This is a genomic window from Shewanella sp. 1CM18E (assembly GCF_023161665.1).
Lineage (GTDB): Bacteria > Pseudomonadota > Gammaproteobacteria > Enterobacterales > Shewanellaceae > Shewanella.
The window spans coordinates 234,139-291,809 of sequence record NZ_JALNTW010000001.1 but is presented as its reverse complement, the minus strand read 5'-3'; the positions used below and the strand labels follow the sequence as shown (position 1 = coordinate 291,809).

Annotated in this window: 46 protein-coding genes (2 of these 46 only partly in view); 32 read left to right on the top strand and 14 right to left on the bottom strand. The window is 44.0% G+C overall.

What is annotated here, in order from left to right:
* The 13 genes from MSG37_RS01260 to MSG37_RS01200 form a co-directional block, all read left to right on the top strand.
* Positions 1-1,077: the 3' portion of an arylsulfatase gene (locus tag MSG37_RS01260; protein ID WP_248469129.1), read on the top strand. 396 nt of this gene lie to the left of the window's left edge; only the last 1,077 of its 1,473 coding nucleotides appear in the window; the start codon falls outside the window, past its left edge; its stop codon occupies positions 1,075-1,077.
* A 97-nt stretch (positions 1,078-1,174) separates the two neighbouring features.
* Positions 1,175-2,167: a MoxR family ATPase gene (locus MSG37_RS01255; protein WP_248468758.1), complete on the top strand. Its 993-nt coding sequence runs from the start codon at positions 1,175-1,177 to the stop codon at positions 2,165-2,167.
* Positions 2,164-3,093: a DUF58 domain-containing protein gene (locus MSG37_RS01250; RefSeq protein ID WP_248468757.1), complete on the top strand. Its 930-nt coding sequence runs from the start codon at positions 2,164-2,166 to the stop codon at positions 3,091-3,093. Before MSG37_RS01255 ends, MSG37_RS01250 begins: the two co-directional genes overlap by 4 nt.
* Positions 3,090-3,653: a DUF4381 domain-containing protein gene (locus MSG37_RS01245; RefSeq protein ID WP_248468756.1), complete on the top strand. Its 564-nt coding sequence runs from the start codon at positions 3,090-3,092 to the stop codon at positions 3,651-3,653. The genes MSG37_RS01250 and MSG37_RS01245 overlap by 4 nt, the downstream gene beginning before the upstream one ends.
* 172 nt (positions 3,654-3,825) lie before the next feature.
* Positions 3,826-4,713: a VWA domain-containing protein gene (locus tag MSG37_RS01240; protein ID WP_248468755.1), complete on the top strand. Its 888-nt coding sequence runs from the start codon at positions 3,826-3,828 to the stop codon at positions 4,711-4,713.
* Positions 4,713-6,284, top strand: a complete 1,572-nt coding sequence (locus tag MSG37_RS01235; protein ID WP_248468754.1) for a VWA domain-containing protein — start codon at positions 4,713-4,715, stop codon at positions 6,282-6,284. Before MSG37_RS01240 ends, MSG37_RS01235 begins: the two co-directional genes overlap by 1 nt.
* A 319-nt stretch (positions 6,285-6,603) precedes the next feature.
* The gene (locus tag MSG37_RS01230) at positions 6,604-7,701 is read left to right on the top strand and encodes a hypothetical protein (protein ID WP_248468753.1); all 1,098 of its coding nucleotides are present in this window, start codon (positions 6,604-6,606) and stop codon (positions 7,699-7,701) included.
* Between the two features lie 735 nt (positions 7,702-8,436).
* Positions 8,437-8,685 carry an OadG family transporter subunit gene (locus MSG37_RS01225; protein ID WP_248468752.1) on the top strand — a complete coding sequence of 83 codons (249 nt, stop codon included), beginning with the start codon at positions 8,437-8,439 and terminating at the stop codon, positions 8,683-8,685.
* A gap of 18 nt (positions 8,686-8,703) precedes the next feature.
* A complete protein-coding gene (gene oadA / locus MSG37_RS01220) occupies positions 8,704-10,509 on the top strand; it encodes a sodium-extruding oxaloacetate decarboxylase subunit alpha (protein ID WP_248468751.1) in 1,806 nt (601 codons plus the stop codon).
* 8 nt (positions 10,510-10,517) lie between these two features.
* Complete coding sequence (locus tag MSG37_RS01215; protein ID WP_248468750.1) at positions 10,518-11,648, top strand: sodium ion-translocating decarboxylase subunit beta; 1,131 nt, start codon at positions 10,518-10,520, stop codon at positions 11,646-11,648.
* A gap of 197 nt (positions 11,649-11,845) precedes the next feature.
* Complete coding sequence (locus MSG37_RS01210; RefSeq protein ID WP_248468749.1) at positions 11,846-13,558, top strand: type I secretion system permease/ATPase; 1,713 nt, start codon at positions 11,846-11,848, stop codon at positions 13,556-13,558.
* Between the two features lie 10 nt (positions 13,559-13,568).
* Positions 13,569-14,882: an HlyD family type I secretion periplasmic adaptor subunit gene (locus MSG37_RS01205; RefSeq protein ID WP_248468748.1), complete on the top strand. Its 1,314-nt coding sequence runs from the start codon at positions 13,569-13,571 to the stop codon at positions 14,880-14,882.
* A 35-nt stretch (positions 14,883-14,917) separates the two neighbouring features.
* Positions 14,918-20,203, top strand: a complete 5,286-nt coding sequence (locus MSG37_RS01200) for a calcium-binding protein (protein WP_248468747.1) — start codon at positions 14,918-14,920, stop codon at positions 20,201-20,203.
* Between the two features lie 8 nt (positions 20,204-20,211).
* On the opposite strand, the gene MSG37_RS01195 is transcribed toward MSG37_RS01200, so the two are convergent.
* Positions 20,212-20,400: a hypothetical protein gene (locus MSG37_RS01195; protein ID WP_248468746.1), complete on the bottom strand. Its 189-nt coding sequence runs from the start codon at positions 20,398-20,400 to the stop codon at positions 20,212-20,214.
* Positions 20,401-20,501: 101 nt separating this feature from the next.
* Complete coding sequence (locus tag MSG37_RS01190; RefSeq protein WP_248469128.1) at positions 20,502-21,755, bottom strand: dicarboxylate/amino acid:cation symporter; 1,254 nt, start codon at positions 21,753-21,755, stop codon at positions 20,502-20,504.
* Between the two features lie 491 nt (positions 21,756-22,246).
* Between MSG37_RS01190 and MSG37_RS01185 the strand changes: the two genes are divergently transcribed.
* From MSG37_RS01185 to MSG37_RS01165, 5 genes are all read left to right on the top strand, one after another.
* Positions 22,247-25,084 (top strand): pitrilysin family protein, encoded by a 2,838-nt coding sequence (locus tag MSG37_RS01185; protein WP_248468745.1) that lies wholly within the window; start codon positions 22,247-22,249, stop codon positions 25,082-25,084.
* 178 nt (positions 25,085-25,262) lie between these two features.
* A complete protein-coding gene (gshA, locus tag MSG37_RS01180; RefSeq protein ID WP_248468744.1) occupies positions 25,263-26,828 on the top strand; it encodes a glutamate--cysteine ligase in 1,566 nt (521 codons plus the stop codon).
* Between the two features lie 5 nt (positions 26,829-26,833).
* Positions 26,834-27,271 (top strand): hypothetical protein, encoded by a 438-nt coding sequence (locus tag MSG37_RS01175; RefSeq protein WP_248468743.1) that lies wholly within the window; start codon positions 26,834-26,836, stop codon positions 27,269-27,271.
* 125 nt (positions 27,272-27,396) lie between these two features.
* Positions 27,397-28,014 (top strand): hypothetical protein, encoded by a 618-nt coding sequence (locus MSG37_RS01170; protein WP_248468742.1) that lies wholly within the window; start codon positions 27,397-27,399, stop codon positions 28,012-28,014.
* Between the two features lie 170 nt (positions 28,015-28,184).
* Positions 28,185-29,366: a methyl-accepting chemotaxis protein gene (locus MSG37_RS01165; protein ID WP_248468741.1), complete on the top strand. Its 1,182-nt coding sequence runs from the start codon at positions 28,185-28,187 to the stop codon at positions 29,364-29,366.
* An 18-nt stretch (positions 29,367-29,384) separates the two neighbouring features.
* Here the strand turns inward: MSG37_RS01165 and MSG37_RS01160 are convergent, their stop codons facing one another.
* Positions 29,385-30,659: a diguanylate cyclase gene (locus MSG37_RS01160; RefSeq protein WP_248468740.1), complete on the bottom strand. Its 1,275-nt coding sequence runs from the start codon at positions 30,657-30,659 to the stop codon at positions 29,385-29,387.
* Between the two features lie 420 nt (positions 30,660-31,079).
* Between MSG37_RS01160 and purE the strand changes: the two genes are divergently transcribed.
* From purE to MSG37_RS01145, 3 genes are all read left to right on the top strand, one after another.
* Entirely contained in the window at positions 31,080-31,583 is a 504-nt protein-coding gene (purE, locus tag MSG37_RS01155; protein ID WP_248468739.1) for a 5-(carboxyamino)imidazole ribonucleotide mutase, read from the top strand.
* Positions 31,584-31,958: 375 nt separating this feature from the next.
* The gene (locus MSG37_RS01150; RefSeq protein WP_248469127.1) at positions 31,959-32,513 is read left to right on the top strand and encodes a sigma-70 family RNA polymerase sigma factor; all 555 of its coding nucleotides are present in this window, start codon (positions 31,959-31,961) and stop codon (positions 32,511-32,513) included.
* Positions 32,506-33,105: a hypothetical protein gene (locus MSG37_RS01145; RefSeq protein ID WP_248468738.1), complete on the top strand. Its 600-nt coding sequence runs from the start codon at positions 32,506-32,508 to the stop codon at positions 33,103-33,105. The genes MSG37_RS01150 and MSG37_RS01145 overlap by 8 nt, the downstream gene beginning before the upstream one ends.
* Before the next feature lie 193 nt (positions 33,106-33,298).
* On the opposite strand, the gene MSG37_RS01140 is transcribed toward MSG37_RS01145, so the two are convergent.
* The gene (locus MSG37_RS01140) at positions 33,299-33,715 is read right to left on the bottom strand and encodes a hypothetical protein (protein WP_248468737.1); all 417 of its coding nucleotides are present in this window, start codon (positions 33,713-33,715) and stop codon (positions 33,299-33,301) included.
* Between the two features lie 274 nt (positions 33,716-33,989).
* On the opposite strand from MSG37_RS01140, the gene MSG37_RS01135 reads away from it, so the two are divergent.
* The 4 genes from MSG37_RS01135 (at position 33,990) to MSG37_RS01120 (ending at position 40,655) form a co-directional block, all read left to right on the top strand.
* Positions 33,990-37,268 (top strand): S41 family peptidase, encoded by a 3,279-nt coding sequence (locus MSG37_RS01135; RefSeq protein WP_248468736.1) that lies wholly within the window; start codon positions 33,990-33,992, stop codon positions 37,266-37,268.
* Positions 37,269-37,687: 419 nt separating this feature from the next.
* Positions 37,688-38,824: an HlyD family secretion protein gene (locus MSG37_RS01130; protein ID WP_248468735.1), complete on the top strand. Its 1,137-nt coding sequence runs from the start codon at positions 37,688-37,690 to the stop codon at positions 38,822-38,824.
* A complete protein-coding gene (locus tag MSG37_RS01125) occupies positions 38,814-39,869 on the top strand; it encodes a DUF2955 domain-containing protein (protein ID WP_248468734.1) in 1,056 nt (351 codons plus the stop codon). The genes MSG37_RS01130 and MSG37_RS01125 overlap by 11 nt, the downstream gene beginning before the upstream one ends.
* A gap of 198 nt (positions 39,870-40,067) precedes the next feature.
* A complete protein-coding gene (locus tag MSG37_RS01120; RefSeq protein ID WP_248468733.1) occupies positions 40,068-40,655 on the top strand; it encodes a hypothetical protein in 588 nt (195 codons plus the stop codon).
* Between the two features lie 118 nt (positions 40,656-40,773).
* Here MSG37_RS01120 and MSG37_RS01115 read toward each other — a convergent pair whose 3' ends face one another.
* The 5 genes from MSG37_RS01115 to MSG37_RS01095 all read right to left on the bottom strand — a co-directional run bounded on the left by MSG37_RS01115 (position 40,774) and on the right by MSG37_RS01095 (position 44,436).
* On the bottom strand, positions 40,774-41,220 hold the full coding sequence (locus tag MSG37_RS01115) for an OsmC family protein (RefSeq protein ID WP_248468732.1): 447 nt from the start codon (positions 41,218-41,220) through the stop codon (positions 40,774-40,776).
* Positions 41,221-41,423: 203 nt separating this feature from the next.
* On the bottom strand, positions 41,424-41,957 hold the full coding sequence (locus tag MSG37_RS01110) for a hypothetical protein (protein WP_248468731.1): 534 nt from the start codon (positions 41,955-41,957) through the stop codon (positions 41,424-41,426).
* Between the two features lie 190 nt (positions 41,958-42,147).
* Positions 42,148-42,489 carry a DUF3325 domain-containing protein gene (locus tag MSG37_RS01105; RefSeq protein ID WP_248468730.1) on the bottom strand — a complete coding sequence of 114 codons (342 nt, stop codon included), beginning with the start codon at positions 42,487-42,489 and terminating at the stop codon, positions 42,148-42,150.
* Between the two features lie 3 nt (positions 42,490-42,492).
* Positions 42,493-44,133 carry a PepSY-associated TM helix domain-containing protein gene (locus MSG37_RS01100; protein ID WP_248468729.1) on the bottom strand — a complete coding sequence of 547 codons (1,641 nt, stop codon included), beginning with the start codon at positions 44,131-44,133 and terminating at the stop codon, positions 42,493-42,495.
* A gap of 3 nt (positions 44,134-44,136) precedes the next feature.
* On the bottom strand, positions 44,137-44,436 hold the full coding sequence (locus MSG37_RS01095) for a hypothetical protein (protein WP_248468728.1): 300 nt from the start codon (positions 44,434-44,436) through the stop codon (positions 44,137-44,139).
* 594 nt (positions 44,437-45,030) lie between these two features.
* On the opposite strand from MSG37_RS01095, the gene raiA reads away from it, so the two are divergent.
* Positions 45,031-45,387, top strand: coding sequence for a ribosome-associated translation inhibitor RaiA (raiA, locus tag MSG37_RS01090; RefSeq protein ID WP_248468727.1), 357 nt, complete (start codon positions 45,031-45,033; stop codon positions 45,385-45,387).
* 83 nt (positions 45,388-45,470) lie between these two features.
* Here raiA and MSG37_RS01085 read toward each other — a convergent pair whose 3' ends face one another.
* Together MSG37_RS01085 and MSG37_RS01080 are read right to left on the bottom strand one after the other, a co-directional pair.
* Positions 45,471-47,402 carry a monovalent cation:proton antiporter-2 (CPA2) family protein gene (locus MSG37_RS01085; RefSeq protein WP_248468726.1) on the bottom strand — a complete coding sequence of 644 codons (1,932 nt, stop codon included), beginning with the start codon at positions 47,400-47,402 and terminating at the stop codon, positions 45,471-45,473.
* Entirely contained in the window at positions 47,402-48,022 is a 621-nt protein-coding gene (locus MSG37_RS01080; protein ID WP_248468725.1) for an NAD(P)H-dependent oxidoreductase, read from the bottom strand. Before MSG37_RS01080 ends, MSG37_RS01085 begins: the two co-directional genes overlap by 1 nt.
* A 396-nt stretch (positions 48,023-48,418) precedes the next feature.
* On the opposite strand from MSG37_RS01080, the gene MSG37_RS01075 reads away from it, so the two are divergent.
* The 5 genes from MSG37_RS01075 to MSG37_RS01055 all read left to right on the top strand — a co-directional run bounded on the left by MSG37_RS01075 (position 48,419) and on the right by MSG37_RS01055 (position 55,193).
* Positions 48,419-49,630, top strand: a complete 1,212-nt coding sequence (locus MSG37_RS01075; RefSeq protein WP_248468724.1) for an NnrS family protein — start codon at positions 48,419-48,421, stop codon at positions 49,628-49,630.
* A gap of 98 nt (positions 49,631-49,728) precedes the next feature.
* Positions 49,729-51,156 carry an ammonia-forming cytochrome c nitrite reductase subunit c552 gene (locus tag MSG37_RS01070; RefSeq protein ID WP_248468723.1) on the top strand — a complete coding sequence of 476 codons (1,428 nt, stop codon included), beginning with the start codon at positions 49,729-49,731 and terminating at the stop codon, positions 51,154-51,156.
* A 279-nt stretch (positions 51,157-51,435) separates the two neighbouring features.
* Complete coding sequence (locus MSG37_RS01065) at positions 51,436-51,918, top strand: hypothetical protein (RefSeq protein WP_248468722.1); 483 nt, start codon at positions 51,436-51,438, stop codon at positions 51,916-51,918.
* A gap of 19 nt (positions 51,919-51,937) precedes the next feature.
* Complete coding sequence (locus MSG37_RS01060; RefSeq protein ID WP_248469126.1) at positions 51,938-53,014, top strand: AraC family transcriptional regulator; 1,077 nt, start codon at positions 51,938-51,940, stop codon at positions 53,012-53,014.
* A gap of 91 nt (positions 53,015-53,105) precedes the next feature.
* The gene (locus tag MSG37_RS01055; RefSeq protein ID WP_248468721.1) at positions 53,106-55,193 is read left to right on the top strand and encodes an alkyl sulfatase dimerization domain-containing protein; all 2,088 of its coding nucleotides are present in this window, start codon (positions 53,106-53,108) and stop codon (positions 55,191-55,193) included.
* A 505-nt stretch (positions 55,194-55,698) separates the two neighbouring features.
* Here the strand turns inward: MSG37_RS01055 and MSG37_RS01050 are convergent.
* The 3 genes from MSG37_RS01050 to MSG37_RS01040 all read right to left on the bottom strand — a co-directional run bounded on the left by MSG37_RS01050 (position 55,699) and on the right by MSG37_RS01040 (position 57,218).
* The gene (locus tag MSG37_RS01050) at positions 55,699-56,283 is read right to left on the bottom strand and encodes a tyrosine-type recombinase/integrase (RefSeq protein WP_122081630.1); all 585 of its coding nucleotides are present in this window, start codon (positions 56,281-56,283) and stop codon (positions 55,699-55,701) included.
* Between the two features lie 101 nt (positions 56,284-56,384).
* Positions 56,385-56,936, bottom strand: coding sequence for a carboxymuconolactone decarboxylase (locus tag MSG37_RS01045; RefSeq protein ID WP_048617575.1), 552 nt, complete (start codon positions 56,934-56,936; stop codon positions 56,385-56,387).
* 39 nt (positions 56,937-56,975) lie between these two features.
* Complete coding sequence (locus tag MSG37_RS01040; protein WP_048606969.1) at positions 56,976-57,218, bottom strand: hypothetical protein; 243 nt, start codon at positions 57,216-57,218, stop codon at positions 56,976-56,978.
* Positions 57,219-57,366: 148 nt separating this feature from the next.
* On the opposite strand from MSG37_RS01040, the gene MSG37_RS01035 reads away from it, so the two are divergent.
* Positions 57,367-57,671, top strand: partial view of a LysR family transcriptional regulator gene (locus MSG37_RS01035; RefSeq protein WP_248468720.1) — the beginning only. 619 nt of this gene lie beyond the right edge of the window; only the first 305 of its 924 coding nucleotides appear in the window; its start codon is at positions 57,367-57,369; the stop codon falls past the right edge of the window.

The following is a 57,671-nucleotide window of genomic DNA, read 5'->3' as shown; positions in this document are numbered from 1 at the left end:
CACCTCAACGCTGAAGAAGAGCCTGAAAATATCGATTACCCGAAAGATCCTGAGTTTCGTAAAAAGTTTGGTCCACGAGGTGTAATTAAGTCTTCAGTGGATGGCAAAATTGAAGATACCGGTCCATTAACTAAAAAACGTATGGAAACGGTTGATGATGAAACCGTTGAAGCTGCAATCGACTTTATGGAACGCAAAGTAAAAGCTAAAAAACCTTTCTTTGTATGGTGGAGTGGTACACGTATGCACTTCAGAACCCACGTAAAACCTGAATTACAAGGCTCTAGTGAATTAAGTAATTATGCCGACGGTATGATTGAGCACGATAATCATGTCGGCCAACTTCTAGCGGCTGTTGATAAACTCGGTATTAAAGATAATACCATCGTATTTTACTCAACCGATAATGGCCCGCATATGAACACTTGGCCTGATGCGGGCACAACACCATTTAGAGGAGAGAAGAATACTAACTGGGAAGGCGCGTATCGTGTACCAGCAATGGTGCGTTGGCCTGGAAATATTCCAGAGGGTAGTGTATCGAATGACATAATGCATCATATGGATTGGATGCCAACTTTCGCTGCGGCAGCTGGTGATAGCAAGGTCAAAGAGAAACTGCTTAAAGGCCATAAAGCGGGGAGTAAGACCTTTAAAAACCATCTTGATGGCTACAACTTTTTGCCTTACCTAACAGGTAAAGATATGACGCCGCCTCGTGAAGAGATCTTCTACTTTACTGATGATGGTGACTTAGCTGCGTTACGCTTTAAAAACTGGAAATTAGTGTTTATGGAGCAGCGCGTAGAGGGGACATTATTGCTTTGGGCTAATCCATTTACGGTATTACGTTTACCTAAGATCTATAACTTGCGTATGGACCCTTATGAAAATGCCGACATTACCTCAAACACTTATTGGGATTGGATGCTAGATAGGGCCTTTATGTTAGTGCCTGCCCAGGCATATGTGGCTAAATTTTTGGAAACATTTAAAGAATATCCGCCTAGCCAAAAAGCGGCGAGCTTTAGCTTAGATCAAGTGATGGAGAAACTACAAACTCCGCCAAGTAAGTAAAAGCGTTAAAGATTAAGGGCGTTCGCGCCCTTTTTCTATTTTAGCGCCTAGTTGGCGCTGGTTTTAGATTAGAAAGTCGATAAAGGAATATGCGTCTATGACTGGCTCACAGATAAGTGGTCAACAGGTTTATCAGCAACTTCAACAGCTACAACTGGCTTTATCACAGCAGGTGCTTGGCCAAGAGCATGTTGTTAAAGGGCTCGTTTTGGCCTTACTTGCTAATGGTCATGTGTTGCTAGAAGGCTTACCTGGTACAGCCAAAACACGCTCCGTTAAAACCTTGGCTGAATTATTAAATTTATCCAATGGCCGTGTGCAATTTACGCCGGATTTGCTTCCATCTGATGTTATTGGTTATGAGGCGCTTTCTGCAACAAATAGCAATCAAATAGACTTTAACCCAGGCCCAGTGTTTAACCACATTTTGCTCGCTGATGAAATTAACCGTGCACCACCAAAAGTTCAATCAGCGCTGCTCGAATCAATGGAAGAACGCCAAGTCACTGTGGGTAATACAACCCATGCGATGCAAGAAGTTTTCCTAGTCTTAGCCACGCAAAACCCCATAGAGCAAGAAGGCACATACCCGTTACCTGAAGCGCAAATGGACAGGTTTTTATTTAAAATCATCCTTGAATACCCTGAAGATGACACTGAGCTGGAGATTATTCGTTTAACACGAGGCCAAGAGTCAACAACGGACTTAAGCGCTCTTATTATTGATGATGCGGATAGCTTAATTAGATCTGCCAGAATGATGGTTCATCAAGTTTACCTGTCTGAGAGCATTGAGAAATATATCGTAGCGCTAGTGATGGCGACAAGAAAGCCTGAGCGCTACCCAGACAGTGACTTATCTGAGCATATTAAAGTGGGGGCTAGTCCGCGAGCGTCTATTGCGTTAGATAAAGCATCTCGTGCTCATGCTGTTTTAGAAGGGCGGGATTATGTTGATCCAGACGATGTGCGCGCTGTGGTTTTACAAGTATTGAGTCATCGTATTAGTCTTTCTTACGCCGCTGTTGCAAAGGCTAAAACCGCGCAGGATGTTGTAAGAGAAATCGTGCGAGTGACACCATTGGTATGACGATAAAGGATGAACGGGTTTATACCAACTTACAGGCGTTGTTAGCACTTAGATCCCAAAGCCAACAATTGTCGTTATCACCTAAGTATCGCCCAGCCGGCATGTTATCTGGCCGGCATGCATCTAATGTAAAAGGGCGCGGATTAAACTTTGAAGAGCTACGCCAATATCAAGCGGGTGACAATATTCGCCAAATCGATTCACGAGTTTCTGCGCGTCTAGGTAAACCCTATGTACGGATATACTCAGAGGAAACCGATCGTCCGGTTCATATCGTTATCGATCAGCGTCTCGCTATGTTTTTTGGGAGCCAATGTTTTACAAAATCTGTGGTTGCCGCGCAAGTGGCAGCAATGCTTGCATGGCAAGCGTTTGAAAGCGGTGATCGCGTTGGAGGATTAGTGCTTGGCCCGCAAGATTGTACTCAGATTGACCCCAGGCGCTCTCAAGATAATGTTATACGGTTTTTAGAAGCCATCGTTCGCGCTAACAATCAGTTAGATTTGGCTGATAGTAAACTTTCACAAAACTCTCCCTCATTGCTTTCGCAGGCAAGACAGCTTATCGCACGCTTAACCAGTCAAAGTGTAATGCTGCTCATTACTGACATTGAAGGTATTCAAACTCAAGAATTTGCTGAGTTAGAGGCATTGTCTCAACGGGCTAACATCATACTTTTTATTGTGCAGGACTCGTTAGAAGATGACTTATCTCGTGCACACGGTTTGAGTGTGTCTCATGGAGAACAGCAGGTAAACATCCAGTTTAATGATGATAGTCAGCGAAAATATGGTCAGTTATATCAGCAGCGATTAACTAGCCTGGAGCAATGTTTGTTAAGCAGTGCGTTGCCGGTTGGGGTGCTCAATACAACAGAGCCAGCGATAAACCAATTAATGCATTTGCTTAGCGGTGAATTGACATGAATCAGTTAGCTCAGTTGGTTGAGATCACTGCACCAGATCCAATAAGTTGGTGGCCATTAGCTCCAGGTTGGTATCTGGTGTTACTCGTACTTTTAATTATCGTTTTATTTGTGTCTTGGAGGCAAAGGAAAGCATGGCTTAGCAATCAATATCGCCGAAACGCCATTTTCGAAACCCAAAAGCTGACTTATTTAGAAGCTAACCAATTAAATCAGCTACTTCGTTTGGCAGTGCTGCGGGGCAGTTTGGAGGGAGGAAACAAGGAACCTCAGCTTAATGTAACCGGAAAACAATGGTTTGAGCTGCTTAATAGTTTGGGGCCTAAAGATTTATTTACTCAAGAGCAAGTGGCGCAACTGGAGTACCTTAATTATCACAGCAGGCAAGAGTCTGCTATGGCGGACATTTTTGTTGCTCAAAGTGTAGCTGCTGACTCTTCTATTGCAATCAAATCTAAACTGTCTAGCAAGCTTAACAATTTATCGGAAACCGAATTTGAGCGGCTAAAAAACTTGTCAATTAAATGGCTAAAGGAGCACAAGTTTGAGCATCTCTCTTGAGTATCCTTGGTTACTGATTTTAGTTATTTTGCCATTGTTTATTTTTAGGTTTTCGCCTGCCTATTTACAACCCTCAGCTTCAATATATTTGCCTTTTTTCGCTCGTTTAATCAGAGCTACGGGGCAATCGCCAACCTCGGGTAATCAAATACAGCAGCGTAAACGGGTCCAAATGTTGGCGCTACTTTTAAGCTGGTTGCTGCTGATTGTTTGCCTTGCTCGTCCTGTATTGCTCGGGGAGCCAATATTTGTTGAAAAAACCGGGCGAGACTTAATGGTGGCGGTTGACCTGTCACAATCAATGGAGCAAAAGGATTACCAATTAGGTGATGAAACAGTATCTAGATTAACGGCGCTAAAATCTTTATTAGTGTCTTTTTCTGAGCAGCGTAAAGGGGACCGTTTAGGGTTAATTGTTTTTGGTTCTGGTGCCTATTTACAAGTCCCTTTTACTGAAGACTTAACCCTGTGGCAGACATTGCTAACACAAATGGATACCCAAATGGCGGGACCAGCAACAGCAATCGGTGATGCCATTGGGCTTAGTATTCGAGCGTTTGAAAACTCAACTACTGAGCAGCGGGTTTTACTATTGGTAACAGATGGCAGTGACACCAGCTCTAGGCTTGATCCCGTTGACGCGGCGCGCGTCGCGGCTACAGATGGGATCCAAATCTATACCCTAGGTATGGGGTCAATTAATACCGTGGGCGATGACAAGGTTGATTTTAACACCTTAAATAAAATTGCAGTAATGAGTAACGGTAAGTCGTTTGAAGCAAGTGACAGTAACGCTATTGCAAAAGTGCTAGCCCAAGTAAATGAAATTGCACCGGCATCTTATCAACAGCAAAGTTACCGAGCTAAAACAGATCTTTACCCATATTTAGTTGGGCCGATGCTCATCTTATATATCTTAGTTTGGTCAGGGCTTGCATTGGCCTCATTTGTGGCGAGGCGCGAAGCGGTAAAGTATGAGTCGGTTAATCCTGCTGCGACTAAGGTTTCAGAGGCTAGCGAAAATAAGCAACTCGCAGATAGCTTGAAGGAGGGAGCTTGATGTTGGTTAATTTTCAATTTGCGGCTCCCTATTGGTTATGGTTGTTTATTCCAGTTTTGGCGCTTATGTATGGTTTATGGCGTCAAAGAGTAAATCAGCAACAAGCAGGGCAAGGGATTATTGCTGCACATTTGGCAGCGGTATTTTCGGTACAAAATCGTCAGCGGGCAAACAACAGCCCTATTTTACTCACTTTGCTTACTGCAAGCCTTATTATTTTGGCCTTGTCCGGCCCAAGTTGGTCGACTAGTGATGGTGATAAAATTAAAGCGCCGTTGGTGGTGGCGTTAGATCTATCCAGCTCTATGTTAGAAAGTCAGCAGGAGCTTACTCGGCTTGAGCGTGCTAAATTGATGATTACTCAGGTGCTTGCTCAAGCAGGTGCAAGGCCAATTTCTTTGGTTGCATTTGCTGGTAGCAGCCATCAAGTGCTGCCTCCGTCAAAACAATATCAATTGCTTACCCTCTATCTTGGCTATATGCAGCCAGAAGTCATGCCTATTGATGGAAATAATCTTAATTCTTTGGTCACTGTAATCAGTTCTATGTCAGCGGCCAAGGACTATGGCTTTGATATACTTTTAGTAACTGATGGCGCGAATAGTGATAGTAACGAGTTAACAGCTTTTCTTAAACAGCAAAATGCCGATGGCATTGTAGCTGCGTTAACGCCGTCTGCTGAAGGGCTCGCAAGTGAACTGAACCTCGCGTTAATTTCAACTCAGCAGTTAACTCGCAACCCTCAAGAAGTGGCAGAGCAAGTAACAAGGTTAACCGCCAATGCAATCGCTAAATCAAGTCTGTTGGTAAATCATGGTTACTGGTTACTTTACCCTGCAGCCTTATTATTACTGCTGTTTTTCCGCAGAGGTTTTAGCCTGTATTGGACAGCTGCAATAGTACTGAGTATTAGTTTATCGCCCACTCCCGTGCAAGCTCAAACGCATTGGCTTGACTGGTTTATGACTGCCGATCAACAAGGGCAATTTTATTTTAATCGTGATGACTTTAAAGAGGCTGCCATTAGGTTTAACGACCCAGAGTGGAAAGCGTTCGCGCACTATAAAGCGAAAGAATACGCTAAGGCAGCCAAGATATACCGAGAGTTAGATTCATCTGAGAGTCTATTTAATTTGGCAATGAGCTATACCCGAGGGCGCAACTATAGCAAGGCGCAGCAACTGTATGAGTTACTTCTTGAAATAGACCCGGATAATCAAGCAGCCGAAACCAATTTACGCGTTGTTATTAACCTTATTCGAGACATAAAGCAGCTAGGGGAAAGCCAGCAAGAAGAAAATCCTCCTGAGTCGATAAATCCTAATGAGATGACTGATAGAAACTTAGGCGCCGACAAGCAAACCGTAGGCAAGATTGAAGTAACCTTACAAAAACTGTCTGTGGCGGAATTATTGCGTAGTGATAGCAAAAAACAGCAATGGCTTAGAGACATTAGCAAAGATCCACAGCAGTTTTTAGCCGCTAAATTTCAGGCTGAATATAATCAATCTATTAGCGTAGAAGAAGATGCAAAAGATCCAAGTGCGCCGGAGGTCAATGTTGATGACTAAAGGTTTAGTCGGCCGCTGCAGTTGTGTTTATTCAAGGTCTCTTAGCTCCCTTGGGTATATTAAGACTATTAGATTTTATTCACCTTTTACCGCAGCAGTATGTTTATCGTGGTTTGTATTGCTAGCATTTAGTTTGTTAGCCAATTTGCTTGTCGCCGAGCTAGCCTTTGCTGAAACCGATGCTGAACATGGATTTGAGCCTCAAGTCCTAGTGAGCCGTGCAGAAGTAAACCCTATTGTCGGGCAAAAGGTGTTACTTAGGTTTGAACTGCTAGTTAATGGCTTTTTTAATGGCGCGACAGAGTTCGAGTTACCGTCTATGTCGAGTGCTCGCCTAGCTAAAGCTTCTGATTTTGCGATTAACGGCAGTAAACGAGTAGCAGGCAAAACCTTAGCGTCACAAATTTGGGATGTTGAGCTTTACCCTGAACAAAGCGGATTAATTGGAGTGCCTAATATTGTGTTTGCTATTCACTATGTTGATGCAGACTCTGGTAAATCTTTGTCACGAACAATAGTGGCAGAGCCCATGTTAGTTTTTGCTTATCTACCCGAATCACTAAAAGGGACTGCTGCTTATATAGTGTCAGATAATGTGCAGGTAGAAGATAATTGGTCAGAGCCAAAAAGCGAATATCAACAAGGAGATATTATTAAAAGGACGCTAATCATAACCGCGGATGATACGCCAGCAAGTCATATCCCTCCGTTTCATGCCAAGATCGTTGATGGCATAACCCTCGTAGTTAAAGAGCCGCAATTAGAAAATGAAAATAATAGAGGTGAGAGTCGCGGTCAAATAACTCAAGAGCTGACTTATATTATTGATAAGCCGGGCGACTATGTTTTGGGAGGCGAGGTTATCTCTTGGTGGCAGTTAGGCGGTGGCTTGAAGCAGAATCGATTAGAGCAAAGATATGTGGCTGTTATAGGTTTTAGCATCAAAAATGGTTATCAGATTTTATTGCTGCTTTTAGGTTGTGGGCTTTTGGGGTTAATCTTATTTTGGATAAGAACTCGAAAATCAACTTTGTATAAGCAAGCCAAGCATGCCCTTGCCGTTAAAGATTGGCTATTATTTATTAGCTTAATGTACCGAAAGCATGATGAATCTGTATCGCCATCAAGACTAAAGCTGCAACTGCAATCAGAGGATAATGCCAAGCAGGGTCGTAAGGTTGAAAAACAAACTGAAACATTAAATAGGCTCTTTTATTATCTTTTTTCAAAGAATTCCGCCGTGGAACTTAAGACAACTCAGCGGCATTCGCCAAATGAAAGTAGGGTAACTAACCATGCTAGTAGCACTGAAACTAATGATATCGACAAAAATAGTAGCGAGTTTAAAAGCAAAGAAGGAAAGTTACCGAGTAAATCAGATTTGACTAAGTTGCTCAAAGCTACCTTCAAACAGTAGTTTAATTACTTGTCATAAAGCTAGTTTAAACCTGGACTTAAAAAGCTCTGTTAACGACAAATCGAGCAATCCGTATGTTTCAATGCTGCTCTAAGTACGAACTTTAGTTCTACTCGCATCACTTCTAATCATTTTCTTTTTATCGTTTGGTTAACTCTACGCCTATGTCATCTGGTGAATCGAGTATATAACTTGTTAAATTTCTCCCCAGTGTTAGCACCACCTTGCACTTTTATCATGGCGATACTCGCTTGCCTTTTGCTTAGTCACGGCTCCATGCCAAAAACGTCTAATTATGAAATTCACATTTCAAATATCTGAAGTGCCTGATTTATATGACTGTTGCTACACAATGCTTTGGTGCATAAATTTTCATTTAGCATCGTTATCAAATCTCTGTTCTATTTTCTGAATTCATTTTCCACTAAAACTGCTGTTAAATTACAAAGAGTTTGCCGTAAAAACGAGTATATTGATGAATCTTCATTTTACGGCCTTAATTGGTATTGATTTGTTAGTCAGTGCGTATTAATGATCGCTTTTATGGTATGACCAATTTACAAATGGCTCGCTATTTTGTTATAGATTGGTTATTGTTTTTATTGTTGTTCATCATTTGAGCGTAAAGCCGCATCTAAAATGAATGGAATAAAATGCATAATATGTGAATGGTAAGTGAATATTTATTGGTGGTTTGCCTGTTTATTCACAACAAAATGCCAACGAGAGGATTAGATGGCTTCAATATCTGAACAGTTATATGACGCGCTAGGGATCATGGTACTAGGTATGGCCCTAGTATTTATTTTTTTGAGTTTTCTTATTTTGGCGATGAACCTAGTCGCTAGAAAGTTTGGACCAACACCACAAGCCGTCAATGCTGCACCAGTGGTACAGCCAAAAGCAGCTGACACGAGTGTGAGCCCATTAATGACTGCGGTGATCACTGCGGCAATTCATCAACACCGTAAAAAAGTATTATAAAAAGTAGGGAGTATTTGTATGATCAAGCCATTGGCTTTAACTGATGTGGTCTTAAGAGATGCGCACCAATCTATTCTCGCTACTCGTTTGCGTACCGAAGATATGTTACCTATCGCACCTTTGCTCGATAAGGTTGGTTTATGGTCGATAGAGTCTTGGGGCGGCGCCACTTTTGATTCTTGTATTCGCTACTTAGGCGAAGATCCATGGGAGCGTATTCGTGAACTCAAAAAGGTCATGCCTAATACGCCACAGCAAATGCTACTACGTGGACAAAATCTACTAGGTTATCGCCATTATGCTGATGACTTAGTACACCGTTTTGTTGAGCGTGCTCATACTAATGGCGTTGATGTATTCCGTGTATTTGATGCTATGAATGATGTGCGTAACCTTGAAGCAGCTGTTAAATCGGTGATTGAGGTTGGCGGCCATGCACAAGGTACGCTTTCTTATACGACTAGCCCTGTCCATAACTTAGATACTTGGGTTGATATGGCCAAACGTATTGAAGATATGGGTTGCCACTCATTATGTATTAAAGATATGGCTGGTTTGCTGAAACCCTTTGAAGCCTTTGAGCTAATTAGCCAAATTAAGTCACAAACTGATCTGGTTCTTTCGTTGCATTGCCATGCAACAACAGGACTAAGCACTGCGACTTACCAAAAAGCGATTGAAGCGGGTATTGACGTACTTGATACTGCAATTTCGTCAATGAGCCAAACTTATGGTCATAGTGCGACCGAAACATTAGTGGCTATGGTAGAAGGCACTGACCGTGCAACTGGTTATGACATGGATCTACTAGAAGAGATCGCTGCTTACTTTAGAGTTGTGCGTAAAAAATACGCTGCATTTGAAGGTGAGCTAAAAGGTATCGACTCACGTATTTTACGTGCACAAGTACCTGGCGGCATGCTAACAAACATGGAAAGTCAGTTAAAAGAGCAAGGTGCTGGCGATAAGCTTGATTTAGTTCTAGAAGAGATCCCGCGTGTACGTGAAGATTTAGGCTTCCTACCATTAGTTACCCCAACGTCTCAAATTGTTGGTACTCAGTCAGTAATTAACGTTCTAACTGGCGAGCGCTATAAGTCAATGACTAAAGAGACTGAAGGCGTATTAAAAGGCGAGTACGGTGCGACTCCTGCGCCAGTTAATGCTGAGCTGCAACAGCGCGTATTAGCGGGTAAAGAAGCAATTACTTGTCGCCCAGCAGATCTACTTGAAGCTGAGCTTGATAAGTTGCGCATTGAGCTAAAAGAGAAAGCTGCAGCTGAGGGGATTAAGCTTGCTGATGAACTGGATGATGACGTATTAACTTATGCATTATTCCCACAAATCGGTCTTAAGTTCCTTACTAACCGTAATAATCCTGATGCATTTGAGCCAAAACCTGAAGTCGCTGCTAAGGCATTAGAAGAAGCGAAAAAAGCAGCAAGTCAGGAAGGCCCTGAAACTTACACGGTAACTGTTCAAGGTCAAAGTTTTGTTGTTGAGGTTGCTGAAGGCGGAGATATCAGCCAAATCACACCAACCGAAAATGTTGTGCCTTTTACTGCTCCTTCGGCATCAGCATCGGCACCTGTGGTAGATTTATCGGCAGTTAAGCATGAACAAAATGCACCATTGTCAGGCAACATTTTCAAAGTTCACGTATCGCCAGGTGACACAGTAAAAGAGGGTGATGTAGTGATTATTCTTGAAGCGATGAAGATGGAAACTGAAGTCCGCGCTGAAGCCGATGGGGTGATCTCCAAGGTTTGGGTGAAAGAAGGTGACGCAGTAGCTGTTGGTAGCCAATTGTTGGCATTAGCTTAGGAGTCATCATGGACGGATTAATTGCATTTTGGGCTGAATCTGGCATTGCTAACTTTGAGGGCGGCCAGTTGCTCATGATGGGTGTAGGTTGCATATTGCTGTATCTAGCAATAGCGAAAAAATTTGAGCCATTACTGCTACTGCCTATTGGTTTTGGTGCCATATTGGCCAACATTCCTAACGGTGGATTTACTGACGAAGGTGGTTTACTGTATTTCGCCTATTACGTCGGTATTGAAACCGGTATTTTCCCGCTACTGATCTTTATGGGAGTGGGAGCTTTAACAGATTTTGGTGCGCTTATTGCGAACCCTAAAATGTTATTGTTAGGTGCTGCGGCGCAGTTTGGTATTTTCGCGACTTTGCTTGGAGCGATAGCGCTTAACTGGATCCCAGGTTTTGATTTCTCAATGACAGATGCTGCAGCCATCGCCATTATTGGTGGTGCAGATGGGCCTACAGCGATTTTCTTGGCCTCCAAACTCGCACCTGAATTACTTGGCGCTATTGCGGTTGCTGCGTACTCTTATATGGCATTAGTACCGTTAATTCAGCCGCCAATCATGCGCTTGCTAACGACTGAAGCTGAACGCCAGATTAAGATGGAGCAACTGCGTGAGGTTAGCAAAACGGAGAAGATTATCTTCCCGTTGATGGTGCTTGGACTAACGATTTTGTTCCTGCCTGCTGCAACGCCACTGGTGGGTATGTTCTGCTTAGGTAACTTAATGCGCGAATCTGGTGTTGTTGATAGATTATCAAGTACAGCGCAAAACGAGCTTATCAATATCGTGACTATTTTCCTTGGTCTAGCGGTTGGTTCTAAGTTATCTGCAGAGCAATTCTTACAGATGGAAACTTTAGGTATTTTAGTCCTTGGTGCTGTTGCATTCTCTATCGGTACCGCTTCAGGCGTATTAATGGCGAAAGTGATGAGCAAACTATCCGGTGGTAAGATTAACCCATTACTTGGTGCCGCAGGTGTATCGGCAGTACCAATGGCAGCTAGAGTGGTTAATAAAGTAGGCCTAGAATCGAATAACCAAAACTTCTTATTGATGCACGCAATGGGACCAAACGTTGCGGGTGTACTAGGTAGTGCGGTAGCGGCTGGTGTTCTACTTGCTGTTTTGGGGTAAACCTTATTAACTAAACTTCTACAAAGTTATTTGTTTTTGAAATCAATCCTGTACTGCCAAGTACAGGATTTTTTTTGCCCGCAAGCTAAATAATATGTGCTGTTGACTATACTAAGGCTTAATAAAAGTAATCAGTATAAAGACTTGTCTGTTTAGCGGGCATCTAGCTGTACCCATTCGCAATGGAGTGCGATTATATGAATGATAACTTCAACAGTATTATTCGCTCACTACAAACGGAATTGAAGTATGTGGCGATTTTCAGTTTTTTTGTCAATTTATTGATGTTGGCGCTGCCCATCTACAGCTTGCAATTGTTTGGACGTGTAATTGCTAGCTCTAGTTACCACACCCTGATTAATTTAACCCTAATCGTTGTTTTTCTTTTACTTATTCAAGCTTCTTTAGACTTTGTGCGTAATAAGTTATTGCAACAAAGTGGTTTGAAACTTGAGATGCGCTCAAGCTCATTATTGGTTAATGAAGCCATTCAGGAATCAGCCCGTCAAGGTGGAATAAGCAAACAAAGCTTGCTAGATGTTCGTGAAGTGAGAACGCTGTTATTAACCCCATCTACCAGCGCAATTTTCGATGCCCCATGGGTGTTGGTATTTTTGATTGTGCTATTTGGCTTGCATCCGCTACTTGGTGTAACAGCTACCGTCGGCGCAGTGATTTTATCATTACTGGCTTTTGGTGTTAAAGCTGCTGCTAAGCTGCCACAAGATGCCGCCTCTAAAGCTGTGATTGAAAGCAGCATGCAGATCAATGACATTTTACGTCATGCCAGTTCATTACAAGCGATGGGGATGGCAACTGATGTTGCTAAACATTGGCAGCAGGGGCATAAGCAACTACTTGGACTGCAGTGGAGCGTTGCCGACAAAGTCAGCATGATGTTGGTGCTTACCCGTTTAACTCGTACCTTGCTGCAAGTGGCCGTTATCGGTATTGGTGTGGGCCTCGTTTTGACTCAACAACTTGGTACCGGCGAAATTATTGCTGCTTCTATTATTCTCGGCCGAGCCTTGGCCCCGATCGAGCAAGCTGTAGGTTGTTGGAAGAACTGGGAGTCTAGCTATCAAGCTTACCAAAGATTAAAACTCGCACTAAAACCCAAAACCAATAAGCCAAAAACTTCGTTACCCGCTCCTCGCGGTGAGTTTTTATTAGAGCGAGTTAACTTTGTCATCAATCGCCACAATAAACCTGTGCTGTCTAACATTAACTTTAGGCTACAAGCTGGATTGTCTTTGGCAATTATCGGCCCAAGCGGTTCAGGTAAGTCGACGTTAGCTAAGTTGTTGATGGGAATAGTCGCACCGACAAGTGGCATGGTTAAGCTCGATGGTGCCTGTTTAAGTCAATGGAATGCTGATGAACTTGGGCGTTATATCGGCTTTGTGTCTCAAGATGTTGAGCTACTTTCAGGCACAGTTGCACAAAATATTTGCCGCTTTAGCGATGCCGACCCAAAAGACATTGTAGATGCTGCGCGTCTTGCTTGTGTCCATGAGCTGATTATTGCCTTGCCTAATGGTTATGAAACCCAACTAGGTGAGGCCGCCAACCAAATTAGTGGCGGTCAAAAGCAGCGGCTTGCACTGGCAAGAGCAATATTTAGCAAACCCAAAGTATTAATTCTCGATGAGCCCAACTCTAATCTTGATCCCGAAGGAGAAGTTGCCCTCGCAATTGTGTTGCAACACTGCAAGGAGCAAGGGATCACAGTGATCATGATAAGTCACAGACCTGGTTTTTTAAGGCAAATGGATTGGGTCGTATGTTTACGTGATGGCTGCATTGAAAAAGCCGGACCGAAAGAAAAGTTTATTTCTGATATTCATGAGATCAGTGAGCGCACCGAAAATGCGGTGCAATCTATCGACAAATCTGCCGCTAATCATTAAGAGGTGAATCATGGACGATATTACCGACTTTAATACCCGTAAAGTCATTACCTCTGGCATCGCAATTATTGTGTTTGCTGTGGGCGGTTTTGCTCTTTGGGCTGGGTTGATGCAAATTGATGCCGCGGCTATTGCGCCCGGTAAATTGGTGGTTGAGTCGCAGCGCAAAAAAGTGCAGCACTTGCACGGTGGACAGGTAAAACAAATTCTTGCGTTTGAGGGGCAGCAGGTTGAAAAAGGTCAGACACTGATTGAGCTAAGTGATATACAAGTTGAGGCCGATTACCAACGTATTTTATTAAAGACTCTTAGCGCGCAAGCGCAAATAGATAGATTAACTCCCTTGCTAAATGAAGCTGAAATCGGCAATCAAACACAGTTAGTTTTTTCTCCTTTAATCCGTTCTCACCAAGAAAAGCCTGAAATTAGCCAACTTATTGTGATGCAACAGCTGATCTTCGATCGACAAAAGTCAGACTACCAACTGCTTAACCAGCAATATCAATTCCAGAAAAACCAGTTAACACATAGCTTAAAAGGAACAGAGTTAAGAATAAATGCCACCAAAAAGCAGCTTACCTTAATCAAGGAAGAGGTAAAGATGAATGCCAGTCTGCTCGATGATGGCTTTGTATCTAAATCAAGGCATTTAGCCATTCAACGCAGTGAATCAGGTGTTGAGGGATTGCTTGCTCAACTGACATCAGAAGCAGAGGTGATTACTGCTCAACTTGGCGAATTAACCCAAACTCATGCAACAAGTCGCTCGCAGCGTCAACAAAAATGGGCCCAGCAACTGCAAGAGCAGCGTCAGCTTAGAGATGAAGGCTTGCATGCATTATCGGCCCAGAGTGATAAGAAGCAGAATATCAATATTACCGCAGAGCATAGCGGAACGGTTGTTGCTATGAGCATACATTCCATTGGCGCGGTGATATCACCAGGTCAGGTGTTAATGGAGCTAGTGCCAGAGTCAGATGAAATGATAGTTGAAGCCTATGTTCGTCCTGAAGATATTGATGTGGTGTATGTCGGCCTATCAACTCAGGTAAGGCTAACCGCATACGACAGCCGAGAAGCAATTCCGATGCAAGGCGAGGTTATTCACGTTTCCGCTGACCGTTTTTTTGCTGAATCAGCCGGGCAGCCTGAAGGTTATTTAGTTAAGGTCAGGCTTAATTTGGCTGACAGTCCGCAACCTAATATCAAACTCCATCCGGGGATGTCTGCCGATGTATTTATCGTGCTTCAGCCCCGCTCACTATTGGAATATTTACTCTCCCCACTAGGTCACTCTTTCGAGTTGGCATTTCGAGAAAGTTAATTGAAAACAATACTTAATTGAAGAGGATTTTTGTCATGGACGGTAGCAATCAAAATGATTTGTTAGTAGGAACAGCAACAGACGATCACTTAGAAGGACTGGAAGGCAATGACATTATTGATGGCCGAGCTGGTGATGACTACCTAGTAGGTGGTGCGGGTGATGACAATATTTCAGGCCAAGAAGGGCAAGACTTTATTCTGGGTGATCAAGGGTTAGATCAACAATCAACCACGCCTGTGGTTGAAACCGCAGAAACAACGGCTTGGGGTGTAGCGCAGACGGTATTTACTGCAGGTAATACTTTAAGTCCTATTACTGATAACTCTCCTGCCACCCAAATCATTAATATTGGTGGTCATGTTGGTAGTGCTGGTAATAACTTTAACTTAAATGTATCCGTGCCTGCTGGTAGCCCCTTGTTGGATGCAGGTACAGAACTGACCGTAAATATTCTTATTCCAGATGCCAACGGGGAAATGGTTATTGCAACCACAGGAACGGTGACACAACTTCCCGACGGCACTATTCAAATTAACTTTGAGTTGACTCCAGAACAATTAGATTCGAGTGGTGATATTCAGTTGCAGTACCTTGCGAGTGGGTTAGAGCCTAATGAGGAAGTGGTTATCGACTCGGTGGAACTCGTCGCACTAAACACTTATGACGACATCTTAGATGGCGGTGTTGGAGATGACCATTTAATGGGCCAGCAAGGTGAAGACACCTTATATGGCGGAGAAGGTGATGATCTGCTTGATGGTGGTATTAACAATGACAAGCTTCATGGCGAGGCGGGTGATGACTTGTTGATGGGCGGACAAGGCGATGACTTACTTACCGGCGGGGAGGGAGCAGATACCTTAATGGGTGGTGATGATGCCGATTCACTTCATGGTGGTAGTGGCAACGACACGTTAATGGGAGAGCTGGGGGATGACACCTTATATGGCGAAGAGGGTGATGATTTACTAATAGGTGATGATGGTCAAGACACTTTATTTGGTGGAGCAGGACATGATCAGCTATTAGGCGGTAAAGGTGCTGATGAATTAACGGGTGGCGAGGGTAATGACTATCTGCAAGGCGATGAAGGTCATGACGTGCTATCTGGTGGCCAAGGGAATGACACAATAGTTGCAGGTAGCGGTGATGATGTATTGCAAGGTGATGAAGGCGATGATCTTTTACTGGCAGGCACGGGAAATGATGCGCTTGCAGGCGGAGACGGCAATGACAAACTATTTGGTGAGCAAGGAAACGACACCCTAAGCGGTGGCGATGGCAACGATGAATTACATGCGGGTAGCGGTGACGATGTACTAACTGGTGGCACAGGTGACGATGTGCTTTTTGGTTACTCAGGTGCCAACTTACTTGATGGTGGTACAGGTAACGACACCATTTATGGCGGTAGTGATAGCGATACGATTATCGCTGGCGAAGGGGATGACTTGGTATATGCCGAATCAGGTGATGACAAGATTGATGGCGGATTAGGTGATGACGCTTTATATGGTGGCGATGGCAATAACATTATAGATGGCGGAGAGGGCCACGATACCATTTTCGCTGGAGATGGTGATGACAGCCTAACCGGTGGCAGCGGTGATGACACCATTTACTCTGGAGATGGCAAGAACAGCATAGATGCTGGCGAGGGTAACGATACTGTTTATGCTGGTACTGGTGAAGACAATATTGATGCTGGTAGTGGTGATGATGTGGTATTTGCTGGCGGTGGCAATGACACTGTGATTGCAGGAGCGGGTCACGACACCATATACGCTGGCGCTGGTGATGATGTGTTAGCTGGTGGTGAGGGTGATGACACTATCTACGGCGAAGATGGTGATGATCTCATTAGCGGCGGTGGAGGTAACGATACCTTGTATGGTGGGGCTGGGCGCGACAGGCTCGAAGGCGGCAGCGGAGATGACAGCCTTAGCGGCGGCGAAGGCGATGACATTTTGTTATCAGGTTCAGGTAATAACTTTGTTGATGGAGGCCAAGGTGATGACAATATTACTGCTGAAGATGGTGATGACGTACTCATTGGCGGTGATGGCATTGATAGCATAATCGCTGGGGCGGGCAATGATATCGTGGATGCAGGCTCTGGTAACGATAGCATTGACGCTGGAGAGGGTAACGATACTGTTTATGCCCAAGGTGGTGACGATACTGTTGTTGGTGGATTAGGTAATGACTTACTTCACGGTGGTGTTGGTAATGATCATCTTGATGGTGGAGAAGGCGATGATGCTCTTTATGGCGATGACGGTGTCGATACGCTTGTTGGCGGATTGGGCAATGACATGCTTGATGGTGGAGCCGGAGCTGACATTCTTCAAGGGGGCGAAGGTAACGACACTTTAATTGGTGGCGCAGATGATGACAAATTATCAGGTGGAGTTGGCGACGATATTTTAGTCGGTGATGGCGGTGATGATGTGTTATTGGGTGAGGCGGGCGATGACACCATCTATGCAGGTTCAGGCGCTGATATCCTTGAGGGCGGTGATGGTAACGATAAGTTATATGGCGGTGCTGGTAACGACGAGCTAAGAGGCGGTGCTGGTTATGATGAGCTTTATGGCGGTGCGGGTAACGATACCCTATATGCGGAAAACGAAGCGGGTCTACTTGCCGGCGGTGAAGGTGATGATCGCTTAATAGGCGGTACCGCAGACGATCAGCTTTATGGTGATGCTGGTAACGATACGATTACGTCAGCCGAGGGTAATGATTTAGTTTTCGCTGGTGAAGGTAACGATAATGTCGATACGGGTATCGGCAATGATACTGTTTTTGCTGGCGGTGGTGACGACATCATAGATACCGGCGACGGCGATGATAAAGTCTTTGGTGAAGACGGCAGCAACACTATTAATACTGGGGCGGGTAAAGACGAGATCTACGGCGGTGTGGGGGCTGACACGGTATTTGCGGGCAGTGATGACGATGTAATCTATGGCGGTGACGGTAACGATAATCTGCATGCTGAGGGCGGAGATGACTTTGTCGATGGCGGCACTGGTGATGATGCTATTAGCGGTGGCCTTGGTGTCGATACATTATTTGGTGGTGATGGCAGTGATACCATTAGTGGTGATGAGGGCAACGACTTACTGTTCGGCGGTGAGGGCAACGATAGCCTCAGTGGTGGTGAAGGAGACGATCAGCTTTATGGTGAGGGCGGTAACGATACCCTAGCGGGTGGTGTGGGTGACGACCTGCTATTTGGTGGTTCAGGTAAAGACAAGCTAGATGGCGGTGACGGAGATGATCAACTCTTTGGTGATGACGGCAACGATACTATCGTCGGCGGTTTAGGTACCGACTTTATTGATGGTGGTAGTGGTAATGATGATATTGATGGCGGTGAAGGCGACGATATTCTTTTAGGCGGCGATGGTGATGACACCATTGCTGGTGGTGCTGGAGCAGACAAGCTATTTGCGGGAAGCGGTAATGATCACTTATTAGGTGGTGATGGTAATGATGAGCTGCACGCTGAGTTTGGTGATAACACTTTAGATGGTGGCGAAGGTGATGATGTATTGTATGGCGGCGCGAATAACGACACCTTAATTGGCGGTGAAGGTAAAGATTATATTGAATCACACCAAGGTCATAATATCGTTGATGGTGGTGCAGGTGAAGATATCATTATTACTGGCAGCGGCAATGATCAAATCGCAGGCGGCGACGATAACGATAGTATTGCAGCGGGTAACGGCCATAACGTCATAAGCGGTGGTGCAGGTGATGACAATATAGTTGCCGGCAGTGGCAATGACATCATAACCGGTGACGATGGCAAGGATACTATTCACGCTGGCGAAGGTAATAATCAAATTAGTGGTGGCAGCGGAAATGACAGCATTGTAGCAGGTAGCGGCAACGATATAATTTCGGGCGGAGAGGGCAATGACACCATCAATGCAGGCAATGGCGATAACCAAATAAGCGGTGATGATGGCAACGATACCATTGTTGCCGGTGCGGGGAGCGACATTATTGCTGGTGGAGCCGGTGATGACTCGATTCGAGCCGGCGATGGGCATAATACTATTACAGCTGGACTTGGTATTGACTCAGTAATTGCGGGTTCTGGTAACGACAATATTTCCGGTGGCGATGGCAATGACGTCATTGATGCTGGTGCCGGCGATAATGTATTAAGCGGTGATGCTGGCAATGATACCTTGGTCGCTGGTGGCGGAAATGACGTGCTTAGTGGCGGCGAGGGCAATGATAATCTTAATGCTGGTGATGGTAACAATGAGCTTTCAGGTGGCGTTGGAGACGATAAATTAGTCAGCGGTTCCGATGCTGATTTACTAGACGGTGGTGACGGTAATGACTCTCTATCATCGGGTAGCGGTAACGACCAACTCTTTGGTGGTGCTGGTAACGACACGCTAAGTGGCGGCTCAGGCGATGACATGCTGTATGGTGAAGCTGGAAACGATAAGTTAACCGGTGGCGGCGGTCATGATCAGCTGTTTGGCGGTGAAGGTAATGACAAACTAATTGGTGGCGGGGGCAATGACCAACTGCATGGTGATGCAGGCCATGACCAATTAAGTGCTGGTAGCGGTAACGACTTATTATTTGCCGGAGAGGGGAACGACACCTTAGATGGCGGTAATAATGATGATGAATTATATGCGGGCAGCGGCGATGATAAGCTAACGGGCGGCAGTGGTAGCGACAGCTTATTTGGTGAGGCTGGTAGCGATACCTTAGACGGTGGAACTGGCGCTGACTTAATGTTTGGCGGCAGCGGTGACGACACCATAGTATTTGACCGAGACGACTTTGGCAGCAACGCCGATGGTAGCATGAACAGTGACAGCTTTAGCTACGATGGCGGTGACGGTTTTGATGTGCTGCAAGTTTCAAGTAGCAATAATGAAATTATTGATATGACAGGTGCCGGCATTCAAAACATGGAGGCCTTTATTGTTGAAGATGGCGTCACTGATATTCAGTTGATGTTGTCGCTCGATAAAATCTATCAGCAAAGTGACGGAGACGGCATTGCATCGAACGATGCTGATGACCCGTTTGAAAATAACTTCTTAGTTGTCGGTAGCGAGAACTTAGATTTATCGGGTGGAAATTGGAGTCAATCTGAAACCATGCTAACCAGCCAAGATATGGATGATGAACTGCGAGAAAAGTATGAAGCTGAAGGTGTCGATATTGACACCCTACAAGGCTTTATCTTCTCTAGTGACGAGGGCGATGTCGTCATTTGGAGTGATATCGACCTGTCAGATATCTCGCTCAATGACGAAGCCCTAGGTTAGCAAGCAAACTAGGTTGCCATGACATTTTGCCCTGCGGTTAGCCAAAGCAAAAAGGCGAGGGCAAAAATGATGGTTAGGCTGATCCCAATGATATAGAGAAAGCCTTTTTTGCCTTGTTTTAACGGTATTCCGTTATAGTTAAGAAAAAGCGCCCAAGCCAGTGAAAGTAATATTGGCAGAATGAAAAGTTTAGTCATATCTAAGCGCTCCGTAGTCATACTTATCTTTAGTAGAATATTGAAAAGTATAAAGTAAAAAGGCCGCAATTGCGGCCTTTTTGTTGTTAGAGAACGGAGTATTAGCTACGAACTTGCTCTATTTGCTCGGTCTCTTGAGTATAAAACTGCTGCTCATCCAGCTGGCCTTCAGACTTACCGATCACAACCGCTGTCATCATGTCGCCTGTCACGTTAGTTGCCGTACGGATCATATCGATAATACGATCAACTGCTGCAATAAAGGCGATACCTTCAAGTGGCAAACCCACAACACCCAATGTCACCGTTAGCATAACCATTGCACTACCTGGAACGCCGGCAGTACCAACTGAAGCCACAGTCGCTGTAACAGCAATTAGCATGTAATCGGTCATATCAAGTGGAATACCATAAATCTGTGCGATAAAGATTGCCGCAATAGCAGGGTAAATGCCGCCACAACCATCCATATTCATGGTCGCACCTAATGGTAATACAAACGAGCCATAGCGCTTAGACACGCCCATGGATTCTGTACAGCGGGTACTTGCCGGCAAGGTGCCAAAGCTTGATGCTGTAGTAAATGCCACCATTTGCGCTGGAATGGCCTTACGGAAAAACTGCACAGGGCTTAGCTTGGCTGCAAATTTAACTAGGCCACCGTAAACAAAAATAATATGAATAAGCGCAGCTAAGTAAATGGCACCAATAAACTTACCTAGTGGCAGTAAAGTTGATAAACCATATTCGCCTACCACCCAAGCCATTAAACCAAACACACCAATAGGAGTGAGTTGTAAAACCATGCGAGTCAGCTGGAACATCACTTCTGCACCCGCTTCAATAGTGCGCTTTAATGGCTCGGCTTTTTCACCAACTTTATTAATTGCGATACCAATAAGCGCTGCGAAGATGATGATCTGTAAAACCTTACCCTCAGCGAGTGAGGCAAACGGATTGACTGGGATCATGTCTAACAACACTTGGGCAAATCCCGGTACGTTACGTTCGCGCACTTCAGTTGCCACTAGCTCCATTGAACCGCCCATATCAATTACTGAGCCAATAGTTAGGCCTATAATTGAAGCAATAGTGCCGGTAAACATAAACATGGCTAAGGTTTTAAAGCTGAGTCTTTTAAGGCTGACTTCAGAGCCTAGAGAGGTAATACTAACTACGATGGCACAGAAAATGAGCGGTGCAACCAACATTTTAATTGCACTAATAAACAGGTCGCCTAATGGTTTTAGTACGGTTGCCGACTCACCAAAAATGACACCAACACCGGCGCCTAGGATAAAGGCAGCTAATACTTTCTGCCAAAACGGGATATTTTTAATTGTTTGCCACATTATCAAAATTCCAAATATTTTATATTTCTTTAAACAATTTCATATGGATGAGCGCTTGCTTATTGCATAGTCTAGTCTGCCGATAATCACCCATAAACACTATCGAGATTTACATTTAGTTACCCAATAGTCTTATTCTATAGATAGTGTTACTTGCATCACAAACCGATTTAGTTATAACTTATCGTAATATAAGAGTTTGTTTTAATAACTTTAAAATTTAACCCTGTTGCAACATGGTAAGTGTTTTGTCGGTGCAAGTGTAAAAAATTAAGTAAATTCACAGAATAATGAAATTTTGTCGTTTTTAGCTTGTCGATAAAGCAACTGAGTGTGGATAAAAAATGTTACTAAAACAGATAGCTTTTTAATCCTTTATTTTAAATATCATCGCTGGTTGTTTTTTCTGATGTGGGTAATACTAGGCGCAATATTAAGCTAGTTAGAATTAAGCAAGTCAGAAAACAACGAGCTGTTAATTAAGGAGAGCGTCATTGAAAAAATGGATATTAGCTGCAGCTGTGAGTGCGGCATTAATGGGCTGTGCAGGGCAACAACAGAACGAGTCTAACTTACCTGCAGGGGTTAAGTTAATTGAAAGCGTTTCTTTTAGTGGTGATCAGGTAGGGATCCCTTACCGTAAGTACCAGCTTGCCAATGGCTTAACGGTTGTTTTGCATGAGGATCACTCCGATCCATTAGTTCATGTAGACGTGACTTATCATGTAGGTTCAGGTCGTGAACTAGAAGGCCGCTCAGGCTTTGCTCATCTATTTGAACACATGATGTTCCAAGGCTCGCAAAATGTTGGTGATGAGCAACACTTTAAAATTATTACTGAAGCGGGTGGAACGCTAAACGGCACCACCAATACCGACAGAACTAACTATTTCGAAACGGTACCCAACAACCAATTAGAAAAAATGCTTTGGTTAGAATCGGACCGTATGGGCTTTTTCTTACCTGCGTTAACAGAAGAAAAGTTTGAAGTTCAAAGAGAAACAGTCAAGAACGAGCGCGCTCAGCGTATCGATAATCGCCCTTACGGTCGTATGGGTGAGCGCTTTAACCAAGCATTCTATCCTCAAGGTCACCCCTATTCATGGCCTGTAATAGGCTGGCCAGAAGATTTAAACCGTGCAGATGTTGAAGATGTGAAACATTTCTTCCAGCGCTGGTATGGCCCTAACAATGCTACCTTAACAATCGGTGGTGACTTCGATGAAATGCAAACACTAGCATGGGTTAATAAATACTTTGGTGAGATCCCTGCGGGCCCTAAAGTCGATGCGCCAGTTAAAGAACTTGTCACCTTAGATGAAACTCGCTACCTATCTATGGAAGACAGAGTTCACCTGCCACTGCTTCGTATTGGTATGCCTACGGTCTATGCGCGCCATGAAGATGAAGCTGCCCTTGATTTACTCTCTAATATTCTCGGCGGCGGTAAAACATCACTGTTTTATAAAAACCTAGTTAAAGACGGCCTTGCAGTGCAAGCGGGCGTAAGCCATCCATGTCAGGAGCTTGCCTGTCAGTTCTCTATGTATGCGCTAGCGAACCCTGCTCGTGGTGGCAACTTAGCTGAAATTGAGCAAGCCATGCAAGACTCGATAAAAGAGTTTGAACAGCGTGGTGTAACCGATGACGATCTTGAAAAGGTAAAAGTTAACTTTGAAGCAGGCACTATTTTTGGCTTGCAAAGTGTGCAAGGAAAAGTGTCTAGCTTAGCCTTTAACGAAACTTTTTCTAACAATCCAGACATGATAGGCTTTGACTTAAAGCGCTACGCAAACGTTACTAAAGAAGACGTGATGCGGGTGTTTAATAAGTATATTAAAGACAAGCCGATGGTAGTCATGAGCGTGGTACCGCAAGGTCAGCTACAGTTGATTGCCAAACCGGATACCTTCACACCAGCAGTTGAAAAAGTTGCTGCAGTTGCGGTTGAAGGCCTCGATGTTAAACCACAAATCGTGTCATCGTTTGATCGCAGTGTTATCCCGGCAGAAGGTCCTGCGCCTGTGTTGACAATGCCTGAACTATGGCAAGGTGAGCTTGCAAATAAGATTGAAGTTATCGGCACAGAAACCAGCGAGACACCAACAGTTGAAATCGTAATTTACCTGAACGGCGGTCACAGATTACTTGATGTGGACCAAGCTGGCCTTGCCGGCATGACTGCGGCGATGATGAATGAGTCTAGCCAAAAGCGCAGCGCTGAAGAGTTAACTCAAGCGCTAGAAATGCTCGGCAGTAATGTTAGTTTTAGTGCTAGCGGTTACCAAAGCCAAGTTCAAATTTCATCGCTAACGGCAAACTTAGATAAAACCATGGCCATTGTGCAAGAAAAGCTGTTTGAGCCAGGTTTTAAAGCAGCCGACTTTGAGCGGGTTAAGCAGCAAAAGTTACAACATCTGCAACGTGAGCTTACTGAGCCCAACTATTTAGCCTCAACGGCATTTAGTGAGTTGCTTTATGGTAAAGACAGCCCATTTGGCATAAGTAGCGGCGGTACCCTTGAAACGGTGTCTGCTATGACGTTAGAGGATGTAAAAGCATTCTACAAAAAGCAGTACACTGCGGGTAATGCACAAATCGTTGCCGTGGGTAATTTAAATGAAGCGCAAATGCTCACAAAGCTTGCTAGGCTTTCTACTTGGAAAGGCGCTGCAACGCCACGCCCTGAGCTTGCAGAGTTGCCTAAAGTTGATGGCGGTAAAATCTATATTGTTGATAAGCCTGAAGCGGCGCAGTCTGTGATTAAGATTGGTAAGCGTGGTCTAAAATATGACGCAACCGGTGATTTCTTTAAGTCATACTTGATGAACTACCCACTCGGCGGTGCGTTTAACAGTCGCATCAACCTCAATCTTCGTGAAGATAAAGGTTACACCTATGGTGCAAGAAGTTACTTTACTGGTGGCCCAGAGCAAGGTTTCTATCAAGCAACGGCGAGTGTACGTAGCGATGTAACCAAAGAAGCGCTAGTGGAGTTTATTAAAGAGATCAACGCATTCCAAAAAGAGGGCATGACAGAGAAAGAACTTAACTTTATGAAGAGCTCTATTTCACAGTCAAAAGCACTTGATTATGAAACGCCGTATCAAAAAGCGGGGCTAATGCGTAATATTCAGCGCTATAATTTGGATGATAATTACAGTGAACAACAGACTGAAATTACCAATGAAATTAGCCGTAATGAGTTGAATCGATTAGCTAAAGAGCAGTTGAATTTAGACGATATGGTTATTTTGATTGTGGGTGACCGCGCCAAAATAGAGTCTGAATTATCAACACTTGGTTATCCAATTCAAGTTTTACAGTTGTAAAAGCTTGATCTAGACCATATATCCGGGAGATGGTGTCAGTTCTGTGGCATCATCTCATCGTTTATTATGTTGGCAGTTAAATAAACGCTAATTTGGTACGACTTGAAATTTAAGTTGGCTATGGCGGGTCTGACTGACATGCTATTAAAGTTAGAGTCACGTACTAGAGAGTAATATATTGAAATCTTTCAATGAATTGGTAGGCAAACTGTCGGATACGGCAAGTCGTCAGGCGTTAAAGTCAATGCAACGTGGCATTGAGCGTGAAGCGTTAAGAATTGAAAAATCTGGCCACTTAGCCCAGGATAAACATCCACAGGCGCTGGGTTCGGCATTAACGCATTCGCGGATCACCACTGATTACAGTGAATCACTACTTGAGTTTATTACCCCAGTTTTTGAAGATATCGATGAATTAGTCGAAGATCTGACTCTGACTCATGCCTACAGTGTACGTCATTTAAATGGTCAGCGTTTATGGCCAGTGAGTATGCCTTGTTATTTAGGTGACGCCGGCGATATCCCTATCGCTGATTACGGCAGCTCTAATACCGGACAAATGAAGCGACTATATCGAAAAGGCTTAACTTATCGATACGGTGCGCAGATGCAAATTATCTCCGGAGTGCACTTTAACTTTTCTGTGTCAGATCAGTTATGGGACCGACTCTATGAGCTTTCAGATAAGTCATTAACGCTTGAAGATTTTATTTCAGAGTCTTACTTTGGGCTAATCCGAAATTATCGCCGCTTAGTATGGGTGTTGCCGTATCTATTCGGTGCATCGCCAGCACTTTGTAGCACCTTTATTCAAGATCCTAAGACCAATAACTTCCCGTTTGAAGTGATTGGCAATGGTACCTTGTTCCTACCTTACGCAACGTCTTTGCGTATGAGTGACTTAGGTTATACCAACCAAGAGCAAGATAACCTGAACATTAGCTACAATGGCTTACCTTGTTATTTAGAGGGCATGAAGTCAGCGATTAATATGCCGTCAGCTAACTTTGCTAAAATCGGTGTCAAAGTTGATGGCGAATATCGCCAGCTTAATGCCAATATTTTGCAAATTGAAAATGAATTTTATTCGCCAATCCGTGCAAAACGAGTTGCTAAAGGCAATGAGAAACCATCAGAGTCTCTGGCTCGCGCAGGTGTTGAATATATTGAAGTACGTGCATTAGACGTTAATCCATATAGCTCTGTGGGCATTGAGAAGTCACAAATTCGTTTCTTAGACTTATTCTTGCTTAACTGTTTATTACAGCCATCTAAACCTACAGATGCCGCTGAAGAAGCAGAGATTTCAGCTAACTTAAACTCTGTTGTGTTAGAAGGCCGTAAACCTGGGCTAATGCTTTCCCGCTCTGGTGAAGAAGTGAGTCTTAGCAGTTGGTTAGAGTCATTATTTGGCGATTTAAAAGAGATTGCTAAGCTACTTGATGATAAGCAAGATGATTACCAAGTTGCTTTAGCTAAGTGGCATAAAGCCGTTGATAATCCAGATGAAACCCTATCAGGCCAAATCATCAAAGGTTTGAAAGAAGATCAAATCGATCACAGTGACTGGGTTTTACAACTTGCTGAAGAGTATCATCAACAGCTAAAAGCGTATCCGCTATCAGATGCCATGACTGCTCGCTACGAGCAAGATGCAAAAGCATCACTCGCCAAACAAGCGGCTATCGAAGCTGAGCCAAGTGTCAGTTTCGATGAGTTTCTTGCTGACTACTTCAAGGTTTAACCTGAGTGGTTATCGGCACTAAAAGGGTCTGCACATTCGCTGCATTGTTATTGCTAATATCAGGTTGTGCATCGCAACCTGATACGAGCAATCAATGCGGTATTGTATCAACATTTTCAGAGCCCGATCGCCAAGCAAACATTTACCGGGTCGTTGTCACACACCTCGATGGTAAACCGGTTATCTCACAGCCTAATTACCGTTTAACTCCTGGGTCTCATACTTTTATTGTTGCGGAGCTTATTGATGCACCCAGCTTGAAGGTAAAACTGAGTGCCCGCACGCCGAAAGAGTTGACGGTAAATGTTAGCCACAATGAGCGTTATCATATTGGCGCTAAGTTTAATGTCGATAAAGTTTACCGTGGCAACGATAAAGGTTTTTGGCAGCCAGAAGTCTGGCAACAAGAAGCCTATGAGTGTGAGTATCCTGAGCCCTTGTAATGAGTATTGTAAATTGCTTGCCTCTGCTTGATTTGTAACACAATTTAACCAAACCTCAATTGCATCTTCTACTTATCAATGTGACACTATGATTTTGCTATCACTGTCTGTTGGTATCCCCTTTTATGAAATGGCCTGCATTAATTGCGACTGTTATTCTAGCTAGCTTGTTAACTGGCTGTGCAACTCCTCCACCAAAAGATCCTGAGAACCTTTGTTCTATTTATACAGAAAACCGTTCTTGGTATAGCGCTGCTAAAAATACCCGTGAAAAGTGGGGCGTACCAGTGCATGTGCCGCTAGCTATGATGTATCAAGAAAGCTCGTTTAAGCATAATGCTGCGCCGCCAATGGAGTACTTTTTAGGCTTTATTCCAATCGGCCGTGCAAGTTCAGCTTATGGGTATGCCCAAGCTAAAACCATGACCTGGGATGATTACGTTAAAGAAACCGGTAACTCATGGTCGAGTCGCAGTAACTTTGATGATGCGATGGATTTTATGGGTTGGTTTATTTACAAAACTCACAAAATAAACGGTGTATCTAAATGGGATGCCCGTAATCAGTATTTAAATTATCACGAAGGCTGGGGTGGCTATCAGCGTAAAACCTATAATCAAAAAGCTTGGTTGATTAAGGTTGCCGGTAGAGTTGATGCCCGTTCAAAACGCTATGCTGCACAATACCGGCAGTGCCAAGAAGATTTAGATTCGTCCTGGTTATGGCGACTATTCTTTGGTTAGTCGATAGCCGTTCATCCATACCATACAAAACATTAAAGCCTCTGCAATGCAGAGGTTTTTTTATGGCATTACTATTAATCTTTTTCTATCGCGACCGATAGTATGTAGACGAGTTGTTAAAATGATTTTATTCTGCAGCTGAAATTACTACGCCAATAGATGGAACCTATATGCAAACAAGTTATGACAATAAACTGCAATTGAAACTGACACTTCCTATGCTTGGTATTGCCATCATAGCGACTTTCACTTTGCTGTTTTTTTTCCCTGCAACTATCAGTAAATCGGATGTGCTGCTGTTGCTTGTTATCACGGCAACAGCTCAGTTTGGCGTTTCTTGGTGGCAGTGTCGTAAGTTAATCAGTTTACGTTTGGCTAAGCTGCAGCAATATTTGGCACTTGTAGTGAGTACAGAGCAAGCGCCAGAAGGTCGAATTGTTGACAATGCTAATGATCAATTGGCACATATCTCAACCAGCTTGTGTGATTTTATTGAGGGCTTAAAAGATGTGCTGGATAAAATACGTAATGATGCCGAAAGTTTTCGCCAAGGTTCGGAGCAACTGTCGGAGCAGATGACTTCAGCTGAATCATCAGTTGATAAAAGCGTGACTGAAAACGAGCAGATAAGTTTAAGTCTGACTGAAATTGATAACACAGCCCTAGAATTAACGGGCAATGCACAAGAGCTCAAGTCGACATCGACTCAAGCTAATGAATTGCTGCAATTAGGCACAAGTGATGCGCTTAGAAACCAGCAGTTTATGCAGGAGTTTACCCAAGGTATTGAAAGCTTAGTAAGCGACCTGGATATCTTGCACCAAGACAGCTTTAAAATTGGTAATGTACTTGAAGTCATTAAAAGTATTGCCGAGCAAACTAATTTACTGGCATTAAACGCTGCTATTGAGGCTGCGAGAGCGGGTGAGCAAGGGCGGGGATTTGCCGTTGTTGCTGATGAAGTCAGAGCGCTTGCCCACCGGACTCAAGAATCAACGGTTGAAATTCAAAGTATTGTTGAGGGCTTTCAAGCTAAAACCAGTCAGGCCGTGGCAGCTATTGGTGAGAGCCAGAAGGAGAGCCAAGAAAGCCTATTGCAGTGTGACAGAGTCTCTAGCGCTTTTAGCGAGATAGATAGCGCCTTTAACCAATTAGATAATTTGGCTGGTGAGATCCGCCATAGCATTGAGGGCCAGCAAAACGCGACGTCCAGCATTAAAGACCGAGCAACAGAAATCGCGCGCTTAAGCCAAGATGTGCATTCAAGTTTAAAAACCATTTCTGAACAAGCATTCGAGCAAAAGCAAACTTCAGCTATGCTAGAAAAAGTACTTAACCGGATCTGTGTGTAGCTATCTTTTAATAGCTGATTACTCGGTCGAATTTTGCTTAAGGCGTTTGTTTTGGTACATCATTTTATCGGCGGCCCTAAAGCTGGCATCTAAATGCCCTTGGTAATTGGCAATGCCATAGCTAAAACTGATTTTTTCAGTGCTTAACGTCTCGGTGTGTGAGCCTGAATGAGAAATAGCCATTTGCTGATTAAATAATGTTTGTTGTAATTGCTGTAAATCCGCTTCGATTTGGGCTTGCGGACCATGGCAAAGGGCAATAAATTCGTCACCGCCATAACGAGCGATAAGGTGTTTTTGATGCCAGCTTTGCTTTAAGGCTGTGGCAAAGGTTTGTATTGCTTTATCGCCTACAAGGTGGCCATAATTATCGTTAATAACCTTTAAGTTATCTAAGTCTAATATAATTAAATAGCTGCCGAAGTGCGGCTTAATTTTCCACTCTTTCACCCCTTGTTCAAAACGCTGACGGTTATAAAGCTCGGTTAGACTGTCATAGTTTGCTAAAAGATTAATTTGGCGTGTTTTCTGATAAAGGGCAATGGCGTTAGCTGCTTCATGGGTCAATATGGCGACTAGGTTTCTGTCGTAATGACTAAATGCTCTGGCTCTAGCACTATCTAAATTCAGCATGCCATAAAGCACGCCATCAATATGAATTGGACTAGATAGGGTGGAGCGAATCGGGTACAGAGGGGCGCTTGAGAACATTTTTTGCTCAGTCGTTGATAAGCTGCTGTGGGCATTGATACTGGCCATATCATCAATAACAACCACTCTGTCGCACTTGCCTTTTGTTAGTTTGTATTCAAACGATTGTTCGAGATTAAACTGCACACTTCTAAGCTTTTCGATATCAATGCCAATGGTCGACTCAAAATGCAACTCGCCGGTTCGGCTATCCACTTTGATAATTGAACCCATTTCTGCGCCATCTATACTACTGACTGCTTTCTTTAATAGTGCATCAAGAAATGCACGTTCATCTTGGTATTGATTAGCAATATTAACCAGCTCAAAGGTCGTGTCATTAACATGAATGACTTGCTGCAAGTGCTCCCAGAGTCGATTGAGACGGCCTTGATGAAAGTAGTAACTTAAGCTATATCCAAGCAGGTAAATAATGGCGACAAGTATGAGATTAGCCACTGAGTTGGGATTATTACTGATACTAAAAAACACGGCCCACACGATTAACAGCAATAACATAGGGACGCCTAAAAGCGCGAGATGCGTTTTTAGATCGAGGGAATCTATCTTCTTTTTCTTTAAGCTGTCTTTAATGGGCGTCATGAATATCCTTATTCGTAAACTCACCGTGGTACAAAGTCGCTTTTGTTGCTAAGGCTAGCACCTAACCTCTAATTCATAATAAGAAAAAAAACGCCATCTGACAAAGTTGTGGTGCTCTCAAGTGGCTTATTTATCAGAACTTTCGAGTATGAATGCTACTTTTTTATAATAACTACACATTATTTACTGCTGATTAAGTGACCGTTTACATCACAAACCTAGACAAACAAGCCGATAAAAATACGAATTCACTATTTTGCCGATTTGTTATACATATGTATGAATAAGTTATTTGCAGTTATGCTAAAGCTTAGGGATAATTGCCGCGCAGGCTTGGGGGAAGTCTGTTTACTAAGTGCGCTAAATATCATTATAATGCGCGCAAATATAATAATGTACCGCCCTACTCAAGGACTTAAAATGAGCAAACCATTTGTTGCAGTATTAATGGGATCTGATTCAGATCTGCCTACAATGCAAGCCACCCTCGATGTGCTTAAAACTTTCGAAATCGACTTTGAAGCAAAAGTAACTTCAGCGCACCGTACGCCTGCTGCTACACACGCTTATGTAACCGATGCAGAAGCGCGTGGTTGTAAAGTCTTTATTTGTGCCGCAGGTCTTGCTGCGCACTTAGCTGGTGCTGTTGCTGGTATTACTACTCGCCCAGTAATCGGTGTTCCAGTTGATTGTGGTCCACTACAAGGCCACGATGCACTATTATCAACAGTTATGATGCCTGGCGGCGTTCCAGTAGCTACAGTTGCTATTGGCAGTGCTGGTGCTAAAAACGCAGGTTACCTAGCTGCGCAAATGCTAGCAGTAGGTGATGATGCCCTTGCTGTTGCAGTTAAAGAAGAACGCGCTAAGTCGGCTGAAGCTGTACAAGCTAAAGACGCAGCACTTCAAGCAAAACTAGCTTAAGTTAGCCGGTCGATTCTATATTCGCCTGTTAGTGATGAAATACCGTTAAGTTAATTCTTAGCGGTATTTTTTTTGCCTGTTTTCCTATACTCAAGCCGAATGTGCCTTTTCAGAACATTAAGCTTTATTGCTTAAACTTAACTGCTTTAGTTTAACTGTTATCTTCACTTCCCATTCAAACCTTTTGTTTACTTAGTTGGAATCGCTAGCTTTGTCGAGCTGGTGCTAGACAAATCAAAGGCCTCAATGCAGACTAATGCTATTAGTACTCGTTAACCCTAGTGCAAGATAATCCATTTCGTGAAGGAAAAGCCCGTGGCACCATCTTTGTCTTCCGTTGAACCAGATAATCAAGTCGATTCTGATCAAGCCTTAATGTTGCAATATGCTGCTGGCAGTGCACGTGCATTTGAGGTGCTTTACCTAAAGCACAAAGGCCCGCTGTATCGCTATTTTGTTAGGCAGATCCATGATCAGCAGTTAGCAGAAGATCTATATCAAGATACCTGGAGCCGAGTGATAAAAGCGGCCAGCACTTATGAAACCAGCGCTAAATTTACCACTTGGTTATACCGTATTGCACATAACCTTATTATCGATCATGTCAGAGCAGTTAAGCCGGTAGATAGCTTTACTGAAGTGTTTGAGCCTGAACAAGATCATGAAGCGCACTTGGAGAGTGACAATGAAAACCTTGAGGCGCAACTGCTTGATAATCAAAAAGCTGATTTGCTTAAAGGCTGCGTTGCTAATCTGCCGCAAGTGCAAAAAGAGGCGTTTTTACTCAATGTTGAAATGGGCTTTACTGCAGCCATCATTGCCGATATTGCAGGTGCCACATTAGAGGCGACTAAAAGCCGCATTCGCTATGCCTATAAAGGCTTAAAAGAGTGCGTTGATTTAAAGTGGCAAGGAGCAAGTCATGACTGATAAAGAACATGCTGCCATTGAAGAACAGATTAAATCTTTATATCAAAAAGGCGCAACTGAGCTGCCGCCAACATCGATCGATAACAAGATTTTAGCTCAGGCTCGTCAGCAGCTTGCCGAGCAAAATCAGAGCATGAGTGCTACTGGGCGAGTAAATAATCAACAAAGCCAATCTTTTTGGCGTCAATATCGCTTGCCGTTATCTTCTGCTGCATCAGTTATGGTTGTCGTTACGTTATTTATGCTCAATCCAACAATGGATAGCAATGATGGATTACAGCAAAGCGAGCCGATGCTGATGTCTGCACCTGAACAAACAGACTCTCAGCCGCAAATGATGCGTGCGATGCCTGATAAAGCGCCCGCTGCGAGTGTCAACGCTGAAGGTGAAAGCTTTGCTCAAGCGCCAAATACACTGAGTTTAACTGCGGAGTTAGATAAGGTTGAGCAACTTGTTGCTGCCAAAAATATTGAGCAGGCGCATACCGCGTTGCAGCAAATTGCGATGCAATGGCCAGAGATAAAAGATGAGCAAAGTGACTACCACCTGCGCTTTATGGCACTGCAAAAAGCGATAATGTCCGGGCATTAAGCTCTTAGCTTATAGCTTTCACTATGTCGCGAGTCAGATAGCAGCCTGCAATTGCAGGCTGTTATCGTTTAAAAATGCATGACAAGTATGTTGATTAAAGTCAGTGAACGATTGCTAGTAAATGGCAGTTAGTACAAGAGCGCCAAGGAGTTTTAGATAATAAATTTTCCCAACGAGCTTTATAGCCAACAAGCTACAGCGATTGCCACCAGTCCCATAATCCTAACGATGTATCTTCAAATAAATCTATGCCAAGCGCTGACTTGAGCAAATAAAGCAGTAATAGTCCAAATAACAACGACATCAAAATAAAGCCCAATACACTCAGGGAAAATAACGCCAAGGTTAATTGCTTTTCCTTACGACTCAGCGCGCGTTTATTGCGGCCAATTAGCAGTACATAGAAAAATCGCCAACCAACAAATGGCACATAAAAGCTGCCTCTGTTATCGATAAAATGTTTTTGCCAGCGGTTATCAATCAATGCCAAGCGCATATAACGCAGCTGTGACTCACTAAAACTATCTGCGCAGCTTTTTGGCATATTGTTTAGCGCGTTACATACTCTGGGGTCATCCTTGAGAGAAGGGCGCATATAATCAGGTGACATACAAACCTCTTAACTTCCTTATCTGTGAGATGGTCGCTGTATGCAGCGTTAGTGTCACTAAGTCATTGTTAGTGCTTAACTGCATACTCTTGTATTTAGCTTAGTTGCTTATTTTTTGTTTAATGTTTTTTTGCATACGACTTTACATATTTGCTAATACTTAATAGCGAATAATTTGCTGATGCTTTATCAAAAGTTTGCTACCTTGTTGGCCTGAAAGATTTTGCCCGAATAAAGGCATTACCCGAATAATAACAATAGGATTGCTAGCTAGATGAAAATTCGTCATTCACTCGCATGCTGTATGCTTGCTCTCGGAACTTTGACTCTTTCCCCCACATACGCCTCAGAATCGACTCTTAAGCCCGGTTATTTTCGTGCGCCGGCGCTAAACGAGCAAACCTTAGTGTTTACCGCTGAGGGCGATTTGTGGACTCAAGCGCTGTCAGACACCCAAGCAAGACGCTTAACCAGTCTGCCGGCTGAAGAGCTTGGCGCAACCATCTCAAAAGACGGTCAGTTTGTGGCATACGTTGCCAATTATGAAGGCTCGTATGAAGTTTATGTTATTCCAATTAATGGCGGTCAAGCTAAGCGCGTTAGTTTTGAAAACAGCCGCGTGCGAGTACAAGGCTGGACAGCCGATGGCAAAGTGCTCTATGCCACAGATAATGCCTTTGGTCCTGCAAACTACTGGGTATTAAGAACCGTCGATCCACAAACCTTGCTCACAGAAGACTTGCCTTTGGCCGATGCCATTGAAGGGGCGATTGATGATAAAGGTGAATATGTTTACTTCACCCGCTTTGGTCTACAAACAACAGGCGATAACGCTAAAGTGTATCGTGGTGGCGCAAAAGGTGAGTTGTGGAAATTTAAACTTGGCAGCAAACAAGAAGCGACCTTGTTAACGGCTGCGCATCAAGGCTCTGTAAGACAACCTATGTTATGGGACTCTCGCCTTTATTTCGTTAGCGACAGCGATGGCAATGACAACATCTGGTCAATGGCAACGGATGGCAGCGATCTCAAGCAGCATACCCAGTACAAAGAGTGGCAAGTGCGTAATGCGAGATTAAATCAAGGCCGCATCGTATTTCAGCAAGGCGCCGATATTAAGTTGTTTGATATCAAAGCGGGTAAAGAGCAAACACTTGCGATAGACCTGATTTCTGACTTTGCCCAAAAGCGTGAGCATTGGGTAAAAGAGCCAATGAAATACGCAACAGCCACTAACTTATCGCCCAAGGCTGACAAAGTGGTGATCACCGCTCGCAGCCATGTGGCAATCGCAGGTACCGATGGCCAACGTTTAGTTGAAATTGCCTTACCAGGTCATAACCGCGTACGTAACGCAGTGATGAGCCAAGATGGTGCTTGGGTATACGGCATTAGCGATGCAACAGGGGAGCAAGAAGTGTGGCGCTTTGCGGCTGATGGTAGCGATAACGCCAAGCAGCTAACCAAAGATGGCAAAACCTTAAGACTCGATCTGCACTTGTCACCAGATGGACGCTACCTTGCTAATGACGATTATGACGGCAATGTATGGTTGTTAGATTTAAAGAAAGGCAGTAATAAAAAAATCATCACCCAAGGCGAGGGATTAGGCCCTTACGCCGATATCGTTTGGTCGGGTGATAGCCAATTTATCGCATTAACCAAAGCGGAAATGGGTAAAGCACGCCCGCAAATCGTGTTGTACTCATTGGATGATAACCGTGCAGAGTCATTAACCAGCGACAAATACGAGTCATTTTCGCCAAGCTTTAGCGCCGATGGTGATTGGCTGTATTTCTTATCAAACCGTCAGTTTGTGTCGACACCGACTTCACCTTGGGGAGACAGAAACCTAGGGCCAATGTTTGATAAGCGCACCCAAGTATTTGCCATTGCCTTAAATGAAGACGCGCGTTTTGCTTTTCAAAAGCCAAATGAGTTGCTATCTAAGCCTGCAAAAGCGGATGACGACGAGATTGAAACCGAAGTCGAGTGGAAAGGTTTAGCCAGTCGTTTATGGCAAGTGCCAGTGGCTGCGGGTAACTACAACTCGCTGCAAATGGCAGGTGATAAGTTTTATCTACTTGATACCACAACTAGCGGTAAATCGAGCTTAAAAGTGGTTAAGTTTGACCCGTTAAACCCTAAAGTTGACACCTTTGCTAAAGATGTTGGCGAGTATCAACTGTCTCAAGACTCAAGCAAGCTATTTATTCGTAAGCAGTCTAAGCAAGGCAGTGAAATGCTGATTGTTGATGCAGGCGATAAACTGCCTAAAGAGCTGACTAACGCCAATGTACAAACCAATCTATGGCAATTGGCGATTGATCCAGCGAGCGAGTGGCAACAGATGTTTGAAGACGCTTGGTTAATGCACCGTGACTCATTCTATGACAAGAGTATGCGTGGACTTGATTGGCAGGCAACCAAAACCAAATATCAGCCATTAGTCGACAGACTAACCGACCGCCATGAGCTTAATGATCTGTTTACGCAGATGATGGGCGAGCTAGATTCACTGCACTCTCAGGTGCGCGGTGGTGATGCACCAAAAGATGCCGATAAAGCAAAATCAGCCAGCCTTGGTGCACGTCTTGAGCAAACTAAGGCGGGAGTGGTCATTGAGCATATTTATCAGGGCGATCCAGAACTACCAGCACACGCTGCGCCGCTGGCGCAAATGGGCGTAAATGCCAAAGTGGGTGATGTGATTGTCGCAATCAATGCTAAGCCGCTCACTAATATTGCCGATGTGACTAAACTGCTGCGTAACCAAGAGGGTAAGCAAGTATTGTTAACCCTAAAGCGCGGTAGTAAAACCCATCAAACAATTGTTGAGCCAATTAGCCCATCTAAAAATGCTAAGTTGAGATATACCGACTGGGTGCAGCATAATAGCGCCAAAGTATCTAAAGACAGCGACGGCAAATTTGGCTACTTACACCTATACGCTATGGGTAGCGGTGATATCTCAAGCTTTGCGCGAGAGTTTTACGCTAACGTCAATAAAGACGGTTTAGTTATCGATGTGCGCCGTAACCGTGGCGGTAATATTGATAGCTGGATCATCGAAAAGCTACTGCGCAGAACTTGGGCATTTTGGGCGCCAACCCATGGCACGCCATCGGGCAATATGCAGCAAACCTTTAACGGCCAGTTAGTTGTTCTGACTGATCAGTTAACCTACTCTGACGGTGAAACCTTCTCTGCAGGCGTTAAGGCGTTGGGCATTGCACCATTAATTGGTAAGCAAACCGCTGGCGCAGGAGTGTGGTTATCTGGCCGAAACTCACTAACAGATAAAGGTATGGCTCGTGTGGCTGAGTATCCGCAATATGCAATGGACGGTAGCTGGATTATTGAAGGGCGCGGTGTCAGTCCTGATATTGAGGTCGACAACCTGCCATATGCCACATTTAGCGGCACAGATGCCCAATTAGATAAAGCCGTTAGTTATCTAAAAGACGCGCTTAAACAGCAGCCTGCACCTAAATTAGTACCGAAACCAATGCCAACTAAAGGCATGGCTGAGGATGTCCATAAAGCATTTTAATTTGAAGTGGATTTGAATTGTTGAGCTGATTGCGAGATAACCGCTGACTTCAGCTCATATAAACAAAAAGGCGCTATTAACTCGAATGTTAATAGCGCCTTTTACTTTCCATTTGGTATTAAATTGTCAGACGCTGATTAAGCTTATAATCTTCAAATCACAGTACTCCCAAACTCAAGGTGGCCATCTAATACCTGTCTTAAGTATCTGAACCGCGCATCAAATAGCTATTTTCAAACTATTTTCCTATCAAAGAATTAATTGTATAAAAATATTGAACATTATCTATGCAAGGCACTAAACTGGATGAAAAATAGCCCAACTAAATAAATGTGAGTTGTTATTAGGTAAAAGGGCTGTAGCTTAGATTTTTGTGCCAATTTAACAGGCTGTGGCTACCGGTTACTAAAGGGATGAGTATGACTGAAGAAAAAGCTGTGATCGCAAACGATGAAGCGAATTCGAGCGAGACTACGCCGCAGGAAAGCCCCAGTAAAAATAATAAAATTCGTAAAGCGACTAATATTATTTTAATCGTCGTAAGTTTTCTATTCGTGTTCCACCTTATTGCCGACCGATTTATTCCCTCCACCGATTTAGGCCGAATTCGTGGCTATGTTGTGCCGATTAGCCCGCAGGTTTCCGGTGAAATCATTGATATTTTAGTAGAGCCAAACACCCTAATTAAGCAGGGGGATGTGCTTGCTAAAATCAACCCGCAAGATTATGAAATTGCCCTGAATCAAGCTGAGCAGTCTCTTAAAAAGGCGGGGCAAAATGTAGGCGCGCAAACGGCGAATGTTGCCGCAGCGCAAGCTAAAGTGACCAACGCCCAAGCCAACCTAAAGAATGCTCAAGTGCAATCTAAACGTATCTTCACAATGGTAGATAAAGCGGTGATGTCACAGGCCGATGCTGACAATGCGCGGGCTGAACTCACTAAGGCTGAAGCCGGGGTTGCCAGTGCTAAGGCAGATCTTGCCAAGGCAGAAGAGCGTTTAGGCGCTGAAGGTGAAAATAATACCAACGTTAAATCCGCATTATTGAGCCTTGAGAAAGCCCAGCTTGATTTGGCGCGCACCTCTATTACCGCACCCACTGACGGCGTGGCGTCAAATTTCAGATTAAAAGAGGGTATTTACGCCAGTGCGGGTCAGCCGGTGATGACCTTTATCTCGTCGGAAGATGTGTGGATTGAGGCTTATTTTCGCGAAAACAGCCTAGGTAATATGCAACCCGGCGATGAAGTGGAATTTGCGCTGGATTACGCGCCTGGTGAAGTCTTTAAAGCCAAAGTGGGTAGCATTGATTATGGTATTGACTGGGGGCAGAGTGAACAAACGGGCAAGTTAGCACAGGTGTCTGGTCAAACGGGATGGCTGCGCCAATCTCAGCGCTTTCCGGTCACTATCGTGTTATCTGCTGATGAGGCGGTCGGGTTACGGCGCGTTGGTGGTCAAGCTGACGTGATTGTTTATACCAGCGATAGCAGTGTTATTAATCTATTTGGCAAGTTTTGGATCCGCTTAGTCAGTTGGTTCTCTTATGTCAGATAGTGACAACGCTTTGCTAAACACGGCTGTGGCGTCAGAGGAGGCCATTTACACGCGGCGGGTGTTACGCTTCACCTTAGGCATAGGTTTAGCTGTGGCGGTTTCTGCGATTTTTGCGTGGCCACTAGCCTTTATCGTGCCGGTATTTGTGGCTAAGTTTTTGGTTGATAGGCAAGAGCCTACAGTGCAAACCGTTTACGAGTTGCTTATTTCAATGATATTTACCATAGGGTTAGCTTGGCTGGTTAGCTTTGGGCCAACGCAATACCCTATGGTGTTATTACCACTATTGGCCATGATGATGCTATGGGGTTATTACCTATTTAGCGATCCACGCTGGAACTTCTTTGCCACTATATTCATTGTGGCGACATTACTTTTGCCTTACATGAGCTTGCTGCAACCGGGAGCCGCTATTTTAGTGGGGGTTGGTCTGAGCTTTTCGGGTGTGGTTGCGGTAACTATTTTTGCATTATTGCACGCGCTATTGCCCGATCTCTCGCCCAACAGAGAGCAATTAGCCAGTGCGGCACAAAGTCACGATGAACGCACTCATGAAGCGTTTAGGGCGTTGATTATTGCCTTTCCTGTGATTTGTTTCTTTTACTTTTTGGAGATCTCTGGCGCACTACTGACCATGATTTTTATTGCCATTTTGTCGTTGCAAGCAGCAGGGGCAAAAAGCATTAAGGTCAGTCTGTTTTTATTAATCACCAATGGTATTGGCGGCGCCTTGGCTATTGTGTTTTACAACATGCTTACCATAGTACCCGAACTGACTTTTTACATAGGGATGTCGATGCTAGCTGCCTTGTTGTTTGGGCAAAAGATATATGCCAATCCAGAAAAAGCGCCGCTTTATGCTGGTATCTTATCAGCATTACTGGTTGTGGTTGGCTCAACGGCATCTTCGACTGATAAAGACGTGGCAGTGAATTTTTACCTGCGGATCTTACAACTGTTTATGGTTGGCGTTTATATGATTTTCGCCTCTTTCTTTTTAGAGTCTCGTGATTGGAAGTTTCTTAAAAAGCGCAACAGCCTTTAGCACTCATCACTCGCTTAAGTGATGTTACAAGCACATTTGAGCAAAAGTGATAGTGATTAAACGGGTATCAAGCAATCGTTAAGCTTTGAGGTGATATATAACCTAATCAATAGCTTGATTATTGTGCTATACGTTAAGTGGCCAAAATCAATTAACAAATGTACTTGCTGTTTACTATCCATTTATAAGGATGAACCCATGTTCCAACTCAATACTTTTAAGTTTGCTGCAGTAGCCTTGCCTATCTTACTTACGGGCTGTGCTACAGGTGATACCCCTGAAGCGAAAAAGATGCACGCTAGAGAAGAAACCCAAACCGCTTTACAAGAGATCTACAGTGAGCATCCAGGAGCTAAATCAGCAGTAGCTAACTCAGTGGGATATGTTGTGTGTACCGGTAGCAATAGTTATCTGTTTGCACTTTCAACTGGCGGTGGAGTATGTGTATTACATGAGGGCAGTAAACGCTCTTATTATCGCTTTGCTACTGGCGGCGTTGGTGCAGGTATTGGTTGGAAGCAAGTGGCGTTTGTACAAGCATTCACTGAGCGTTCAGCATTAACGCGTTTTAAAGAGTCGGGTTACGAAGGCCAAGCGCAAGCAGAGGCGAGTGCTGAATATGAGGGCAGTGGTGAGCAAGCATCTGCAAATCAGTCGGTTGACGTTGCCGGTGTAAAAACTTACCAAGTGAACTTAATGGGCGCGGCGGCGCAAGCAACAGTGCAGGGCTATAAGTATTGGGAAACTGACTTTACAGATGACTTTATCGAAAATGATGCTGACTAAGTTAGTTTATGTCAGTCTGAGTTTTTATAAAGCGCTCAGGTGATTTCCGCTAGATTTAAAGCGAGGTGATTGTTAATCACCTCGCTTTTTTGCTTTATAAACGGTAATCAATAAAGACCTAGTATTTGACTTCAAAAGCTGTTTCGCTGCTAAGGCTGTTAGCAATAAAACAGTTGCAGTGCGCCTTATCATGCATTTTAGTTATCACGTCTTCACTGACTTCTGTTGCAAACTCGACAACTGGTTTAAGGACGATTTTACTTAGGTAAATTTTGCCTGCGGAATTTTTCCCTAGCTCGGCATAAGCCTTATCTTGGTAACTTAATATAGGTAAGCGCTTAAGGTGGGCAATCGTCAGAAAAGTCAGCATATGGCAGCTGGCAAGCGCGGCAAGTAAACTCTCTTCTGGATTGACTTTGTCACTTGAGCCACTGTACTCAGGTGCTGATGAGCCTTGAATCTGCTGACCACTACCAAAGCTGATTTTATGATCACGACTGAAATTTTGCGGCTCTGTTAATGGCTCGTTTGACGGGGACCAACTGAGGTCGATATTAAAACTCATAATGCGGACTCTTATGGTTGATAAAGCTACACAAAATCTGTGTAGTAGCCTAACTTTCATCAAGTCAGGCTACTCTCTAACTTATTATAGAGAGTTGATATTAATCAAATAAGCGTCATTAGTGAATCAAGATTAATAGGATATAAAGCACGCCCTATAAAAGATTCACTTATATTATTGGCTGCCTGTTTGAGGTGCGCAGCTTAAAGTGAGTCTTTGTTATTTATCGCGCTGGTGGTTGCCGCATAGGTCTGCATGGTGGCGACTTGTTGTTGCTGCGCTTTTATATCGACGGTTGCCGCTCGAGCTTGATCATTATTACTGAGGTAATGCGCAGTTACTGGAGAAATGTTGTTACTGTTGCCTGTGGCAACATTCGCCATGTCGGCATAGATTTGATATTGGACTTTAGCTTTTCTGTATTCAACATAAGCAGATGCTTTATCGCCATCGTTGGGTAATTCAGGCTTGGCGATAGGAGCGTTTTCAGTGCTCGCCATTGCACTATTTTTATTCTCTGTACTGCTAATGTCTGCAGCAGAGGGACTTTTAGCCGAAAGAGTAAGAGCTGTTGCACTTATGGTTACCGTGTCTTGGTGTTGATGGCCTTTTGTATTCGCGGCGTTATTAGCTGTTTGGCTGGCTTGATTAACGTCAGCTTGTGACCGAGGTAAAACGTTAGCGCTGGGTGCAGGGGGATTGCTGTTAAGCGGTGAATTAGCATGAGATACAAGCATAGCGCCTCTGATTTAGTTAGTAAAAATATCAATATATTATGCTAACGCTTTTTAATGCGCTAAAACTGTACTTAAGCTGAACGGAGTAAAAGTATTGAAATTTAATTAAAAAGTTGAGTTTCAGCGCAATAAAAAAGCCTTTTGCAAAAATGCAAAAGGCTTTTTCTTTATACTGTTATTTTCATAAGCGTTAAACGAACTGGTACTGGTTCATCACCACTAATACTGAGCTTAACAATGTGCTGATTGCCATTGAGTAAGGTAAAAACTTGGCGCGATAACTGAGTACTAAAATGACCAGTAAGCCTGCAAATGACAGCAGACCGAAAAACAAAATGCTGCCATAAGCGGCACCTTGAGTGGCTATACAACCCCAGAATGTGCCAGCAATACCAATCCAACCAGCAACATAGAGCGCTTTTGCTTGTTGCGGGTTAGGCGCTTTGGCAAACGTATCACGATAGTGCGAAAACATAGCCAGAGCTAATAATCCAAATGCGAGATAGCTAAATCCTAAAAGACTTAAAATCACGGCTTATGCTCCCTCTTTAGTCGCGGTTGAGGCATGGTTAAATCCCTCTTTTGGGCTGCGAACGGCTGCAGCCTTCTTTGGTCTGACAGCAGTTTTGTTGATGAGTTTCGTACGTGCAAAAAATAGTGCAGCGCCCATGAATACGCACATCAGGTCAAACCCTACTAACGGCCATTGCTGTAAATTAATATTATCAATTAAATTGCTGTTAGAAGTTAGCGCATTCAGCACTGGGATCGCGCAAAGACTCGCGCCGCCAAGTGCTAAGGCAAAGCGCCAAGCAGCTTTACTGCGATTAAAGCAGGCTAAAACACCTACTGCTGCAAGGGCAATGAAGAAGCAGTTAACTTCCCATTGAGCACGATTAGCAATATCAGTGGGTAATAGCCTATTGGCATAGAAAAATGCAGCCGTTGCCAGTGGTAGACCAGTAATAAAGGTTAGGTTTAAGCCTTCAACCAAACGCAACCCAAAGCTCGCTTTAGCACCTTGTTTAATCTGCTTTTGCTGCTTCTGGCGAATTTTAACCGCCCAAAGCAAGGTACCTGTGGTGATCATCGCGCAACCTAAAATGCCACTGATAAAGAATAGAGCACGTAACCAATGTTCTGCAAAACGGCCAGTATGCAGCGCAATGAGCACATCATAAGTATTTTGTGCGCCAGAATCAGGGTCAATGCCACGGCTAGTTAATTCACCTGTTACGCCATTGAAGCTAATAGCAGTGCGTCTATCGGTTACTGCTTCTTGAGTATCTCGGTAGAAGTTAATCTTACTATTTTGATCGCCAGGATTATTGATAACTACTTGCTTAATCGGTTCATCAGTCCAGATCTGCTTCACTTGTGGCAACAGTGTATTAAGTGAAACCAACTCGGCGTCAACGCCCACAGGTTTGACTTGCACGCGACTAGGGCTTAGCTGTTGTCGAAAAGATTTAGCATCGCCATCAAATGCCGTCATGACGCCCCAAGGCATGTACATCATCATTAAAGTGACAAGACCTGTGTAGGTGATCATCAAATGGTAAGGTAGGGCAAGCACCGAGCTGACGTTATGGGCATCTAACCAAGAGCGACTGCCTTTACCGCGTCTAAAGCTAAAGAAGTCTTTAAAAATACGTTTATGGATGACGATACCGCTAATAAGGGCTATCAACATAAACATGGTACAAAAGCCCACAATCCAACGGGCGATTTTAGCGGGTAGGTAATGTAAGTCGAAATGTAAGCGATAGAAAAAGTGACCACCTTTCGACTCTCTAACATCTGTGATTAGCTGATCACCGGTAAGCGGCGCAATATGTTCAACAAACTTACCGCGGCGCTGGCCCTCTTCTGGTTGAGTTTGCCAAGCGTAGCTAACATAAGGCTTACGATCGGTAGGAAAGTACACTCGCCAGTCACGAGCATCTGCAGCATGTTCAGCTAAATAACGCTGTGCTTTATCAAGTTCGCTAGCGACCTTGGTGCTGTCATATTGTTGGAAGACGTTTTTGTGTAACTCTGGTTTACTCCATAACGTCATTTCATAGCGGTAGTAACTTAATGTACCTGCAAAAAATACCAGTAGTAACACCCAACAAACGAGTAGTCCAACCCAAGTGTGCAGCCAAGTCATACTTCGGAAAAATGAATCTTTCATTGTTTAACCTATCGCTAGAATAAGCAGATAAAAAACTCCGCTAAGACAAAGTGGGTCGATTAACGCTCGCCATTGATTTGATACGCTAAATGCCCAAATACCTGCACAGGCATAAACAGCAAAAGACAACATAGTGGCGGTTAACGTACTTTCGGCTGGTGGCAGCGGCAGGGCTAAAGCAAGCAATCCAGTTGCTGTGGCTGCTAAAAGGTAACCGACAAAAATCGCTGAAAAAGCACGCAAGCCAACATTGAAGCTGTTTGAATCAATCCGTTGCATTAACTTGGTTTTTATTGTTTGCACTGAGTGGCACACCTAAAGGCTTATATTGTTAACTAAAAAATATTGCCGGCATTCTACATTAAATTTATTAAATGATAACTCTTTTCATTCGCGTTTAAGTGTAAATGTGCCAGACTTGAGAGTTATGTCTCAGATGCAATAGCCGAAATAGAATACTGAGGTGAACACTTATTGACCTGTGGTCATAGTCGGTATCTTGATAGTTTGTTGTATTTTTGGCATCTAAGTGTTTGATGTGAACTTTGTATATAAATAAATTTAAATTTATTTGAGTAAAGCGTGATGAAAATCAAGCTAAAGCGGCGAATTTTGTCTAAATTAGTAGAGGACTAATTGAAGCTTAGATTGCTGTTTGCTAATTTTCAAAGTTCGTAAGGAAGGTCATTTTAGCTTATGTTTTAACCACACCAATATGACGGTTTGATTAAAATTATCAATATAACAAAAATTGTTTTTACCGATAAACACTGGGCTGCAGCGATAAAATTTAACAATATTTAACAATTGCAGCATAAATTATTTTTAATAAAAGCTTGTAATTTAAAGCAAAAGACCCAAGTGTATTAGGTGAAATCATTGTAAAAAGGAAAACCTATGAAAATAAATCTTTCTGGTCACCACGTTGATGTAACTGACGTAGTAAGACAGCATGTCCAAGAGAAGTTTTCGAAGATAGAGAGTCATTTTCCAACCCTGATCGCCCTAGATATTATCATTGCTAAAGAGCATGGCGAATTCCAGGTTGAAATTAGAACGAATTATGAGGGAAGCAGTATTTCCGCTTCTGGTAATGATCCTGTTATGTACCCAGCGATTACCAGCGCAGCTAAAAAACTCGATGCGGCACTAAAGCATCGTAAAGGACAACTGAAGGCTGATTTGCATTCTAAGCCAGTTGTGACGACACCAGAAATTGCCCATGAAAAAGTTCAAGAGATGAACTTGGTATAGAGATTCAGTAAGCCTTTAAAACATGGTTTAAAGGCTGACAGTTAAAAGCCCCGTTAACTCAGGTTAGCGGGGCTTTTTTATGTTTAACTATCACTCTCAGATTGCGAGAACTCAGTGGTGTAATTTTTCGGTGGTGGTGTCCAGCCACGCTCCAATTTAGAAAAGCTACGATAGCGCTCATTTTTCATCGCTGCACTAAGCGTTTCTTCTAATTGAATAAACATATCGCGATAGTGGACTAAGTACTTATCGTCCTCTGTGACCTGTTTCCACGCTTCATACAAGGTGTCTTTATGGGTCACCTCTGTTTCATAAAAGGTTGCTCGCTGTTGTTCGGCCTTAAATGGGTGTACCCCAAGCCTAATTAACGCATGTTTACCTAGATTTAGCGCAGAGTGGAAAGTTTCACTGACCATAAAGTCAGCCCCTGCATTACGTAGGCGGTATAGATGACGACGGTCAAACGCACGCGCCATTACAATCACATGGGGATGAGTGTGCTTTATATATTCAACTAACCCCACAGCGCGCTCAGGATCGTCGATGGCAATCACCAGCATTTTGGCCTTATCAATACCGGCTGTATGCAGAAGATCTGGCTGTGTGGCATCACCATAATAACTCTTGGTATTAATTTTTCTTAAGTTCTCAACCTGTTGTACCTCGTGATCCAGTACCACAGTTTTTACGCCATTGGTCACCAGCAGGCGGTTAACAATCTGACCGAAGCGGCCAACACCAGCAATAATTACCGTGCCTTTTTCATCAATATCATCAGGTTCGCGAGTGTTTTCGGTTTTTTCATAGCGCGGTAAAATGACTTTATCAAACAGGATAAATAACCCAGGTGTAAGGAACATCGATAGTGCCACCACCAGAGATAGCAGCTGCGCTAGCTCTGTTGGAATAACATGGTTTTGTACCGTGTAACTGAGTAATACAAAGCCAAACTCACCAGCTTGCGCCAAACTCAGGGCAAACAGCCAGCGGTCGCTGCCGCGGATCTTAAAGATAAAGGCTAGCACTAATAGTACAACGGCCTTAATGAGCATTACCGCAAAGGTCATGGCTAATACGGGGGCAATATTGGCAAACAATACTTCAAAGTTAATCCCCGCACCTACGGTGATAAAAAATAGCCCTAGCAATAGCCCTTTAAAAGGTTCGATATTGGACTCTAGCTCATGCCTAAATTCACTGTTAGCCAAAACCACGCCCGCAAGGAAGGTGCCTAACGCTGGCGATAAGCCGACTAAACTCATCAACGCCGCAATACCAATCACCAGCATTAGCGCTGTGGCGGTGAAGATTTCACGTAGCCCAGAGCTGGCAACATAACGAAATAACGGCCGACTTAAGAAATGACCACCCACCACCACACTGGCAATGGCTAGCAATACTACAATGGCGTAAGCCCATCCGGGTAAACCCGCAACTAATGAGATCTCTTCATGGTGCTCTGCAGCACTTTGAGCAACAGATTGGGCTTTTTCCACAAGCTCAGGCAAAGCGAGCAGAGGAATAAATGCCAACATGGGGATCACGGCGATATCTTGAAATAGCAATACTGAAAAGGCGTTCTTACCGCCTTCGGTTTTAGTTAGGCTCTTCTCATTAAAGGTTTGCAGCACAATGGCGGTAGAAGAGAGTGAAAATATCATGCCCACAGTGAGTGCTATGGTCCAGCCGTAGCCAAAGGCCATGGCGATTCCCATCACCACTAAGGTGGATAAACCGACTTGTAAGCCACCTAAGCCGATTAACTTATTGCGCATGTCCCACAGCATTCTAGGCTCGAGTTCAAGACCCACCAGAAACAGCATCATCACCACACCAAACTCGGCAAAATGCTGCAAGGTGTTGGTTTCGGTGCCGACAAGTCCAATAATTGGCCCAATGACCACACCGGCAATCAGGTAGCCCAGCACTGAGCCTAGGCCTAAGCGTTTGGCAATGGGCACTGCAATAACCGCAGCGCACAAATAGATAAAAGCTTGAATGAAGTAAGCTGTCATTAGTGCTCCCGGATCACTTGGTCGAGATGATCATTTAGTTTTTCGACATTTTGGGCTAGTGCGATATCAAGACGATCTTCACTTAGCGCGGTTAAGGTTGTGAGCCACTGATTAACATGGCTATCAACGCGGTTTTCTTCAAAGGCACTACGGGCGCAAAATAGCGCAAACGGCGCAATAAAGTTCATACCGGTTAGGTTAGCGGTTTGCTCTAGCGGGCGGAGTAATTCTCTGAGGGTAAAATGATTAAAGCCATCTTCTTTATAGGCAGCTTCACTACCGCCAGCGCTAATGACGCACATAAAGGTTTTGCCTCGTAGGGCATTACCATTAGCACCATAAGCAAAGTTGTACTCTAACACTAAGTCTTGCCACTCTTTCAAAATCGCTGGGGTGGAGTACCAATACAGCGGGAACATAAATACCACTACATCATGCTCGACAAGGCGTTGTTGCTCCTTGTCTATGTTGATCCTAAATGTTGGGTATTCGGCATACAGATCCACTGCTGTGACGTTGGCGTGCTGCTTGGTCGCATCAAATAGCGGTTTATTGATTTCAGAACGCTCTTGAGAGGGGTGAGCATATAAGACGAGGATTTTTTTTGCCGCAGTAGCCATTTTATATCCGGTTATTTGCAGAATTGATTGCTATTTAATCTAGCATAAGCAACAAGCTAGGCTAAATATTTTTAGAGTAATCAGCAAAGCTTAAATGCAGCTATTCATCTCTACATTGCTATGAGCAACTAAACTTATAGCAAATGGCTTAGGTTGTAGTTTTGGTTAAGTGGTGAGTTTTTATTCCCGGTTTGATTCATCGCAGTAATTAACCTGCTAAAAGCCGTTAGAGTTGGTTTCTACCTCTAAAGATATAAGCTAAAACAGCGAGATAGCAATCTAGTTCACAGAAGTCATAATCGTTTTCAATATCAATTGTTATCGTTAATAGAGCTAGATAAACTAAAATATAATTAAGTTGTATTTTAAATGCGTGTTATTGGCGAAGGTTGGATAATGCTAAATATTGATGATCCTAAAGAGACAGAAAAAATACCTGCCATTTTTAGGTTAGGTTTTCGACCTTTCTTCTTAGGCGGCGCAGCGGTGGCTATGCTGTTTGTGCCGCTATGGTTATTGACTTGGTTTTATCCGCAATACAGCTTATTTCAAACTGACTTCTGGGTGAAGGTGGTGCCTTTATGGTGGCACCCACATGAGATGCTATTTGGTTTTGCCTTAGCCATAGTGTGTGGTTTTTTGCTTACCTCGGTACAAACTTGGACGAATCAGCCCGGTATGAAAGGCTGGGCGTTAGCGCTAACCTTTGGTTGCTGGCTACTGGCAAGGTTAACTTTGCTATTGCCTGTCTCCATTCCTTTGTGGCTACCGGCATTATTTGATTCGCTATTTTTAAGCCTTACTGCCATTAAGTTGTGGCGCTGCATTTATAAAGTAAAGCAATGGCATAACATTGGTTTCCCTATCATGCTATTTGTGGCAATGGGCATTAACCTTTTGAGTTATTACGCGCTAAGTCAGCGTGATTTTTCGCTCAGCCAGCAGATCTGGCAAGCCATGCTGTGGTGGCTTGGTTTATTGATCACCATTGTGGGCGGCCGAGTGATCCCGTTTTTTACCGCAATCCGCATTAAGCAAACCAAACCTAATCCTATTCCTGTGCTGGATAAAAGCCTCATTGCGATTATGGTGTTATTGGTCGCGCAGGCGATTGCGCAGTTTATGCCAACATTACTCGAACAGATCTTGTTGTTTGCTGCCGCTGCACTGCATTTTGTGCGCTGGTCGCGCTGGTTCCCCCATAAAACCTTAGCTGAACCTATGTTGTGGTCTTTGCAGCTTAGTTATTTATTCTTGCCTATTACTCTGTTTTTACTGGCTTGGAATATTCATGACGAGATGGCGTATAGGCACTTATTGCACCTGTTTGCGATCGGCACCTTAGCTGGGATCTGTTTGGCGATGATTTCACGGGTGTCATTAGGCCACACCAGTCGCAATATTTATCAAGGGCCAAATATGATTGTCGCCTTTGCATGTTTACCGATAGCGGCAATTTTGCGAGCCGTGATGCCGATATGGCTGCCAGAGTTTTACCAAACTTGGTTGTGGCTTGCTGGTGGCCTTTGGTCATTAGCGTTTGGTTTGTTTGTGGTGAACTATGCCGCAATATTATCTAAGCCGCGGATTGATGGAAGACCGGGGTAGCGCTGTTTGTCGTATTTTAAGTGGGTCATGTTTTATCGTAAAAAGAACGCAAGCATTTAAAAGTAGTAGTTATAAAAATAAAAGGTTGATAGTAAAAAATGATGGTACATAAGCGTGTGAAATTAGCCAGTACATTGATGATAGGTCTGCTTTGGCCAATGGGCTCAGCACTTGCTGAGAGCGCTGAGGCTGATGATAAAAAAAGCCTAAGCAAAGCAGCTGTAGAGCAACAAAAACGTGATGCAGCGCTGCGCCAGGAGTTTCCTGTGCAGTATCAAAGTTGGCAACAAACCTCTGAGCAAACTGAGCGCGAAGATATGCTAGCAAGTTATCCTGCAGCGGTTATCTTATGGGCGGGCTCATCGTTTGCTAAAGAATATAACAGTCCTCGCGGGCATCATTTTGCGGTTGCCGATGTGACCCATACATTGCGTACAGGCGTGCCGCCAAAAGAGGGTGAAAAAGGCTTATCAGCAAGCTGCTGGACCTGTAAAACACCCGATGCTACACGTTTGATGAAAGAGTTAGGCGTTGAAGGATTTTCAGCTAAAAACTTTACTGATTTAGGCACTGAGATAAATAGCGTGGTGTACTGCACTGATTGCCATATTGACGGTAAAGCTGAGCTGGCAATGCCGCGCCCACATGCACAAGATGCGATGGCGAAAGTGCATATGCCATTTGATAAACAAGACGTGAATATGCAAGGCGCGCAAACTTGTGGTCAATGCCATGTGACTTATTATTTCCAGCCAGAGCGTAGCGACAAAGTGAACATTCCTTGGATCTTTGGTAACACAGTCGATGACATTGAAAAGTATTACGATACACGCCGTTTTTATGAGTGGATCCATCCCATATCGCAAACACCAATCTTAAAGGCGCGTCATCCAGAGTTTGAGCATTGGAGCCGCAGTAAACATGCTGAGGCTGGGGTGACGTGTATTACTTGCCATATGCCTGAAGAAACAGATGCTAAGGGCAATAGCTTTACTAGCCATAAGATCAGCAACGCACTCGATCATTTCGATACGGTTTGCCAAGGTTGTCATAGCAGCGAAAAAACCATCGTAAAATCACTTGAACGCAGCAAGGCTGAAATTGATGCCAAAGCACGTGAAGTAGAAGGTTTACTGGTTAAAGCGCATTACGAAGCTAAAGCTGCGTGGGATGCTGGCGCGACTTGGCCGTTAATGAACGATGCGATTATGGCAATTCGTCATTCACAGTGGCGTTGGGACTTTGCTATGGCATCGCACGGTCTGTATGCCCATAACCCAGAAGAGGGCAATGCCTTACTGGATATGTCGATTAAACAGGTGAATTATGCGCGTGAGTCATTGGCTGAGATCTTGAAGAAGTTTGAGATCAGCAAGGTTGAGTATCCAGATATCAGCACTAAAGCTGCGGCCCATAAAGCGGTAGGGATTGAGCTTGATAAACTCACCGAGCAGAAAAAGCAGTTTATTAAACAAGAAGTCGATAAAAAGTGGTCAGAAGTGACTCGTTATGGTTATGAACACTAACCGCCGCTAGCCAATTTACTCGTTTAAATACACAAAAGCTCAAAGTAATTCTTTGAGCTTTTTTATTGTCTAAAAGGTTCGCTTTTATGGCTGCAAACTGGTTTGTATAAGGCGGCAAACTAGGGGGTTTGTTGATGACATAATGAGCAAAAAGCTGTTAATCTGTGGTGACGATGACAAGCGTAAAAAGCGATAGCTTGAGGCATTATGAAGTAAGCTTTGCGAGTCATTTTCGGTTAAGTCGTTGACACAAATTCGATTAAAGGAGCCTAGCAGCAAATGAGAAACAGTTTGATTTTGTTAGCCAAAATGATATTTGCCTTTAGTTTGCTACCCTGTACGAGTTTTGCCCTCGACAGTTTAACCGATGCCGAGCTTAAGCAAAAAGGCCAAGCGTTTGTTGCTGCTAAAGAGGCGTGGCAACAACCAGACAGTACTGTCGAAGATGTCGAGCATTATATTGGCCTTTTATCGGACAATTTTATTGATGAATATGTGCAATATAAGGTGACCTTTGCCGCTGATAAGGCCAAATTAAAAGCGCGCTTAATTGAAAAGTTAAAAGATGACGTGCTAGAGCATCAAGTACAGATCTTACAAATGATGACAGGCCCGAACGTTGTCATGCTTAAAATTGCTGAAAAGGGCAAGCTTAAGCCTGCAGGCCAGTATCGAATGATTAATATCGACCGGGTAAGCGTGATTAGTTTAGAGTTTGATAAACAAGGCTTGATCAGCCATATTCGCCGCCATGGCGATTAACCCCGGGTTAACTCCCGTGATGACAGCTCCTGCGGTGAACATAAACTCAGCCAGCACCAAAGCCCCATCGCTAATGGCTGATAATCAATACACCACCATTGCCGCTTGGACGTTAGCGATTGCCAGAGCGCTGAGTGTTATAGGCATTGAGCCAAAGCCCATATTCAAGCAAGTTGGTTTGAACTTGGAGAGGCTGGAAGCAAAACCCGAGAGTCGAGTTGATATCGCGCAAATGACTCAGCTATGGCATAGCGCCATGCAAGCAACAGGCTCGGCTGACTTTGGCCTAACGGTGGGGCGTTATGCTTACCCATTACACTTCCACTTTTTAGGCCCCTTGCTGCTTAGCTGTAACACCTTAGCCGAAGCTTTTGAATTACTACCGGATTACTCGGCACTGGTGAGTAATAGTGGCAATATTCAGTTGCAGCGTAGTCCCCAGTGGCTTGGATTTACCATTAATCCACTCAACGGCGTTGAGATCAGTGAGCTTGCCATAGACGCGTTTTTTAGTAGTTTAATGCAGCACGGTAGGCAGATGCTGGGCCATAACCAGTTTGTGTGCAAAGTAGAGTTAATGCGCACAGACGATAAGCTACAACACTTGTGGCAAGACTATTTTGGCTGTGAAGTGGTCATGAATGCTGCGACTAATTGCATGTGGATGGATAGAACCATGCTTGAGCAAACCACGGTGACTAAAAATCCACAGCAAGCTAAGTACAGCGAAGCGGCTGTGCGCCAATATTTACAAGGGATGCAAGCACTGACATGGCGGCAAAAAACCAGTCAGGGCATTCATGTCATGCTACTTGAGCAAGAGCCTACGGCGCAAAGCATTGCAAAAATGTATAACGTCAGTGAGCGCAGTTTAAGTCGTTATTTACTGCAAGAGGGCACCAGCTTTAGAGCGTTATTGAAGCTTAAACGGCAAGAGTTAGCTTGCCACTATTTGCTTAACACTCAAATTGCTGTGAATGAACTTGCGAATATATTGGGCTATAGCAGTTTGAGTAATTTCACCCGCTCATTTAAAGGCTGGCTTGGGGTGAGTCCATCACAATTTCGGCAGCAAAACCTAGCCAACAACCCATGAGTTTGCCCTAGATTGGCGAAAAATGATAACCCCGTTGTTGATTTTATGTAATAGCTTGGTGTTATCTTGTTAACCACTAAAGCGCTTAACTATGCCAACATTTCAGTTTATTCAGCGTGAGCCATGCCAGCAAAGCAAGCTCAACCATGATCACCACAATCATCAAAATCGCAATAAAATCTATAACAATATTAAACTCGGCCTGTTTGGCACGCTAACCACGATCTTGTTAACGGGTTGCCAGCCTGATCCTGACTTAAGCAAGGTTGCTACCGAGGTTAAGGCAACTGAGGTTGATGCTTTAGGCTTTACCCCAGCAAGTTCACACACAGCAAGCGCAAACCAAGCTGTGTTATCTGAGTTGCCATTTGACGATGTACAAGACTTTGAAGATGCCAAGCGCGGCTTTATCGCCAGCATGCCAGAGCTTAAAGTGGTTGATGATACCGGCAAGGTGATTTGGGACAGAACCGCCTATGACTTTATTGAGGGCGAAGCGCCTGCGAGTGTCAATCCCAGTCTGTGGCGACAAGCGAGCCTTAACAATATTGATGGCTTATTTGAAGTCACTCAAGGCGTTTATCAATTGCGGGGTTTTGACTTAGCCAATATGACCGCGATTGTCGGTGACAGTGGCTGGATTATTGTTGATCCATTAACTACGGCGGAAACCGCGAAAACTGCGCTAAAATTTTTAAATCAAACTTTGGGCGAGCGACCTGTATCGGCCATCGTATTTACTCACAGTCATATGGACCATTTTGGTGGGGCTTTAGGCTTATTTGAGCAAGCACCTGATGCCATTGATATCATTGCGCCTGCTGGTTTTATGCATGAGGCGACCAGTGAAAATGTTATGGCTGGTACCGCCATGAGTCGTCGCGCCATGTATATGTATGGCAAGCAGTTACCGCGTTCAGTACGCGGTCATATCGATTCAGGCTTAGGCAAAGAACCAGCCTTTGGTGAATTTGGCATTCTGAGTCCAAATGTGGTGGTCGAGCATGACTCTGCGATGGAGATAGATGGCGTCCCCTTTGAATTTCAAATCGTATCAGGCTCAGAAGCGCCCGCTGAGTTCACTTTTTACCTGCCAGAGCAGCAGGCATATTGCGGCGCTGAGTTAGTCTCTAAAAACATGCACAATTTGTATACCTTGCGTGGTGCCAAGGTGCGTGACGCATTGGTATGGAGCCGAGCCATTGATGACGCCCTCAATGCGCAGCGAGACACCAAAGTGTATTTTGGTAGTCATCATTGGCCTATCTGGGGCCAAGCAGAGGTGAATGAGTTTTTACAAAAGCAGCGCGATACTTATAAGTATATTCATGATCAGTCGGTGCGCATGCTTAACGCTGGGCTTACTCCTGCTGAAATTGCCGAGCAAATACAGATGCCGCCATCACTGTCGAACACCTTTGCAAGCCGTGGTTATTACGGCACAGTTAAGCACAATGCCAAGGCGGTATACCAAGCTTATTTAGGCTGGTACGACGCCAATCCCGTTAACCTAGACCCATTGCCAGCCACCGCATCGGCGGTTAAATATGTTGAGCTAATGGGCGGCGCAGACAAGATCATCACAGCTGCGAATAAGGCAGTTGCAGCTGGCGAGTATCGCTGGGCGGCAGAGCTGGTAAATCATCTCGTGGTGGCCGAACCAAATCTTAATAAAGCTAAAACTTTGCTGGCTAGTATTTATGATCAGCTGGGTTATCAGGCAGAATCTGCACCTTGGCGTGATGTGTACCTAACTGCTGCCTATGAGCTCAGACACGGCAGCCCAGAGGTGGGTATTGATTTAGCCTCTATGAAACAGATTTTGCTGCAATCGCCAGTCGAGAACTTTATGCAGTCGATGGCATCAAGAGTGATTGGGCCTGAAGTCTTCGGTGAAGAGTTTATCTTGAATATCAATTTTACCGACCTTGATAAAAACTATGTGCTTGAGCTAAAAAACTCAGTACTACACCATAAGCTCGCGCCAAAATCTGCCATGGTCAACGCGACGTTAAATATTAGCCATGAGCTATTTGTCGATCTGATTATTGGCAAAGCGGGAGTCAAAGAGGTGCTGTTTTCCGATGAGCTTGAAATCGAAGGCAGTAAGCTTGATTTAGTCAGCTTCTTTTCGTCACTAGATAAACCCAAAGGGGTGTTTAATATTGTGACGCCCTAGTTTGTCACATCATCGTTTGTCACATCGAGTCGGGTCTATGATGATTGGGCGTCATAGTAGGCGCCCTTGTTATCGAGGCTAACCGTGGTATCTGCACTTAGCCATCGACTTAATCAATCAAACTTCGTTTGATAAAGTTCGTGAGCTTCCAGCTCACACTCGGGCAAAAGGGGGACAACAGCTTCCCCCTCTTGCATCACCCGAGCCGCCCCGACGAAGTTACATGCATTAGATACGGGCCTCATACTTATGGATAAATCGCTAACGCTTCCGATGGGGCGTCCTGCCCCGCGAAAGCTACGCCGACATCCCTGTCGGCATCACGCGATTTATTCCAACGTACTTCGGCAACTTCGATGGGGAATTGGTGTTTTCTGTAATCCGGCTGGGATTATTTAGCTTTGAAGTTATGGCTAAAAAAAAGAAGCTATAACTCACTTTTGGACAGAAATGAGACAGAGTAAAAGCTCTAATGCATCAACATTTGATAATCATTCCTTATAAGTCAGCTCTCAATTTCTTCGGATAAACGGAGGGCGTCCTCCACCTCAACACCCAAATATTTGATGGTGTTTTCGATCTTGGTATGCCCGAGTAAAAGCTGAATCGCTCGAATATTTTTAGTCTTCTGGTAAATCAATGTCGCTTTAGTTCGGCGCAGTGAATGAGTTCCGTAGAGATCAGGGTTATGACCTAAAGCAAGAGCCCAACTCCGAATAATTCGACGGTAATATGAGTAGCTTAGAGACTGATGAGGCTTTCGTGGGCTTGGGAAAAGGTAGTGTTTAGGTTGAAGCTCTTGGTCTTTAATCCAATGACTCAGAGTTTGCTGTGTTCTCTGAGTGATTTCAAACTGAACGTTATTACCAGTCTTTTTCTGAACATATTGGACGCGGTTGAATACTAAGAAGTTAGATGAAACATCTGACACCCTTAATGATAAGAGGTCATTTGAGCGCAGCTTACTATCGATTGCAAGGTTAAGTAGAGATAGTTCCATAAGATTATCACTGAGCTCTAAACGAGTCCGAATCCGCCAGATTTCCTCTAATCTAAATGGCTTTTTTACACCCGTTTTTTTGCACTCCATATGCTCCCTCGTTGTGCTGTTGTTAACAGACATCTAAACATGAAGTTTTATGAAAAAAGAGCGAACGTACTCGTTCGCTCTATGACATCTAGATCGTGGGATTATTTTTTAGACCAAGCAAACTTTTCAAATATTTTGTCTACTGGCGTGTGAGCTACGTGGTTTACGTAGTTGCTGATCACTTTTTGCGATAGACCAAGAATCACTTCTAGAACCTGCTGCTGGCCGTAACCTGCCGCGAAGAATGCCGCTAGGTCTGCTTCTGATACATTGCCACGTTCACGAACTACAGAAAGAGTGAAGTCTTTTAGTGCTTGAAGCTTTTCAGTTGGCATTGCTTCATCGTTACGCAGTGCTTCAGTTAATGCAGGGTCAACCTTCATTGAGTGCGCGATCCCAGTGTGTGCAGGGACGCAGTAGTGACACTCGTGTTCAACATTGATGGTTTGCCACACAACGGTTAGCTCTTCAGCGTCGAATGATGTGTTGGTGAATTGCTGATGTAGTTGCGTGTACGCTGTTAGGATTTGAGGAGACTCAGCCATTACTGCGTAAAGACCAGGAATCATCCCCATTTGCTTTTGTGCACCTTCAAGGATTGCTTTGCTTTTTTCTGGTGCTGACTCAACAGTGTGTAGTTTAAATTCGCTCATTTTCTCTTTCCTGTTCTCTAACTTATTAACTTTACTGACTTATTTTACTTCTGGCTCTAGCAGCACTTTGGTTACGAACAGACGAACCGCTGGTGCTACAAGGGCTAAAATTAACAGTGCAGATGGCACCATTTGTGAAACTGCGTTTAACCATGCATCAAAGAATACGCCTTGCTCTGGCAGTGTTTTCGCTACCATGATGGCTGGCATGCTAAGAAGCATAGTAGGTAAAACCATAGAAACCATTAGTGGGTATTGGAACTTACGTGAAAACTTTTTCATGATTGACTCTCTTATGCCTGACTTCGATTGGCTAACTGATGGGGTTATATTAGCCCCGCCCATCACAATCAAAAATAGACAACATTGAACTTGAATCTTTCATATTTGAATGATTAACTCAGAGTGTAATCCTCAAGAGCGATCAATTATGAAAGCAAAAGACATCTCCAATCTTTATCTGTTTTGCCAATCTGTCGAGTGCGGTGGCTTTGCAGCAGCGAGCCTTAAAACACACGTTTCAGCCCCGACGTTATCAAGGGCGGTAGCAAGTCTTGAGGATAAACTGGGTGAAAAACTGGTACATCGTAATGCAAAACAGTTCCAGCTCACGACAGCTGGCGACGAATATTACCAGCGCTTCGCTGCCCTATTCATGCAGCTGAATGATGAATGGACGCAGCTCTCGAATAGTCAGCCCGTATTAACGGGTGAAATCCGAGTATCTTGCCCTGA

What these genes read in the sequence shown, in the direction of transcription:
- MSG37_RS01255 (WP_248468758.1), top strand. Translation starts at nt 1,175, where the DNA reads ATGACTGGCTCACAGATAAGTGGTCAACAGGTTTATCAGCAACTTCAA.
- MSG37_RS01250 (WP_248468757.1), top strand. Translation starts at nt 2,164, where the DNA reads ATGACGATAAAGGATGAACGGGTTTATACCAACTTACAGGCGTTGTTA.
- MSG37_RS01245 (WP_248468756.1), top strand. Translation starts at nt 3,090, where the DNA reads ATGAATCAGTTAGCTCAGTTGGTTGAGATCACTGCACCAGATCCAATA.
- MSG37_RS01240 (WP_248468755.1), top strand. Translation starts at nt 3,826, where the DNA reads ATGTTGGCGCTACTTTTAAGCTGGTTGCTGCTGATTGTTTGCCTTGCT.
- MSG37_RS01235 (WP_248468754.1), top strand. Translation starts at nt 4,713, where the DNA reads ATGTTGGTTAATTTTCAATTTGCGGCTCCCTATTGGTTATGGTTGTTT.
- MSG37_RS01230 (WP_248468753.1), top strand. Translation starts at nt 6,604, where the DNA reads ATGTCGAGTGCTCGCCTAGCTAAAGCTTCTGATTTTGCGATTAACGGC.
- MSG37_RS01225 (WP_248468752.1), top strand. Translation starts at nt 8,437, where the DNA reads ATGGCTTCAATATCTGAACAGTTATATGACGCGCTAGGGATCATGGTA.
- oadA (WP_248468751.1), top strand. Translation starts at nt 8,704, where the DNA reads ATGATCAAGCCATTGGCTTTAACTGATGTGGTCTTAAGAGATGCGCAC.
- MSG37_RS01215 (WP_248468750.1), top strand. Translation starts at nt 10,518, where the DNA reads ATGGACGGATTAATTGCATTTTGGGCTGAATCTGGCATTGCTAACTTT.
- MSG37_RS01210 (WP_248468749.1), top strand. Translation starts at nt 11,846, where the DNA reads ATGAATGATAACTTCAACAGTATTATTCGCTCACTACAAACGGAATTG.
- MSG37_RS01205 (WP_248468748.1), top strand. Translation starts at nt 13,569, where the DNA reads ATGGACGATATTACCGACTTTAATACCCGTAAAGTCATTACCTCTGGC.
- MSG37_RS01200 (WP_248468747.1), top strand. Translation starts at nt 14,918, where the DNA reads ATGGACGGTAGCAATCAAAATGATTTGTTAGTAGGAACAGCAACAGAC.
- MSG37_RS01195 (WP_248468746.1), bottom strand. Translation starts at nt 20,400, where the DNA reads ATGACTAAACTTTTCATTCTGCCAATATTACTTTCACTGGCTTGGGCG.
- MSG37_RS01170 (WP_248468742.1), top strand. Translation starts at nt 27,397, where the DNA reads ATGAAATGGCCTGCATTAATTGCGACTGTTATTCTAGCTAGCTTGTTA.
- MSG37_RS01165 (WP_248468741.1), top strand. Translation starts at nt 28,185, where the DNA reads ATGCAAACAAGTTATGACAATAAACTGCAATTGAAACTGACACTTCCT.
- MSG37_RS01160 (WP_248468740.1), bottom strand. Translation starts at nt 30,659, where the DNA reads ATGACGCCCATTAAAGACAGCTTAAAGAAAAAGAAGATAGATTCCCTC.
- purE (WP_248468739.1), top strand. Translation starts at nt 31,080, where the DNA reads ATGAGCAAACCATTTGTTGCAGTATTAATGGGATCTGATTCAGATCTG.
- MSG37_RS01150 (WP_248469127.1), top strand. Translation starts at nt 31,959, where the DNA reads ATGTTGCAATATGCTGCTGGCAGTGCACGTGCATTTGAGGTGCTTTAC.
- MSG37_RS01145 (WP_248468738.1), top strand. Translation starts at nt 32,506, where the DNA reads ATGACTGATAAAGAACATGCTGCCATTGAAGAACAGATTAAATCTTTA.
- MSG37_RS01140 (WP_248468737.1), bottom strand. Translation starts at nt 33,715, where the DNA reads ATGTCACCTGATTATATGCGCCCTTCTCTCAAGGATGACCCCAGAGTA.
- MSG37_RS01135 (WP_248468736.1), top strand. Translation starts at nt 33,990, where the DNA reads ATGAAAATTCGTCATTCACTCGCATGCTGTATGCTTGCTCTCGGAACT.
- MSG37_RS01130 (WP_248468735.1), top strand. Translation starts at nt 37,688, where the DNA reads ATGACTGAAGAAAAAGCTGTGATCGCAAACGATGAAGCGAATTCGAGC.
- MSG37_RS01125 (WP_248468734.1), top strand. Translation starts at nt 38,814, where the DNA reads ATGTCAGATAGTGACAACGCTTTGCTAAACACGGCTGTGGCGTCAGAG.
- MSG37_RS01120 (WP_248468733.1), top strand. Translation starts at nt 40,068, where the DNA reads ATGTTCCAACTCAATACTTTTAAGTTTGCTGCAGTAGCCTTGCCTATC.
- MSG37_RS01115 (WP_248468732.1), bottom strand. Translation starts at nt 41,220, where the DNA reads ATGAGTTTTAATATCGACCTCAGTTGGTCCCCGTCAAACGAGCCATTA.
- MSG37_RS01110 (WP_248468731.1), bottom strand. Translation starts at nt 41,957, where the DNA reads ATGCTTGTATCTCATGCTAATTCACCGCTTAACAGCAATCCCCCTGCA.
- MSG37_RS01100 (WP_248468729.1), bottom strand. Translation starts at nt 44,133, where the DNA reads ATGAAAGATTCATTTTTCCGAAGTATGACTTGGCTGCACACTTGGGTT.
- raiA (WP_248468727.1), top strand. Translation starts at nt 45,031, where the DNA reads ATGAAAATAAATCTTTCTGGTCACCACGTTGATGTAACTGACGTAGTA.
- MSG37_RS01085 (WP_248468726.1), bottom strand. Translation starts at nt 47,402, where the DNA reads ATGACAGCTTACTTCATTCAAGCTTTTATCTATTTGTGCGCTGCGGTT.
- MSG37_RS01080 (WP_248468725.1), bottom strand. Translation starts at nt 48,022, where the DNA reads ATGGCTACTGCGGCAAAAAAAATCCTCGTCTTATATGCTCACCCCTCT.
- MSG37_RS01075 (WP_248468724.1), top strand. Translation starts at nt 48,419, where the DNA reads ATGCTAAATATTGATGATCCTAAAGAGACAGAAAAAATACCTGCCATT.
- MSG37_RS01070 (WP_248468723.1), top strand. Translation starts at nt 49,729, where the DNA reads ATGATGGTACATAAGCGTGTGAAATTAGCCAGTACATTGATGATAGGT.
- MSG37_RS01065 (WP_248468722.1), top strand. Translation starts at nt 51,436, where the DNA reads ATGAGAAACAGTTTGATTTTGTTAGCCAAAATGATATTTGCCTTTAGT.
- MSG37_RS01060 (WP_248469126.1), top strand. Translation starts at nt 51,938, where the DNA reads ATGACAGCTCCTGCGGTGAACATAAACTCAGCCAGCACCAAAGCCCCA.
- MSG37_RS01055 (WP_248468721.1), top strand. Translation starts at nt 53,106, where the DNA reads ATGCCAACATTTCAGTTTATTCAGCGTGAGCCATGCCAGCAAAGCAAG.
- MSG37_RS01050 (WP_122081630.1), bottom strand. Translation starts at nt 56,283, where the DNA reads ATGGAGTGCAAAAAAACGGGTGTAAAAAAGCCATTTAGATTAGAGGAA.
- MSG37_RS01045 (WP_048617575.1), bottom strand. Translation starts at nt 56,936, where the DNA reads ATGAGCGAATTTAAACTACACACTGTTGAGTCAGCACCAGAAAAAAGC.
- MSG37_RS01040 (WP_048606969.1), bottom strand. Translation starts at nt 57,218, where the DNA reads ATGAAAAAGTTTTCACGTAAGTTCCAATACCCACTAATGGTTTCTATG.